The 56188-nt window shown below is 63.8% G+C and carries 52 protein-coding genes and 1 tRNA gene (2 of these 53 only partly in view); 17 read left to right on the top strand and 36 right to left on the bottom strand.

From position 1 onward, the window contains the following. Positions 1-17, top strand: a tRNA-Ala gene (locus tag ACWTU9_RS02820) (it extends 59 nt beyond the left edge of the window). Between the two features lie 105 nt (positions 18-122). Continuing rightward, the gene (locus tag ACWTU9_RS02825) at positions 123-500 is read left to right on the top strand and encodes a hypothetical protein (RefSeq protein WP_454576015.1); all 378 of its coding nucleotides are present in this window, start codon (positions 123-125) and stop codon (positions 498-500) included. Positions 501-540: 40 nt separating this feature from the next. Here ACWTU9_RS02825 and ACWTU9_RS02830 read toward each other — a convergent pair whose 3' ends face one another. From ACWTU9_RS02830 to msuE, 5 genes are read right to left on the bottom strand one after another with little or no spacing between them, the layout of a single operon-like run. Beyond that, a complete protein-coding gene (locus ACWTU9_RS02830) occupies positions 541-1305 on the bottom strand; it encodes an ABC transporter ATP-binding protein (RefSeq protein ID WP_455856987.1) in 765 nt (254 codons plus the stop codon). Positions 1306-1330: 25 nt separating this feature from the next. Further along, on the bottom strand, positions 1331-2329 hold the full coding sequence (locus tag ACWTU9_RS02835) for an ABC transporter substrate-binding protein (protein WP_454587456.1): 999 nt from the start codon (positions 2327-2329) through the stop codon (positions 1331-1333). A 52-nt stretch (positions 2330-2381) separates the two neighbouring features. Beyond that, positions 2382-3230, bottom strand: coding sequence for an ABC transporter permease (locus ACWTU9_RS02840; protein WP_455856988.1), 849 nt, complete (start codon positions 3228-3230; stop codon positions 2382-2384). Between the two features lie 23 nt (positions 3231-3253). Beyond that, a complete protein-coding gene (locus ACWTU9_RS02845; protein ID WP_455856989.1) occupies positions 3254-4630 on the bottom strand; it encodes an LLM class flavin-dependent oxidoreductase in 1377 nt (458 codons plus the stop codon). Positions 4631-4681: 51 nt separating this feature from the next. Then, positions 4682-5239: an FMN reductase gene (msuE, locus tag ACWTU9_RS02850; protein ID WP_455856990.1), complete on the bottom strand. Its 558-nt coding sequence runs from the start codon at positions 5237-5239 to the stop codon at positions 4682-4684. A gap of 330 nt (positions 5240-5569) precedes the next feature. Between msuE and ACWTU9_RS02855 the strand changes: the two genes are divergently transcribed. After that, positions 5570-6589 (top strand): LLM class flavin-dependent oxidoreductase, encoded by a 1020-nt coding sequence (locus tag ACWTU9_RS02855; protein WP_455856991.1) that lies wholly within the window; start codon positions 5570-5572, stop codon positions 6587-6589. Positions 6590-6685: 96 nt separating this feature from the next. Here the strand turns inward: ACWTU9_RS02855 and ACWTU9_RS02860 are convergent, their stop codons facing one another. From ACWTU9_RS02860 to ACWTU9_RS02880, 5 genes are all read right to left on the bottom strand, one after another. Beyond that, positions 6686-7531 carry a fumarylacetoacetate hydrolase family protein gene (locus ACWTU9_RS02860; protein WP_455856992.1) on the bottom strand — a complete coding sequence of 282 codons (846 nt, stop codon included), beginning with the start codon at positions 7529-7531 and terminating at the stop codon, positions 6686-6688. A gap of 139 nt (positions 7532-7670) precedes the next feature. Then, complete coding sequence (locus ACWTU9_RS02865; RefSeq protein ID WP_455856993.1) at positions 7671-8402, bottom strand: SDR family oxidoreductase; 732 nt, start codon at positions 8400-8402, stop codon at positions 7671-7673. A 277-nt stretch (positions 8403-8679) separates the two neighbouring features. Continuing rightward, positions 8680-11052, bottom strand: a complete 2373-nt coding sequence (locus ACWTU9_RS02870; RefSeq protein WP_455856994.1) for an aldehyde dehydrogenase family protein — start codon at positions 11050-11052, stop codon at positions 8680-8682. 68 nt (positions 11053-11120) lie between these two features. After that, positions 11121-12170: a deoxyribose-phosphate aldolase gene (deoC, locus tag ACWTU9_RS02875; protein ID WP_454587448.1), complete on the bottom strand. Its 1050-nt coding sequence runs from the start codon at positions 12168-12170 to the stop codon at positions 11121-11123. A gap of 213 nt (positions 12171-12383) precedes the next feature. Beyond that, positions 12384-13211, bottom strand: coding sequence for a ferredoxin--NADP reductase (locus ACWTU9_RS02880; protein WP_455856995.1), 828 nt, complete (start codon positions 13209-13211; stop codon positions 12384-12386). A gap of 221 nt (positions 13212-13432) precedes the next feature. On the opposite strand from ACWTU9_RS02880, the gene ACWTU9_RS02885 reads away from it, so the two are divergent. Both ACWTU9_RS02885 and ACWTU9_RS02890 read left to right on the top strand, forming a co-directional pair. Then, a complete protein-coding gene (locus ACWTU9_RS02885) occupies positions 13433-15517 on the top strand; it encodes a hydantoinase/oxoprolinase family protein (RefSeq protein ID WP_455856996.1) in 2085 nt (694 codons plus the stop codon). A 1-nt stretch (position 15518) separates the two neighbouring features. Further along, positions 15519-17201, top strand: a complete 1683-nt coding sequence (locus ACWTU9_RS02890) for a hydantoinase B/oxoprolinase family protein (protein ID WP_455856997.1) — start codon at positions 15519-15521, stop codon at positions 17199-17201. A 31-nt stretch (positions 17202-17232) separates the two neighbouring features. On the opposite strand, the gene ACWTU9_RS02895 is transcribed toward ACWTU9_RS02890, so the two are convergent. Then, positions 17233-18123: an SGNH/GDSL hydrolase family protein gene (locus ACWTU9_RS02895; RefSeq protein WP_455856998.1), complete on the bottom strand. Its 891-nt coding sequence runs from the start codon at positions 18121-18123 to the stop codon at positions 17233-17235. Positions 18124-18321: 198 nt separating this feature from the next. On the opposite strand from ACWTU9_RS02895, the gene ACWTU9_RS02900 reads away from it, so the two are divergent. Both ACWTU9_RS02900 and ACWTU9_RS02905 read left to right on the top strand, forming a co-directional pair. Continuing rightward, a complete protein-coding gene (locus tag ACWTU9_RS02900) occupies positions 18322-19092 on the top strand; it encodes an ABC transporter substrate-binding protein (protein ID WP_455856999.1) in 771 nt (256 codons plus the stop codon). Positions 19093-19163: 71 nt separating this feature from the next. Further along, complete coding sequence (locus ACWTU9_RS02905; RefSeq protein WP_455857000.1) at positions 19164-20279, top strand: aminomethyltransferase family protein; 1116 nt, start codon at positions 19164-19166, stop codon at positions 20277-20279. Between the two features lie 3 nt (positions 20280-20282). Here the strand turns inward: ACWTU9_RS02905 and ACWTU9_RS02910 are convergent, their stop codons facing one another. Genes ACWTU9_RS02910 through ACWTU9_RS02935 form a run of 6 tightly spaced genes read right to left on the bottom strand, consistent with a single transcriptional unit; the run spans position 20283 to position 27419 of the window. Next, on the bottom strand, positions 20283-20744 hold the full coding sequence (locus tag ACWTU9_RS02910; protein ID WP_454587441.1) for a MarR family winged helix-turn-helix transcriptional regulator: 462 nt from the start codon (positions 20742-20744) through the stop codon (positions 20283-20285). Then, positions 20741-21325, bottom strand: a complete 585-nt coding sequence (locus tag ACWTU9_RS02915; protein WP_455857001.1) for an amino acid synthesis family protein — start codon at positions 21323-21325, stop codon at positions 20741-20743. The genes ACWTU9_RS02910 and ACWTU9_RS02915 overlap by 4 nt, the downstream gene beginning before the upstream one ends. Further along, on the bottom strand, positions 21318-22202 hold the full coding sequence (locus ACWTU9_RS02920) for a UPF0280 family protein (protein WP_455857002.1): 885 nt from the start codon (positions 22200-22202) through the stop codon (positions 21318-21320). The genes ACWTU9_RS02915 and ACWTU9_RS02920 overlap by 8 nt, the downstream gene beginning before the upstream one ends. Beyond that, entirely contained in the window at positions 22202-23743 is a 1542-nt protein-coding gene (locus tag ACWTU9_RS02925; RefSeq protein ID WP_455857003.1) for a 6-hydroxynicotinate reductase, read from the bottom strand. The genes ACWTU9_RS02920 and ACWTU9_RS02925 overlap by 1 nt, the downstream gene beginning before the upstream one ends. Next, positions 23740-26559 carry a molybdopterin-dependent oxidoreductase gene (locus ACWTU9_RS02930; RefSeq protein WP_455857004.1) on the bottom strand — a complete coding sequence of 940 codons (2820 nt, stop codon included), beginning with the start codon at positions 26557-26559 and terminating at the stop codon, positions 23740-23742. The genes ACWTU9_RS02925 and ACWTU9_RS02930 overlap by 4 nt, the downstream gene beginning before the upstream one ends. Further along, on the bottom strand, positions 26556-27419 hold the full coding sequence (locus tag ACWTU9_RS02935) for an FAD binding domain-containing protein (protein WP_455857005.1): 864 nt from the start codon (positions 27417-27419) through the stop codon (positions 26556-26558). The genes ACWTU9_RS02930 and ACWTU9_RS02935 overlap by 4 nt, the downstream gene beginning before the upstream one ends. 288 nt (positions 27420-27707) lie before the next feature. Between ACWTU9_RS02935 and pncA the strand changes: the two genes are divergently transcribed. Beyond that, positions 27708-28322, top strand: a complete 615-nt coding sequence (pncA, locus tag ACWTU9_RS02940) for a bifunctional nicotinamidase/pyrazinamidase (RefSeq protein ID WP_455857006.1) — start codon at positions 27708-27710, stop codon at positions 28320-28322. Positions 28323-28445: 123 nt separating this feature from the next. Next, positions 28446-29771 (top strand): sodium:proton antiporter, encoded by a 1326-nt coding sequence (locus ACWTU9_RS02945; protein ID WP_455857126.1) that lies wholly within the window; start codon positions 28446-28448, stop codon positions 29769-29771. A gap of 94 nt (positions 29772-29865) precedes the next feature. Here ACWTU9_RS02945 and ACWTU9_RS02950 read toward each other — a convergent pair whose 3' ends face one another. The 8 genes from ACWTU9_RS02950 to gcvA all read right to left on the bottom strand — a co-directional run bounded on the left by ACWTU9_RS02950 (position 29866) and on the right by gcvA (position 39112). Beyond that, positions 29866-30591: an ABC transporter ATP-binding protein gene (locus ACWTU9_RS02950; RefSeq protein ID WP_455857007.1), complete on the bottom strand. Its 726-nt coding sequence runs from the start codon at positions 30589-30591 to the stop codon at positions 29866-29868. Beyond that, the gene (locus ACWTU9_RS02955; protein WP_455857008.1) at positions 30588-31313 is read right to left on the bottom strand and encodes an ABC transporter ATP-binding protein; all 726 of its coding nucleotides are present in this window, start codon (positions 31311-31313) and stop codon (positions 30588-30590) included. Before ACWTU9_RS02955 ends, ACWTU9_RS02950 begins: the two co-directional genes overlap by 4 nt. Then, entirely contained in the window at positions 31310-32272 is a 963-nt protein-coding gene (locus ACWTU9_RS02960) for a branched-chain amino acid ABC transporter permease (protein ID WP_455857009.1), read from the bottom strand. The genes ACWTU9_RS02955 and ACWTU9_RS02960 overlap by 4 nt, the downstream gene beginning before the upstream one ends. Next, positions 32269-33150: a branched-chain amino acid ABC transporter permease gene (locus tag ACWTU9_RS02965; RefSeq protein WP_455857010.1), complete on the bottom strand. Its 882-nt coding sequence runs from the start codon at positions 33148-33150 to the stop codon at positions 32269-32271. The genes ACWTU9_RS02960 and ACWTU9_RS02965 overlap by 4 nt, the downstream gene beginning before the upstream one ends. A 291-nt stretch (positions 33151-33441) precedes the next feature. Beyond that, the gene (locus ACWTU9_RS02970) at positions 33442-34746 is read right to left on the bottom strand and encodes an ABC transporter substrate-binding protein (RefSeq protein WP_454587431.1); all 1305 of its coding nucleotides are present in this window, start codon (positions 34744-34746) and stop codon (positions 33442-33444) included. A gap of 255 nt (positions 34747-35001) precedes the next feature. Then, complete coding sequence (locus tag ACWTU9_RS02975; RefSeq protein WP_455857011.1) at positions 35002-36447, bottom strand: hypothetical protein; 1446 nt, start codon at positions 36445-36447, stop codon at positions 35002-35004. Between the two features lie 189 nt (positions 36448-36636). After that, a complete protein-coding gene (gene pncB / locus ACWTU9_RS02980) occupies positions 36637-37941 on the bottom strand; it encodes a nicotinate phosphoribosyltransferase (protein ID WP_455857012.1) in 1305 nt (434 codons plus the stop codon). 196 nt (positions 37942-38137) lie between these two features. Then, complete coding sequence (gene gcvA / locus ACWTU9_RS02985) at positions 38138-39112, bottom strand: transcriptional regulator GcvA (protein ID WP_455857013.1); 975 nt, start codon at positions 39110-39112, stop codon at positions 38138-38140. Positions 39113-39318: 206 nt separating this feature from the next. Here gcvA and speB point away from each other — a divergent pair, with 206 nt between their 5' ends. From speB to ACWTU9_RS03025, 8 genes are all read left to right on the top strand, one after another. Next, a complete protein-coding gene (gene speB / locus ACWTU9_RS02990; RefSeq protein WP_455857014.1) occupies positions 39319-40380 on the top strand; it encodes an agmatinase in 1062 nt (353 codons plus the stop codon). 76 nt (positions 40381-40456) lie between these two features. Continuing rightward, on the top strand, positions 40457-41257 hold the full coding sequence (locus ACWTU9_RS02995) for a transporter substrate-binding domain-containing protein (RefSeq protein WP_454587427.1): 801 nt from the start codon (positions 40457-40459) through the stop codon (positions 41255-41257). 6 nt (positions 41258-41263) lie between these two features. Beyond that, positions 41264-41920, top strand: coding sequence for an amino acid ABC transporter permease (locus tag ACWTU9_RS03000; RefSeq protein ID WP_454587426.1), 657 nt, complete (start codon positions 41264-41266; stop codon positions 41918-41920). Beyond that, positions 41917-42564 carry an amino acid ABC transporter permease gene (locus tag ACWTU9_RS03005; protein ID WP_454575258.1) on the top strand — a complete coding sequence of 216 codons (648 nt, stop codon included), beginning with the start codon at positions 41917-41919 and terminating at the stop codon, positions 42562-42564. The genes ACWTU9_RS03000 and ACWTU9_RS03005 overlap by 4 nt, the downstream gene beginning before the upstream one ends. Positions 42565-42632: 68 nt before the next feature. Then, positions 42633-43721, top strand: a complete 1089-nt coding sequence (locus ACWTU9_RS03010; protein WP_455857015.1) for an ABC transporter substrate-binding protein — start codon at positions 42633-42635, stop codon at positions 43719-43721. A gap of 178 nt (positions 43722-43899) precedes the next feature. Next, a complete protein-coding gene (locus tag ACWTU9_RS03015; protein WP_455857016.1) occupies positions 43900-44937 on the top strand; it encodes an ABC transporter ATP-binding protein in 1038 nt (345 codons plus the stop codon). Next, the gene (locus tag ACWTU9_RS03020) at positions 44934-45788 is read left to right on the top strand and encodes an ABC transporter permease (protein WP_455857017.1); all 855 of its coding nucleotides are present in this window, start codon (positions 44934-44936) and stop codon (positions 45786-45788) included. The genes ACWTU9_RS03015 and ACWTU9_RS03020 overlap by 4 nt, the downstream gene beginning before the upstream one ends. After that, complete coding sequence (locus ACWTU9_RS03025; protein ID WP_455857018.1) at positions 45785-46588, top strand: ABC transporter permease; 804 nt, start codon at positions 45785-45787, stop codon at positions 46586-46588. Before ACWTU9_RS03020 ends, ACWTU9_RS03025 begins: the two co-directional genes overlap by 4 nt. Before the next feature lie 49 nt (positions 46589-46637). Here the strand turns inward: ACWTU9_RS03025 and ACWTU9_RS03030 are convergent, their stop codons facing one another. From ACWTU9_RS03030 to ACWTU9_RS03080, 11 genes are all read right to left on the bottom strand, one after another. Beyond that, complete coding sequence (locus tag ACWTU9_RS03030) at positions 46638-47555, bottom strand: NADP-dependent oxidoreductase (RefSeq protein ID WP_455857019.1); 918 nt, start codon at positions 47553-47555, stop codon at positions 46638-46640. Positions 47556-47766: 211 nt separating this feature from the next. Then, a complete protein-coding gene (locus ACWTU9_RS03035) occupies positions 47767-48006 on the bottom strand; it encodes a hypothetical protein (RefSeq protein ID WP_455857020.1) in 240 nt (79 codons plus the stop codon). A gap of 46 nt (positions 48007-48052) precedes the next feature. Continuing rightward, positions 48053-48211: a DUF1127 domain-containing protein gene (locus ACWTU9_RS03040; protein WP_454575265.1), complete on the bottom strand. Its 159-nt coding sequence runs from the start codon at positions 48209-48211 to the stop codon at positions 48053-48055. Between the two features lie 127 nt (positions 48212-48338). Further along, the gene (locus ACWTU9_RS03045) at positions 48339-48635 is read right to left on the bottom strand and encodes a nickel-binding protein (protein ID WP_352562000.1); all 297 of its coding nucleotides are present in this window, start codon (positions 48633-48635) and stop codon (positions 48339-48341) included. Positions 48636-48809: 174 nt separating this feature from the next. Next, positions 48810-50609, bottom strand: coding sequence for a winged helix-turn-helix domain-containing protein (locus ACWTU9_RS03050; protein ID WP_455857021.1), 1800 nt, complete (start codon positions 50607-50609; stop codon positions 48810-48812). Positions 50610-50762: 153 nt separating this feature from the next. Next, positions 50763-52166: an MATE family efflux transporter gene (locus ACWTU9_RS03055; RefSeq protein WP_455857022.1), complete on the bottom strand. Its 1404-nt coding sequence runs from the start codon at positions 52164-52166 to the stop codon at positions 50763-50765. A 189-nt stretch (positions 52167-52355) separates the two neighbouring features. Continuing rightward, positions 52356-53117, bottom strand: a complete 762-nt coding sequence (locus tag ACWTU9_RS03060; protein WP_455857127.1) for an SDR family NAD(P)-dependent oxidoreductase — start codon at positions 53115-53117, stop codon at positions 52356-52358. A gap of 11 nt (positions 53118-53128) precedes the next feature. Continuing rightward, the gene (locus ACWTU9_RS03065) at positions 53129-53941 is read right to left on the bottom strand and encodes an ABC transporter permease (RefSeq protein WP_455857023.1); all 813 of its coding nucleotides are present in this window, start codon (positions 53939-53941) and stop codon (positions 53129-53131) included. Next, entirely contained in the window at positions 53941-54804 is an 864-nt protein-coding gene (locus ACWTU9_RS03070; RefSeq protein ID WP_455857128.1) for an ABC transporter permease, read from the bottom strand. Before ACWTU9_RS03070 ends, ACWTU9_RS03065 begins: the two co-directional genes overlap by 1 nt. A gap of 62 nt (positions 54805-54866) precedes the next feature. After that, entirely contained in the window at positions 54867-56030 is a 1164-nt protein-coding gene (locus ACWTU9_RS03075) for an ABC transporter substrate-binding protein (RefSeq protein WP_455857024.1), read from the bottom strand. Then, positions 56011-56188, bottom strand: partial view of an ABC transporter ATP-binding protein gene (locus ACWTU9_RS03080; protein ID WP_455857025.1) — the 3' portion only. Its footprint extends 959 nt past the window's final position; 178 of the gene's 1137 nt are visible here — the last part of the coding sequence; the start codon falls outside the window, past its right edge — the gene reads right to left on this strand; the stop codon is at positions 56011-56013. The genes ACWTU9_RS03075 and ACWTU9_RS03080 overlap by 20 nt, the downstream gene beginning before the upstream one ends.

A 56188-nucleotide genomic window follows, 5' to 3' on the forward strand; every position in this document is an offset into this window, starting at 1 on the left:
TCCGATTGGCTCCACCAAACAGTCTCTTTCCGACGCTCGGTTTCGCGGCATTCATGCTGGTCGCCTGCCAGTCGGCTCCTGAACCAGCCCCCGCTCCTGAACCTCAGCCCGTTGCACCGGCCATGGTTTCTCCTCCGGATGGTGCAGCCGTCCTCGATCCGTCTGTCAGGGTCATGCCCCCCGGCGAGGGCATCCCGGCCAAATATGTCGCATTTTCCGGCATATGGGGCGGGCAATTGGACGGGATGTATGACGGCAAGCTCGCAGTGCTGACGATTTCGCGCGGTGGCAATGTCACCGCCACCTACGCCTGGGGCGATATCGCCGACAACAAACCGGGCGTGGCCGACGGCGAAGGCAAGATTTTCGGCAACACGTTGAAACTGCGACGCCTTCCCAATGGCGGGGATGTAAGCGCGGTCATGCAGGCGGACGGAACGCTGGCCGTTACCTATGGGCTTGCCGACCGCACCTATACGGGCATGTTCACCAAGCAATAGTCGCGAGAATGGCCATGGCCGGGCCGAGGTCCGGCCTCGATCAGTGCAGGCCGAATTCGCGCAGCAATTCCTCGCGATAGCGCACGAAGCGGGTTTCGCTGCGCTCGCGCGGGCGTGGCAGGTCGATGTCGATCAACCGCGCCGCGCCGCCTTTCTCCTTGGGCAGGATCAGTACCCGGTCGGCAAGATAGATTGCCTCTTCCAGATCGTGGGTGACCATCACCATGGTGACGTTCTCCTCACTCCAGATGCGCGCCAGTTCCTCCTGCACGCCGATCTTGGTCATGGCGTCCAGCGCCCCCAGCGGCTCGTCGAGCAGAAGGATCTCCGGCTGGACAGTAAGCGCCCGGGCGATGCCGACGCGCTGTGCCATGCCGCCTGAAAGCTGGCTCGGATAGGCTTGGGCGAATTCGGCAAGGCCGACCAGCGCGATGTAGAAGCGGGCGCGTTCCTCGGCTTCTTGCTTCGGAACGCCGCGCACTTCGAGGCCGAAGGCGACATTGCCGAGCACGCTCAGCCACGGCAGCAGCCGTGGCTCCTGGAAGATCACGGCGCGCTCGGCGCCGACGCCATGCACCGGCTGGCCGTCGATAGCAACGCCGCCGCTGTCGGCCGCCTCCAGCCCGGCAAGAATGCGCAGCAGCGTGGTCTTGCCGGAGCCGCTGGCGCCGACGATGACAAGGCATTCCCCCGAACGGATGTCGAGGTTGAGCGTCCGCAGTACGGCAAGCTGGCGCCCGCCGAGGCTGAAGGATTTGGAGAGGTCGCGGATCGAGACCTCTCCGCCGCGGTTGGTGCCGGTCATCTCATCTCTCTGCTATTTTCAGGGCTCAGTTAGTCTTGGTTTCGCCGGGCCGGTACAGAATGTCGGCGGCCTTCAGCTTGCCCTTGGCCAGGCGGCCGTCGCGCTCCAGAACGGCGACCCAGAAATCGATGTCGCGATCGGTCGCCTGCGCACCTTCACGCAAGCCGAAGCCGGTCCAATAGCGGGCGAGATCGCCGTTTTCGCCACGCTTGTTCAAGATGTTGGCCACCACCTTGCGGGCTTCGTCCGGATTCTGGCGCGACCAGTCTGAGGCGCGCGCCGACTGTTCGACGAAGTTGCGCGCCGCATCCGGATTTGCGGCAATGAAGTCGCGCCGGAGCACGACGAAGCCGCCGGCGAGTTCGCCGAGCACATCGGTGTCGTCGAACACACCGCGCACGCCGCCATTGGCGACCAGCGCGCCGGCGAACGTCGCCTGCCAGTAGCCGAGCCCGGCAATATCGACCTGACGCGAGCGCAAGGTCTGTTCCAGCTGCGGACCGGGCACAACGACGAGATTGGCGGCATCCGGCGGCAGGCCGACGCTGTGCAGGGCTTCGCGCACCGTATAGTCGAGATGGGCGCCAAGTGTGTTGACCGAGATGGTCTTGCCGGCGATGTCGGCGATCGATTTGATCGGGCTGTCTTCCAGCACGTAAAAGACGCTCTTTACATCCTTGTTGATGCCGTTGCTCGGATAGGCTGCGACGAAGTCGTTGCCGCCCGATATCGAGTTGATCACAGCTGCCGTCGCAGCCGAACCGAGGTCGACGCTACCGGAGGACAGCGCAAACAGCGATTCCGGCCCGCCAGAGGCATAGCCGACATTTTCCAGCTCGACGCCGAGCCCCTTGTAATAGCCGAGTTCGTCGGCCAGTTCATGCGGCGAGATGGAGCCGCGGCTGGCAAGATAGCGAAATTTTACCGGTGCGGTTTCGGCAAAAGCGAGGCGCGGCAGGCCGGTGGCGATGAGGCCAGCGGCAAGCGGTGCGCGGGCAAGCAGAGAACGGCGGGTGATTGTCATGGATCCGGTCTTTCCTGGGTTTGAGGGAGGCCTGGGTTGAGTTGTGGGCTGTTCAGTTGGCAGGACTGCTCCAGCGGCAGAGCCGCCGCTGCAGTGCGACCAGCGCCTGGTTGGCGATCAGGCCGAGGCCGGCGAGGATGACGATTGCCGCAAACATCAGCGGGATCTGGAAATTGTACTGCGCGTTCATCACCTGGAAGCCGATGCCCTTGTTGGCGCCGATCATCTCGGACGCGATCAGGAGCAGCAGCGCGGTGGTGGCGCTCAGCCTCAGGCCGACGAAGATCGACGGGACGGCGCCCGGCAGCGCGACGCGGCGAAACACGGTGAGCCGGCCCGCGCCGTAGACGCGGGCCATTTCGAGCAGTTTGGGATCGACTTCCTTGACGCCGCTGGTGGTGTTGAGCAGCAGCGGAAACAGGGTTGCCCAGAAGATGACGAAGATCTTCGAGGTTTCGCCGAGCCCCAGCAACAGGATGAACACTGGATAGAGCGCCAGCGCCGATGTCTGCCGGAACACCTGCAGGATCGGATCGAGCGCGGTTTCGACCGGGCGCACCTGGCCCATGAACAGGCCGAGCGGGATGGCGACGGCGACGGCTGCGGCAAAGGCAATGCCGGCGCGCTGCAGGCTGATGGCGATGTCGCCGAGCAAACTGCCGCCGGCAAGCCCTTTCCAGAGTGCCGCGACGATCATGTCCAGCGGCGGCAGCACCGCCGCGTTGACCCATCCGGCGCTGCTCGCCACCTGCCAGAGCAGCAGGAAACCGGCAAGCACGCCGTAGCGCGACAGGACGCGGGTAGCCGTCTGGCTGCCGAGGCGCAAGAAATCCGCGCCGAGACGGTTTTCGTCTCGGTTCGAGCGGAGCGTAATCGGTCGTTCGAGATGCTGCAGGGTCATCGCTTCATCTTTCCGTTACGAGATCATTCGGCGGCAAGGACGGTCGAGCGGGCGACGGTCCATGGGTTTTGCGGACGCCTGAGACCGAGATTCTCGCGCAGTGTCCGGCCTTCATAGGCCGTGCGGAACAGGCCGCGCCGTTGCAGTTCGGGAATGACCAGGTCGACGAAATCGTCGAGCGCGCCGGGCAGCCAGGGCGGCAGGATGTTGAAGCCGTCGGCCGCCTCGCTGGTGAACCATTCCTCCAGCTGGTCGGCGACCTGCGTGACGCTGCCGACGATGGTGTAGTGGCCGCGCGCCGTCGCCACCCATTGATAGAGCTGGCGGATGGTGAAGTTGTGCTCGTCGGCAATCTGCCGGATCAATGCCTGGCGGCTCTTCATGCCTTCAGTCTCCTTGCTCGGCGGCAGCGGGCCGTCGAGCGGATAACCCCTGATATCGAGCGTCTGGCCGGCGAGCCCGTTGAGCAGCGCGACACCGTCCTCGGGCAGGATCAGGTCGTTGAGCTGCTGGTATTTGGCGCGGGCTTCTTCCTCGGTGCGACCAACGAAGGGCGCAACGCCCGGCATGATCAGCACCTGGTCGGGGTCGCGGCCAGCTTCCGCCACGCGCGCCTTGATGTCGCGGTAGAATTCCTGCGCCGTCTCCAGCTTCTGATGGGCGGTGAAGATGACTTCGGCCGAGTGCGCGGCAAGCCCGCGTCCGTCTTCGGATTGGCCGGCTTGTACGACAACCGGATGACCCTGCACCGGGCGCGGCACGTTGAGCGGGCCCTTGATGCTGAAATGCTCGCCCTTATGGTCGATGTCGTGCAGTCTGTCCTTGTCGTAGAAGCGGCCCGACTGCTTGTCGCGGATGAAGGCGTCGTCCTCCCAGCTGTCCCACAGCGCCTTGACCGTCTCGACGTGCTCATGCGCCCGCGCATAGCGCTCGGCATGGTTGGGCTGGACGTCACGGTTGAAATTGCGCGCCGTCTCGTCGCCGGCCGAGGTCACCACGTTCCAGCCGGCGCGGCCGTTCGACAGAAGATCGAGCGACGCGAATTTGCGCGCCAGCGTATAGGGCTCCTCATAGGTGGTGGAGGCCGTGGCGATGAAGCCGAGATGCGTGGTCAGCGGCACCAGCGCCGCGAACAGCGTCACCGGCTCGAAGCCGGCGATCTTGGCATTGCCGCCTTCGCGGGCGCCGAGGCCGACGGTCAGGTTGTCAGCCAGGAAATAGGCGTCGAACAGGCCGCGCTCGGCGGTCAGCGCCAGCTGCTTGTGGAACTCGAAATTGGTGGCGCCGTCGGCCGGCGCATCGGGATGGCGCCATGCGGCAATGTGCTGTCCGCCGCCGGGCAGGAAGGCGCCGAGCTTGATCTGCCGCGGCTTGCTCTGGGATTTACTGGATCGGGTCATTGCAGGCGCGTCCTTCTGGTCGATGCGGGAAGGGAGGTTGCATGCTGATCTTCAGGCGGCGCGGACGACGCTGTAGGGCACGCCGGCCACGCGGCATGCCTCGGCCACTGCCTGCCGGGCTCGCGCCTGGACGGCTTCGGAGACCAGCACGCCATTGGCGAAATCCTTGTCCGAGGCGTAGATCGCGGTCGGCAAGGTCTGCGCTTCGAAGAAGCCGAACAGCGGCCGCAACTGGTGCTCGACGACAAGGGAATGGCGCTCGCCGCCACCGGTCGCCGCCAGGATGACCGGCTTGCCGCGCAGCGATGACGGGTCGAGCAGGTCGAAGAAGTGCTTGAACAGACCGGTATAGCTGCCTTTGAAGGTCGGCGAGCCGACCACCAGCACATCGGCAGCCAGCAGCTGGTCGACAATGGCGTGGGCCGCCGGATCGAGATCGTCAAGGTTCTTTGCGAGCGGAAAGGACGGGCCGAGATCCTCGATGTCGAAAACGCTCAAGGCAGCGCCGGCACGGCTCGCCACTTCGCCGGCAATGTGGCTGACGAAAGCCTTGGTCTTGGACGGACGGGTCAGGTTGCCAGACAACCCCACCACCAGCTTTCTCGACATTTTGCGGCTCCTTGCACGACGGTATGTGCATTAAGGCTACCGATTTTGTAGAATTAAATGAGCGAGAAGATTTCAAAACCAGCCCGTCAAGCGAATGGAGTTTGCGGCACATCGCCTTTCCTTGGTTCATTTGGCCCAAAAGCGGCGCGGCCGATGCCGGTCGATATCCGCTGGCTCCGACAAATGGACAATCCGGGTGCCTTGCACGCCAATGGGTATTGTGACGCAGCCGTCAAGGGTCGGCGCCATTGACACTGCGTTGCTTGAGAGTCGATTGAACCCAATCGCGGGGGCGACGAAGTAGGGACCTGCAAAGAACAGGATGCACGCATGAAAAAGATCGGCTTTCTTTCCTTCGGCCATTGGTCGCCCTCGTCGCAGTCGCAGACGCGCTCGGCAGCCGATGTGCTTTTGCAGTCGATCGACCTGGCCGTTGCCGCCGAGGAACTCGGCGCCGACGGCGCCTATTTCCGCGTCCATCATTTTGCCCGCCAGCTGTCGTCGCCGTTTCCGCTTCTGGCGGCGGTCGGCGCCCGCACCAGCCGCATCGAGATCGGCACCGCCGTCATCGACATGCGTTACGAGAATCCGCTCTATATGGTTGAGGATGCCAGCTCTGCAGACCTGATTGCCGGCGGCCGGCTGCAGCTCGGCATCAGCCGTGGCTCGCCGGAACAGGTGATCGACGGCTGGCGCTACTTCGGCTACGTGCCGCAGGAAGGCCAGAGCGATGCCGACATGGCGCGCAGGCACACCGAGGTTTTCCTGGATGTGATGCGCGGCGAAGGTTTTGCCCAGCCCAATCCGCGGCCGATGTTCCCCAATCCTCCTGGGCTGCTGCGGCTGGAGCCGCTTTCGGCCGGCCTGCGCGACAGGATCTGGTGGGGCGCCGCCACCAATGCCACAGCCGAATGGGCGGCAAAGCTCGGCATGAACCTGCAAAGCTCGACGCTGAAGTTCGACGAAAGTGGCCAGCCGCTCCACATCCAGCAGGCCGAACAGATCCTCGCCTATCGTGCGGCATGGAAAGCTGCCGGGCATAAGCGCGAGCCGCGCGTATCGGTCAGCCGCAGCATCTTCGCGCTGGTCGATGACCGCGACCGCGCTTATTTCGGCGGCAATGACAGCGAGGATCACTTTGGTTACATCGAGCCGGAGAAGCGCGCCGTGTTTGGCCGCACCTACGCGGCAGAGCCTGATGTGCTGGTCAAGCAGCTGAAAGAGGACGAAGCCATCGCCGAGGCCGACACGCTGCTTCTGACCGTCCCCAACCAGCTCGGCGTCGAATACAACGCCCATGTCATCGAGGCGATCCTGAAGCACGTCGCGCCGGCTCTCGGCTGGCGCTGACAACCAATAGCCGTTGTTCAAGCAAATACGGCCGGGCAGTCATTAGCGATGACGGCCCGGCCGATTGGTTAATGCATCTCCTGAGAGATCACGCTGTTACGCGTCTGCCTTGAATGTCTGCTTCTGCTGGCCGAGCCCCTCGATGCCGAGCTCAACCACGTCGCCGGCCTTTAGGAACACCGGCGGCTTCATGCCGAGGCCGACGCCGGGCGGCGTGCCGGTGGAGATGATGTCGCCGGGGTGCAGCGACATGAACTGGCTGAGATAGGAGACGAGATAGGCAACGCCGTAGACCATGGTCTTGGTCGAGCCGTTCTGCATGGTCTTGCCGTTGACGGTCAGCCACATTTTCAGGTTCTGCGGGTCGGCCACTTCATCCTTGGTGACCAGCCACGGGCCGGTCGGGCCGAATGTGTCGCAGGACTTGCCCTTGGTCCACTGGCCCTGGCGCTCGGCCTGGAAGGCGCGCTCGGACACGTCATGGGCGACGGCATAGCCGGCGACATAGTCGAGAGCATCGGCCTCGCTGACATATTTTGCCTTTCTACCGATGACCACGGCAAGCTCGACCTCCCAGTCGGTCTTTTCCGAGCCGCGCGGGATCAGCACGTCGTCATCCGGGCCGACGATGGCCGAGCTGGCCTTCATGAAAATGATCGGCTCCGGCGGCACGGTGGCGCCGGTTTCGGCGGCATGGTCGGAATAGTTCAGCCCGATGCAGATGAACTTGCCGGTGCCGGCAACGCAGGCGCCGAGCCGTGGGCTGCCAGACACCGCCGGCAGCGACTTCGGATCGAGCTTCGACAATGTCTCGAGCGATGCCGGATCGAGCGCCTTGCCGGCAATGTCGGAGACATGACCTGAAAGATCGCGGATCGTTCCATCCGCATCGAGCAGACCGGGGCGTTCATTCCCTATCTCGCCATAGCGCAGCAGTTTCATCTTGCTCTCCAAATTGCGGCCCAAGGCCGTTTTCAAACTCACTCCGCCAACGCGACGAGGGGCGGACTCTGGCTATCGGATCCGACCTTGGGCAAGCCGGACTTAAGGACTGCTCGATCCCGCGGATCGAGACTATTGCTCAGATCGACCAGCCGCCGTCGATATTGTAGGCCTGCCCCGACGTGTAGGTGGCACCGGCGAGATAGACGGCAAGGTCGGCGATTTCCTCGGGCGTGCCGAGACGGCCCATTGGCTGGCGGGCGATGAAGGCGGCCCGCGCCGCGTCATAGTCGCCCTGCGCATGCATACGGTCCTGCAGCGACGGGCTTTCGACAGTGCCGGGGCAGATGGCGTTGCAGCGAATCCCCTTGGCCACATAGTCGGCGGCGATTGCCTTGGTGAGACCGATCACGGCCGCCTTGGTGACGCCATAGGCGAAGCGGTTGGGCACGCCCTTGCCGGCGCCGGCAACCGAAGACATGTTGATGATCGAGCCGTCGCCGCGCTCCAGCATGCCGGGCAGCACGGCGCGAATGGTGCGGATCATGGCGCGGACATTGAGGTTGAAGGCGAAATCGAGATCGGCCTCCTTCATCTCCAGGATCGAGCCTGAATGAACGAAGCCGGCGCAGTTGAACAGCACGTCGACGCGGCCGATTTCGGCGAAGCCCGATGTCACGGCATCATCATTGAGAACGTCGAGCTTGCGTGTCTTGATCCCGGATGACCTGGCGAGTTCGGCCAGCAGCGCCTCGTTGATGTCGGTGGCATGGACGATGGCGCCTGCCTTGGCGAAGGCCAGCGCGCTCGCCTTGCCGATGCCTTGCGCCGCCGCCGTGACGACAACGACCTTGCCCGCCAGATCCGCCATGCTTTTCTCCTCGCCTCTTGGTCAACCGGATTTACGGAAGGCTGACCGGGGCGTCCTGTGCCAGACAGGCGCGACTATGCGGCCTGCGCTATCCATCGGTCCACGAATATAAATGTTTTTTCTGGTTAAAGAACACTTGCCCGGGCGTCAAGCCCCGAACGTGATCACCTTCGTGACCGCCCATGTAATGGATATGATTTGCTCTGGCGCAACAACATGTATGACAACAGGACAATGAGTCACGCTGCCTTGGTTTGTTGAGGGCACGAAGTGCCTATCAGTCGCCGTAAGGAACCCAGACGTTCTTGACCTCGACGGCGCGCCGCAGCAGGGCATCGCCGGCGGCTTCATCGGATGCCCAGTCGAGGCTGCGGCCATTGCCGGTCCAGACCCGCTTGAGATTGCCTATCGAGTCGGCCTCCGCCTTGGCGCAGGTGTCGGCGTCGGCGAACAGCCAGAGCCCGTCGACATCGTCGTGCTTGGCCAGCACGCCGGCAAGTTCCGCCGTGCGGCCGGTAACGATGTTGATGGCGCCGGCCGGAACGTCGGAATATTCGATCACCTGATAGAGATCGGTGGCGAGCAGAGGGTATTTTTCCGACGGCACCGCAACCACGGTGTTGCCCATGGCGAGTGCGGGTGCCACCAGCGAGATCAGGCCGAGCAGTGGCGCGCTGTCGGGTGCGACGATGCCGACGACACCGACCGGCTCGTGCAGAGCGAGCGTGACCGCGCGGGCGGGCGGCTGATGCACCCTGCCCTCGAACTTGTCGGCGAGGCCGGCATAGAGGAAGAGGCGCTCTATCGACTGCTCCACTTCTTCCCGCGCGGCCTTGGCGTTGGCGCCGGTGAGTTCGGCAAGCCGGGCGGCGAACTCATTGGCTCGGCCGGACAGATTTTCGGCGAGGTAATAGAGCACCTGGGAACGGTTGTAGGCGGTCGCCTCGGGCCAGGCCTTGCAGGCGCGCGCCGCCGCAACGGCATCACGGATATCCTTGCGGCTGCCGAGACCAACTTCACCGGCGAGCTTGCCCTTGGCGGTGGCGACGGCAAGCGAATAATTGCCATCGGGCCGCACCTGCTTGCCGCCGATGAACAGCTTTGCCGTGCGATCGATGGCGCCGCCATCCGATTGCTCGACAGGCTGTGCCGAAGACGCCGCCGGCTTGACCACCGGGCCAAGCGGCAGCTTTGCCGTAAGATATTCGAACATGCCCTCGCGCCCGCCTTCACGGCCAAAGCCGCTTTCGCGGTAGCCGCCGAAGCCGCAGGCGGCGTCGAACATGTTGGTGCCGTTGACCCAGACGACGCCGGCCTTCAGCTGCGGCGCGACATGCAGCGCAAGGTTGATGTTCTCGCTCCACACCGAGGCGGCGAGGCCATAGCGCGTGTTGTTGGCGAGCTCGATCGCTTCCTCGGTGTTGCGGAAAGTCATGGTTGCCAGAACCGGGCCGAACACTTCCTCCTGCGCCAATATGTTAGCCGGCGAAACGCCGGTGGCGAGCGTCGGCAGATGGAAATAGCCGGAGGAGGGCAGTGCGGCATCCGGCTGCCAGCAGACGGCGCCCTGTTTTGCGCCTTCGGCGACCAAGCCTTTGACCCGGTCGAGCTGGGTGGCGTCGACCAGCGGGCCGATATCGGTGTTCTTGTCCAGCGGGCTGCCGACGCGCAGCCGGCTCATCCTGACCTTGACCTTGGCGATCAAGGCTTCGGCGATGCCTTCCTGCACCAGAAGACGCGAGCCGGCGCAACAGACCTGGCCCTGGTTGAACCAGATGCCGTCGACGAGGCCTTCGACGGCGCTGTCGAGGTCGGCATCCTCGAAGACGATGAAGGCCGACTTGCCGCCGAGTTCCAACGACAGTTTCTTGCCGGACCCGGCAGTGGCCTTGCGGATGATCTTGCCGACTTCGGAGGAGCCGGTGAAGGCGATCTTCTGGATGCCGGGATGGTTGACGATGGCCACGCCCGCTTCCGGCCCGCCCTGGACAATGTTGACGACGCCCTTCGGCACGCCGGCGCGCTCGCAGATTTCGGCAAACAGGATAGCGGTGAGAGGCGTGAATTCGGCCGGCTTCAGCACCACAGAGCAGCCGGCGGCAAGGGCCGGCGCGATCTTCCAGGCCAGCATCAGGAGCGGGAAATTCCAAGGAATGATCTGACCGACGACACCGACACCCTTGTGGCCGGGGAAATCCTTGTCCAGCGCCTGCGCCCAGCCGGCATGATGGATGAAATGGCGGATGGCCAGCGGCACGTCGATGTCGCGGCTTTCGCGGATCGGCTTGCCGTTGTCGATTGTCTCAAGCACCGCGAACAGGCGCTGATGCCGCTGCATGGCGCGGCCGATGGCGTAGAGCACTTTGGCGCGCTGGTAGCCAGAGGACGCCGACCATTTCGGCAGCGCCTTGGTCGCTGCGGCAACGGCCGCGTCGATATCAGCAGCGCCGGCATCCGACACCTTGGCCAGCAGCTTGCCGGATGACGGCTCGCTGGTGTCAAAGGTCTTGCCGCCCGCAGCGGCCTTCCAGGCACCGTCGATGAACAGCGCCTTGCCGAAGTCGCGCGCGGCGAGCCAGGCATCGGCCTCGTTGCGGGCTTCCGGCGCCGGGCCGTATTCCATGGCGTGATAGCGTTCAAGGATGTTCATGTGGTGCCTCCTTCACCCTCCCCCTTGTGGGGAGGGTCGATCGGCAAAGCCGATCGGGGTGGGGGGTTTTACGCCATCGCGTGGCGATGATTGGCCGAATAGTGCCCCGTCAGATGGTGTTCGAGCTGGCGCTCTATGTCGGTCAGCAGGCTTGAGGCGCCGAAGCGGAACAGGTCGGGCTCCAGCCACGGCCGTCCGAGCTCTTCCTTCATCAGCACCAGCCAGTCGAGCGAAGCCTTGGCGGTGGAAATGCCGCCGGCCGGCTTGAAGCCGATGAGAAAGCCGGTCTCCTCGAAATAGGCCCTGATGGCGCGCACCATGGCCAGCCCAACGGGCAGCGTGGCGTTGACGCTCTCCTTGCCGGTCGAGGTCTTGATGAAGTCGGCGCCGGCCATCATCGCCACCATCGAGGCCAGCATGACATTGCGCAGCGTGGCGAGATCGCCGGTGCCCAGGATGACCTTCAAATGCGCATCGCCGCAGGCTTCGCGCATCGAGACGATCTCGTTGTAGAGCTCCTGCCATTTGGCGCCGAAGACCAGGCCGCGCGGGATCACGACGTCGATCTCGTCGGCGCCATCGCGGACCGATGCCTCGACCTCCTGAAGGCGCGTCGACAGCGGCGCGAGGCCATGCGGGAAGGCGGTGGAGACGGCAGCGACATGGATGCCGGTGCCGCGCACGGCGTCAACAGCCGTAGCGACGAACGGATGATAGACGCAGACCGCAGCCGGGCGGATTTTTTCGCCCTCTATGCCAAGTCCCTCGACGATGTCGCGGCGGAACGGGTTGATCGCCTTGGCGCAGAGCCGGCGCACGCGCTCTTCGGTGTCGTTGGAATTCAGCGTCGTCAAATCCATGCAGGAGACGGCGCGCAACAGCCAGGCAGCCTGGTTGTCGGCCTTGATCGAGCGGCGCTTGGTCAGGCTTGCGACGCGGCGCTCCAGCGCCGAGCGGTTGACTGAGCGCACCGATTCCATGAAGCCTAGATCGAGCCGCATGCCGGTGTTGCGGGCAATGCCGTGCGACTGTGGGACAGGCGTGTTGGCTGCCGCCCGCGCCGGCAACGGCGTGACCTTGGACGCGCCGAGATCGGCTTCGCGGATTGTGCTGCTCATCTCCTGCCCTTTCGCTCGACGATTTTACGCCGTGTCGTTCCTCCCGAACCGCAGGGCGGTTTGGGGCGACACACGCCGAAGATAGACCGTGAATCGATGCTTCACGAGTCCTTCAAGCGGTCATAGCGGAAAAAGGCGACGAAAGCAGCTGAATTTTGACCACATGGTCAAAACGCGAATCCGACAGCGGAGGCGCCGAAGCGCCGGCTGATGTCAGCCGACGAAGGCGCGCTCGACGACGAAGGTCGAGGGATGGCTGAGCGAACCTTCATGGAAGCCGAGGCTTTCGGCCAGTTCCTTGACGTCCTTCAGCATGTGCATCGAGCCGCAGATCATGATGCGGTCGGTTTCCGGATTGAGCTTCTCGATGCCGAGGTCGGCGTAGAACTTGCCGGAGCCGATCAACGCGGTAATGCGGCCCATGCGCGCCGACTCTTCGCGGGTCGTCGAATTGTACAGGGTGACGCGGCCGCCGGTCAGTTCGCCAATCAGCGGGTCGTTCTCAAGCGCGGCCACCAGTTCCTGGCCATAGATCAGTTCGGCATTGTCGCGGCAGGTGTGGGTGAGGATCAGCTGATCGAACTTTTCATAAGTGTCGGGGTCGCGCAGCAGGCTGGCGAAAGGCGCGATGCCGGTGCCGGTCGAGATCATGAACAGGCGCTTTGCCGGGGTCAGCGCGTCGACCACCAGCGTGCCGGTCGACTTCTGGCGCATGATGACGGTGTCGCCGACCTGGATTTTCTGCAAATGCGAGGTCAACGGACCGTCCGGCACCTTGATCGAGAAGAATTCCAGCTCTTCGTCCCAAGCCGGGCTTGCCACCGAGTAGGCGCGGTATACAGGCTTTTCGGCATTGGGCAGGCCGATCATGACGAACTCGCCGGAGCGGAAGCGCAGCGACTGCGGCCGGGTGATGCGGAACGAGAACAGGCGGTCGGTGTAGTGCCTCACCGAGACGACGGTTTCGGCATAGACATTGGCCGGAATCGGAAATTCCAGCGGACGGGCGCCGGCGGTGTTGAACGCGGTTGTTGTGTTCATCAAATCCAACCTTCTGGCCCTGCTCGGAAACGTGAGCGCCAAACTCTCTCCTGCGCGCCCGGACCATTCAGGTCCCTGCGTGCTGTTCACACACTCCAAAGCGGTAAGCTCTTGTGTCCGAAATTTATTAGTATACAAACGATATTTGTGTCAAGATACCACGCTAAAACAGCTTTCCAAACTGTGGCATATTCGTAGTCCTGCCATTTCGGGTTTCGACAATGAAAGAGAATTTTTCGGTGCAGCAGCCGGATTCCCTGGGTAACGTCGTTGCCGGCATCGATGTCGGCGGAACTTTTACCGACCTCATCTTGATCGACGGAAAAGACGGCGGAAAGGTGCATATCGCCAAGACGCCGACCACGGTCGACAACCAGGCTTTCGGCGTGGTTTCAGCGCTTGGCGCCACCGGCTTTGGCATAGACGGCATCGACCTCATCGTGCACGGCACGACCACCACAACAAATGCAGTGCTGGAGCGCCGACTGGCGAAAACCGGCATGATCACCACACGCGGATTTCGCGATGTGATTGAGCTTGGCCGCCGCACACGGCCACAGCCCTACGGCATGACCGGAAGCTTCGTGCCGATCATCCCGCGCGATCTCCGGCTCGAAGTGTCGGAGCGCGTCGAGGCCTCGGGCGCAGTGCGCACAGCGCTGGACGAGGAAGAGATGCGCGCGGCGGTGAAGGCGTTGGTCGACATCGGCTGCGAATCCCTCGTCATCCATTTCCTGCATTCCTATGCCAACCCCAGGCATGAGCGGCGCGCCGCCGAAATTGCCGCCGAACTCTGGCCGAATGGGTACATCACCACCGGCCATGCGCTGCTGTCGGAAGCACGCGAATTCGAACGCGGGGTGACCGCCGCGGTCAACGCCTCGGTGCAGCCGATCCTCGAGCGTTATGTCGAGCGGCTGCGCACGGAGTTGGCTGCCAAAGGCTATGCCCGCGACTTCCTGATCATGAACGGCAATGGCGGCATGATCTCGGCCCGCTTCGTTACCCGGGAGTCGGCCAAGACCGTGATGTCCGGCCCGGCCTCCGGGGTCATCGCCGCCGCCTATACGGGCAAGCGCGCCGGCTTCGAGAACCTCGTCACCTACGACATGGGCGGCACCTCTACAGACGTGGCGCTGATCCGCAATGCGGAGCCTGCGGTCTCCAACGAGATCGAGATCGAATATGCGATGCCGATCCATGTGCCGATGGTGGCGGTGCATACGGTCGGCGCCGGCGGCGGCTCGATCGCCCGCGTCGATGCGGCCGGCCTGATCCAGATCGGCCCGGAAAGTGCCGGCGCCAATCCCGGCCCGATCTGCTACGGCCGCGGCGGCCTGGAGCCGACCATCACGGACGCCAATCTGGTGCTCGGACGGCTGGCGCCGAAGAAGCTGCTGGCGGTCGAAAATCCGGTCACCGTCGAGCGCGTCACCGGCATCTTCGAAGACAAAATCGGCAAGGCCACCGGGCTCTCCGGCGTCGAGGCGGCGGGCGCAATCCTGCGGCTCGGCAACATGAAAATGGCCGGCGCCATCCGCATGGTCTCGGTGTCGCGTGGCCATGATCCGCGCGATTTCGCGCTGTTTGCCTTTGGCGGCGCCGGGCCGCTGCACGCCTCCGCGCTGGCGCGTGAACTCGGCCTGCCTCGCGTGCTGGTGCCGGCGCGCCCAGGCATCACCAACGCGCTCGGCTGCGTCGTCGCCGATCTGCGCCACGACTTCGTCAACACCATCAACCAGCCGGTCGCCGTGCTCGATGAAGCCAGGCTTCGCGAGGTGCTGGAACGCCACCGTAGCGAAGGCGAGGAGCTGATCGGCAAGGAAGCGGTGAAGCCGGAAACGATCCGCGTCACCCATTCCGCCGACATGCAGTTTGTCGGCCAGACCCATATCATCAACGTGGCGCTGCCGTCTTCGTCGGTGACCCGGAGCGAACTGCAAGCGCTGTTCGAAAGGGCCTATTTCGCTCGCTTCAAGGTCGAATTGCCGGAGATCCGCGCCAATCTGGTCAATCTCAACACCTCGGTGACCGGCGTCCGCCCGGCGATCGACCTGTCGCGGCTGATCGACCCGGCCGGGCGCGCCAAAACGCTGGACGAGGCGCGGCGCGAGATCAGGCCGGTCTGGTATGCCGGACGCTGGCACGAGACGCCGGTCTATGCGCGCGAAATGCTGCCGCTCGATGCCGTCATCGAGGGGCCGGCGATCCTCGAGCAGATGGACGCCACCACCGTGCTCGAACCCGGCGACCGCGCGCGCTCGGACGCCGACGGCAACATCATCATCGACATCGGCGAGGCCTGAGATGCAAAAGCTCGACGCCATCACGCTTTCGGTCCTCCAGGCAGCCCTCCAGCAGGTCTGCGACGAAATGGACCTGACCTTTTCGCGCGCCGCCTTCTCGCCTGTGATCGCCGAGGCCAATGACCGCTCCGACGGCATCTATTCCGCCGTCGATGGATCGCTGATCGCGCAAGGCAGCCAGGGCCTGCCGGTGTTCGTCGGCGTCATGCAGTATTCGACGAAAACGGTGATTGAGATGATCGCCGACGGCCGCTGCCTGGCGCCCGAGCCGGGCGACATCTACATTGTCAACGATCCCTATCTTGGCGGCACGCATCTGATGGATGTCCGCTTCGCCATGCCCGTCTATCGAAACGGCAAGATATTTTGCTGGCTATCGAATACCGGCCACTGGCCCGATATTGGCGGCTCCGTGCCGGGTGGCTTTTCAGCATCGGCCACTGCCGTCGAACAGGAAGGGCTGCGGCTGCCGCCGGTCAAGCTGTTCAAGAAGGGCGTGCTCGATCCCGAGATTTACGCCATCATCTGCTCCAACATCCGCGTTGCAGACCAGCGCATCGGCGATATCCGGGCGCAGGCCGCGGCGCTGCTGATCGGCCAGGATCGGCTCAATGGAATCCTGGATCGTTACGGCGACGAAACTGTCGTCGAGGCGATCGCCGAACTGCGCCGCCGCGCCGCCGAACAGATGCGCGCCAACATCGCGGCCATCCCCGACGGCACCTACCACTCCGAAGCCTTTGTCGACTCGGACGGCGTGGTCAACGAGCCGCTGACCATCGCGCTCGCCTTGGAGAAGAAGGGCGACACGCTGACCTTCGATTTCGCCGGCTCATCTAAGCCCTGCGCCGGGCCGATGAACAGCGTGCTGGCGACGACCCTTTCGTCGGTCTACCTCGCCATGCGCCATATTTTCCCGGACGTGCCGATCAGCGCCGGCGCCTTCGAGCCGCTGATCGTCAAGCGGCCGGAGGGCACCTTCCTCGACGCGAAATACCCACGCCCGGTTTCCGGCTGTGCGGCTGAAGTCTCGCAGCGCATCGCCGAAGCGGTGTTCGCGGCGATGGTGCAGGCGCTGCCGGAGAAGGTGACGGCGGCGCCCGCCGGTTCCAGCGGCAATTTCGCGCTTGGCGGCAACGACCCGGCACGCGGCCGCGACTATGTGATGTACCAGATTTCCGGCGGCGGCTATGGCGGCAATGCCGGCCATGACGGGCTGACCCATGGCTGCTCGACCATCGGCATTTCGAAATCGCCGCCGGTCGAGATCATGGAGCAGGCGTTTCCCGTGCTCTACCGCCATTACGCCTTGCGCGAAGGCTCGGGCGGCGCCGGCAAGCAGCGCGGCGGTTTCGGCCTGGCCTATGAGGTAGAGATCTTGCGCGGCGAGGCGCGTGCCTCCTTTGTCATGGACCATGGCCGCTTCGGCCCGCAAGGCGCGCTGGGCGGCAAGGATGGCGCACCGAATACAGTGACCGTGGTCCGGGGCGGCGAAGAACATGTGCCGCCGCATCTGTCCAAGGAGCAGGACATCGCGCTCAGGGCCGGCGACCGCGTGCGCGTCGGCACGCCAGGTGGCGGCGGCTATGGCGATCCGCATGAGCGCGATCCGAAACTGATCGCCGAGGATGTCCGGCTTGGCTATTATACCGAAGAGCAAGCCAGACACTTGTTCGGAGTCTGATACGCCAACGGTCCCGAGTTCGGCACCGTCGTCAAGCCTGCAACGTCGCCTTCAGCGCATCGGCGAATTTCTGCGCGATCTTCTTGAAGCCGGCGGGATCGGGGTGAAGCTCGTTGGCCCAGTCGGCCGGCTTAAGCGTTCCCTGCGTATCGACCAGATGGAAATTGTTGCGCGGCTCGCCGGCCAGGCGTTTGACGACATCGCGGAACGCCGCCAGCGTGTCGTGGACGATGACCGTGCCTTTGGCGACCGACCAGTTGCAGAAATCGAGCGACGGTTTCAGCCATGGACCGACACAGGACGGATGCGCGCCGTTCGGGATCGGAAAATCATAGCAATGGCCGAAGATCGGCACACCAGGCGCGACGCGATTACGCAACGCAAACAAATCGAGATAGCAGGCCTCGACCATGCCGAGCGCCTTGGTGAAACGGTCCTTGTTCAGTCCGGCGGCATGGCCGTCATTGAAGTCGAGGAAGATGCAGAACTGGTCGCCGGCAATGTCATTGCCGCCGGCCGAAAACAGGATCGCGTCGGGCTTGCCGTCCAGCCAGTTCGCCTTGTTGCGCAGCGCCGAGATCATCCGCTGCTGCTTGGGCAATGACATCTCGTCGGTCGCGGCATCGCCATGATGGGCAAGGTTGAGGATGGTCGGCGGCATCGGGCCAATCCGGCGCAGCTGCGCGATCACATCGGTGTCGACGAAGGGAAAGCCGTTGCCGGTCAGCGGATAGTCGAACCAGGAATCGCCCTGCGCCAGCATGACCAGCGGGCGGTTGGCGACGGCCGCCTCGAGATTGCCTGCACTTTCCCTTGCGGTTTCGAGCCGCTCGATATTGGCCTGGTGGGCCTTGATGCGCTTGGCGATGTCTTCATCGATGCGCCGCTGGGCGGCTTCCTGCACGAATTCCTGCTGGTCCATCCCCAGGTCCCTCCCCCGACCGTCTATGACTGGCTGAGCATACGCCTATGTCCATGATCGATCTGTAATTTGGATCACAGTAAGATTTCCTGGGGAAGGACGCCTTGCCGCGCCGTGATCGCCGCAGAGCGTGTCGTTTCCGTCTCCGTGAAGCCCGCAAAAGACCATAGACTTCCTTCATCAACGGGGAACCAGAACATGCGTCTTTTCGGTCGTTTCGTGCTTGCTGCTTCCGCCGCCCTGCTGCTTGCCACCGGTGCTGCCTCTGCCGAGAAACTCAGGATCGGCACCGAGGGCGCCTATCCGCCATTCAACTATGCCAATTCGGATGGCACGCTGGGTGGGTTCGACATCGACCTCGGCAAGGCGCTGTGCGCCGAGATGAAGGCCGAGTGCGAATTCTCCGTGCAGGATTTCGATGGTTCCATTCCGGCGCTGCAGGCCGGCAAGTTCGACGCCATCATCAACATCACCATCACGCCGGAACGGGCCGAGAAGGTCGAGTTCACGCACAAATACTACCAGACGCCACCGGCCATCGCCGTGCCGAAGGATTCGACCATTGCCGGGACCTCGCCGGCCGATCTGAAGGGCAAGGTGCTGGGCGTGCAGAACGCCACCATCCACCAGAATTTCGCCGGGCAGAAATATTCAGGCTCGACCGTGAAGGCCTATCCGACCGGCGACGACGCCCGCACCGACATGGCCAATGGCCGCCTCGATGCGATGATGGACGGCTCGATCATCCTGACCGAATGGCTGAAGAAGCCGGATGGCGCCTGCTGCAGATTGCTCGGCACGCTGACCGCCGATCCGGCCATTCACGGCCCCGGCGTCGGCATCGCGCTGCAGAAGGGCAACAAGGAGCTGGCCGACAAGTTCAATGCCGCCATCGACGCGCTGCGCGCCAACGGCAAGTACAAGGAAATCAACGATAAATATTTCTCATTCGACGTCTACGGCAGCTAATCCCCTCCCAAGCCTGACCCCCGGCAGCGCCATCAGGCGCTGCCGTTTTTCATTGATGATGGAGACTATTTGTGGTTGAGCGGCGTTCCCCCTTTTACGGCAGCATTGTCGGTCTCGGCGCGACGATGGGCCGAGTCGGCGGCGAGTTCGTCTCGGCCAAATATTATTCCGGCATTGCCGACGAGCACCTGAACACGCGCAAGAACGTCGGCGTGCAGGACCTCAGCACCATGGGCAAGATGGACATCAAGGGGCCGGAGGCGGAAGCGCTGGTCAACCATGTCATCGTCAACGATGCCGCCGCGATGAAGCCGGGGCAGGTGCGCTATACGACCGTGTGCCGCGAGGATGGCGGCATCATGGACGACCTCACCGTGTTCCGGCTGGGACCGGAGCATTTCATGCTGGTGACCGGTTCGGTCAATCGACTGAAGATACTGCCCTGGCTGCAGCACCATGTTGAAGCGCGAAAAGCCTATGTCACCGACATCACCGCGGCGGTCGCGTTCCCGACCATACAGGGGCCGCGCTCGCGCGACCTTCTGAAAGCGATGATTTCCGATGCCGATCTCGATGGGCTGAAACGCTGGGCGTTCACGTCGGGGCACATCGGCGAGACGAAAGTGCTGATCTCGCGCACCGGCGTCACGGGCGAACTCGGCTTCGCACTGTTCGTGCCGGCCGACGAGGCCGCTTCAGTCTGGAATACGCTGATGAAAACCGGCAGCGATTTCGGCCTGAAACCCTATGGCGTGCTGGCGATGTTCACGCTCGGGCTGGAAAAGGCCTATCCGGCGCATGGCATCGACATGGATGAAAGCCGCACGCCCTTCAATGTCGGGCTCGACCGCTTCATCAAATTCGACAAGGGCGATTTCATCGGCCGCGAAGAGCTGATGAAGGTGCGCGACAAGGGATTGGACGACCGCTGGACCGGACTGATCCTGGACGGCGACAAGCCTGCGGCGACGGACGCCCGGGTGACGGCCGATGGCGAGGATGCCGGAATCGTGACCTACAGCGATCACGGCTATTCGCTGGGCAAGGTGCTTGCCACCGCACATTTGCGGCTGCCGTTCACGGCGATTGGAACGGACCTTCGCATCGATGTCGACGGCAAGCCGACCCGTGCGGTGGTGGCGCCGATGCCGTTCTTCGATCCCGAAGGCGCTCGGCTGCGCGCCTGATATTTAGGCCAGTTTCGCCAGCAGCCGCATGAACGTCGCGGCTTCCTTGGCGGTCAGCGGCGCCAGCGTTTCCTGAGTGATGGCGCGTGCCAGCGGGATCAGCCGTTCGATCGCCTCGCGTCCTTCCGGCGTCAGATTGACCAGCAGCCGGCGCTTGTCGATCTCGTGCTTGGTGAGATCGACCAGACCGCGCGCCTTCAGCCGGTCGATGACACCCTTGACTGTCGCCGCATCCATGGCGATCAGCGTGCCCAATTGGTTCTGCGAGGTCTCGCCGACATCGTGCAGCTTGGCGAGCGCTGCAAATTGCGGCGGCGTCAGGTCGCCGATTTGCGATGCGAAGATCGAGACATGGCGCTGATGCGCCTTGCGCAGGATGAAGCCGACCTGCTCCTGCAGGCGGTAATCATGATCGTCTGGCTCGTCGGCCTCGACCAGCTTCAGAAGATTGTCGCCGCCGCTCATCGCAAGCCGTCCCAGGCCTTGATGTCGCCAACCGCAAGGCCGCCCATGCGGTCATGCACGCGCGGACCGCAGCTCATGGCGAGACAGAACAGGATTTCGTCGGCACGCGGCCCGTCGCTGAGGCCGACCTCCATGGCATCGAAATGGCTGCGCACATAGGCGGCGTTGGTGTGACCGAGCGGCACGTCCAGCCGTGAGCCGAAGGCGCCGACCTTGGTTGCCGACGGCACGATCGCCTTGGCGTCGCCGAGCCGCTCGCGCATGGCGTAGCCGCCAGGCACATGCCACAGCGCGCCATGCTCGAGCTCGCCCGCCGAACCGACGATGGTGCCCTTGCCGTAAGCGTCGATCTGCTTGATGTCGCCACCCAATGCGGCGATGAGCTTATCGGTGAGCAGCAGGCCAAGCGGCTTCAGATCGTCCATGGCGCTCTGCAGTTCTTCCACGTAGCGGCCGGCAAACGGGTTCTTGACCAGCGCCACGGCCGCAGCGCGACGCCGCGGCGCGGCAGCGACCGGCCCGCCATCGTGAAAGATCTCCTCAGTCAAAACCGCGATCTTGCGGATCGGAAACTCAGGCATGGGCGACTTCCTTCCCTGGACTTTTGTTGGGCGCGGCAAGCGCCATGGAACCGCTGATGCGGGTCTCACCGCCAAGAAACAGCGCCGATGCGGCAATCAGGCCGCGCCGGCGAAAATCTTCGGCGACAGCAAGGCCATTGTCCAGCGCCCGCTCCACGTCGCCAAGCGCAAGCGTGCCGACGGCTTGTGTTACCAGCCGCGCGCCGAGATCGCTGTCTGGCGCAAGGTCCTGTGCGGGAATACGCTTGATGGCGGGATTGCCGGGCAGGTCGACGGCGTTGGCGATGAGCGTCGCCGCCGCGTCGGCCTCGGCGCCGCTGCGCGCCAGTACGGTGACGGCATCGGCAATGCCCAGCGAAAACGAACGGCCGCGCCAGCCGCTGGTGGCGACGCCGCGCACACCGTCTGCTGAGCGAATGGTGATGCGGTCGGCCATACCGTTGCCGGTGCCGGCGATCGCCAGGCTCATCAACTGACCCTTGCCGATATGGAGAGCGCTGTCGCCGCCATTGTTGACATAGGCGCGGTCGAGCTTGCGATCCGCGAGTAGCGCAGCGAGCATTTCGTCGGCTACCGATCCTGCAACGGCGGCCATCGGCGTGATGAAGCATTCCGCGAGAGGCATGACGGCTGCTTCCATGCGCCGGCCCGTCGGCCCGGCGAAGCTGCGTGGCGCCAGGAAAAAGGCTGGCAGCCGCAATTCGGGAAGCTCCTCGACCAACTCGATCAGGATCGTCTGGAAGCGCGCGACGGCCTGGTCGTAGGCGGCACGGCACTCATCTTCCTCACCGAAGGCCTCGACGATCAGGTCGATCGGCCCGTGGTTGAGATGCAGCCGCTTGCCGTCCTGCAGCCACTGGACTTGCGGACCTTGCATCAGGCTGCCCCGTTCGAACCGGCGCGGCGCAACTGCGCCAGCGGTGGCCACGGGTTCCGGGCCTCTGCGCCTGTACCGCGGCGCGGATTGAGGTATTCGCCACCCTTGGCGACAATATCCTCGACGCTGCGTGTCTCGGCCTCGTAGCCGCCCAGCCTGACATAGTCGTCGCGGCGCAGCGTGAACTCGATCGGAGCCACCAAAGCGGGGGTCGGCACATAACCGAAGGCGCCTTCCGGCACCCGGGTGACGTCCACCATCAGCGTGATACCACCGCCCGGCCAGACATAGACCGGCGCGCCGCCGACCGTCACATAGGTCTTCAGGCCCTGCACCGAGCGGGTGAGATTGACCGGGTTTTCGGTGACGCCGGCGCGCAACGAACCGCCGGCGCCGCCGACGAACAGCACGGTGCACAAAGCCGGCTCGCAATTGTCCTCGATCAGCCCGACCGATTTCTGCAAGCGCTCGGGGAACGGCTTTTCGACCGGCTTCAATTCGTCGTCGAGTTCGTAATAGGCGAACTGTTCGCCGGTGGTCGACACCATCAGCAGCGACAGGCCGGGACGCGCGCCCTTCTTGGCGTTCCACTCGCCAAGGATCGACAGCGGGTCGGAAATCGAGGTGCCGCCCCAGCCGAGCCCGGGCTCGGAAACCTTGAAATAGCGGCCTGGCGTCGAGCGGCGGCCGATGATCTTGATGCCGGTATCCTGCCAGCCAAGCACCTTGCCGGCCTGATGCTCTGACACGACGCCTGTGATGTGATCGTCGACCACCACCACCTCGTCGACCAGCCCGCGCCATTGTGTGGCGAACATGCCGATGGTGGCCGAGCCGCAGCCGACGCGCATGCGGTGTTCCTGCTTGCCGTCGATGACAGGTGGTTTGCCGGCTTCAACGACAATGGTGGCGCCGCCGTCAATGGTCAGTTCGACCGGCTTGCGGTTGCACAGATTGAGCATCGCGTCGCAGGTCGCCCGGCCTTCGGCCTTGGAGCCGCCGGTCAGATGATGCACGCCGCCCAGCGACAGCATTTGCGAGCCATATTCGCCTGTGGTGACGTGGCCGATCGCCTCGCCTTGCGAGCGCACGATTGCCGTCTCCGGGCCGAGATGGCGGTCGGTGTCGATCTTCACCTTGACGCCGCAATAGGAGAAGATGCCCTCGGTGACCACCGTCACCAGATCGACGCCCTCGACCTCCTGGCTGACGATAAACGGCGCCGGCTTGTAGTCGGGATAGGTGGTGCCAGCGCCTATAGCCGTGACGAAGCGGCGGCCGGTGTTGACGAGCTCGCCATCCCATTGCTCGCCTTCGGCGGTGAACGGAACCATGGCGGCGCCAGTCTCGGCCGCGTGGTCGAGAATGGTCAGCGGGTCCATGCGCACGATGCGGCCGCCGACATTGCCGTAGCGGTCGCAGGCGCCGGTGCGGCCATCGGCGATATAGCACATGACCGGACAGGCATCGCAGCGGATCTTCTCGGCCACCTGCTTCTCGCCGGGATCGTGGGTTTCGAAGCGTTCGGCAAGCTCGCTCATCGGCGTGCCTCCTTGTCGCGGATTCCATTTTCTTGACGGATGCCAGCGCGGATGCGCGTCGGCGTCGCCGGAACCTTGGTGATGAGAACGCCGGTGGCATGGCGGATGGCATTGAGGATGGCAGGTGCGGTCGGGATCAGCACATGCTCACCCAGACCCTTGGCGCCGAACGGCCCTTCCGGATCGGGAACCTCGATCAATATGTGCTCGATCGGCGGCACGTCGCCGATGGTCGGGATGAGATAGTCGTGCAAATTCTCGGTGCGGCCGGGGATGTATTCCTCCATCAGCGCCATGCCGATGCCTTGCGCGATGCCGCCTTCGATCTGGCCTTCGACCAGCAGCGGGTTGATCGCCTTGCCGACATCGTGCGCGGCGGTGATTTTCAGCAGCTTGACGGTGCCGAGCTTGAGATCAACCTCGAGTTCGGCGATCTGCGCGCCATAGCCATAGACGGCGTAAGGCTTGCCCTGGCCCTTGGCGTCGAGCGGCAGCGTCGGTGGATCATAGGTCTCCTCGGCACGGAAGACGAAACCGTCGGCATCGACATCGAGAGCGGCGAGATCGATGCGGCGGGTGGCTTCGCCTTCGCGGATGACGATCGCCGGGCCATCCAGTTGCAGGGCCGCGTTCTCCGAGACATTGGCAAAGCGCAGGATTTTTTCGCGCAAGGCGCGGCCGGCCTTTTCGGCCGCCTTGCCGGTCACAAAAGTCTGGCGCGAAGCCGATGTTTTGCCGGCGTCGGGGCTGATCGCGGTGTCGGCGCTCTTCAGCCGGAATCTTTCCAGCGGCAGGCCGAGCGCGTCGGCGCAGATCTGGGTGATGACAGTGTTGGAACCCTGGCCGATATCGACGGCGCCCTGATGCAGGATGATGTCACCCGTTGGCGAGATACCGACCCTTATGGTCGACGGGTTGGGCAGCGATGTGTTGCCGCAGCCATACCAGCACGACGCGACGCCGACGCCGCGCTTTTTGCTCGTATTGGAGGAATTGAATGTATCTGCGTCGGCCGTCGCGCGAGCCCAATGCGGCCGCAGCGAGTCGAGGCACTCGAAAATACCGACGCCCGACTCCAGCCTCTGCCCGGTAACCGTTTCGGAGCCGTTCCGAAGGCAGTTTTTCAAGCGGAAATCGAGCCGGTCCACGCCGAGTTTGCCGGCGAGCTCGTCATAGAGCGTCTCCTGCATGATCGTCGCCTGCGGCACTCCGAAACCGCGGAAGGCGCCGGAGATCGGCCCATGAGTGTGGATGGCGCGGCCTTCGGCCCGGTAGTTCGGCGTGGCATAGGGGCCGGACGCATGCACCGGCACACGGTTGGCGACGGTCGGCCCCCAACTGGCATAGGCGCCGGTGTTGAAATCGCCGGAGAAGATCATGCCGGTGACGCGGCCGTCAGGATCGGCGCCGATCGTCGCCTTCATCTCGGCGGGATGGCGCTTTGTGGTCGACATCATGGATTCGTTGCGGGTGTAGGCAAGCGCCGCCGGCCGGCCCGTCTTCAGCGTCACAAGCCCGATCAGCGGCTGCAGCGAGACGTCGAGCTTGGAGCCGAAACCGCCGCCGGTGGCGGTTGGCACGATGCGCACTTTCTCGACCGGCAGGCCGAGCACCTTCGCCGTGTCGTCACGGTCCATATAGGGCGCCTGGGTGCAGGCGACGACGACCAGCGTGTCACCATCCATATAGGCATGGCCGGCTTCCGGCTCGATGTAGGCGTGCTCGACATAGGAGGTGTCGATGGCGCCGGACGCGGTGACGGCAGCGGCGGCAAGAGCCGCCTCAGGATCGCCGCGCTCGACAAAGCCCTTGGTCAAAAGATTGGCCGGGCGGTTGGCATGGATCAGCGCCGCACCCTCGCCCTGCGCTTCGCCGGGCTGCAAAAGATGCGGCAGTTCGGTCCAGTGGATCGGGAAATCCGACAAATCGAGATCGAGCATCGCCTCGCGCTCGCCGGCGACCAGCGCCACAGCCTCACCGCGCAGGCGCGCAAACCCTTCGGCCAGCGCTGGCTGATCGGCGAACGGGCCGATGACGCCAAAGCAGTTCTTGCCCGGAATATCGGCGGCGGTGAAGACGCCTTCAATGCCGGGATGTCTCTTTGCCCAACCTTCCAGATCACCGAAGGCGAAGCTGGCGTGATAATGCGGCGAACGAACCACCAGCACGGCCAGCGCATCGGCGGGGAAGGAATCGCCGCCGAATTTTTCAGCGCCGGTGACTTTCGGCACGCCGTCGAGCCTAACCGGCGACGAGCCGATCGCGTGACCGGACTGCGGCATGCGGAAATCCAGGCTGGCTGCCTGCAATGAGGCATCCATCACCGCCGCGATGATCTTTCTGTAGCCGGTGCAGCGGCAGAGGATGCCGCCAAGCGCATCCTCCACCTCGACCTCTGTCGGGTTCGGCTTTGTCTCCAGCAGCGCCGTTCCCGCGACCAGCAGCGCCGGCGTGCAGATGCCGCATTGCGCCGCCCCATGCGCCAGGAAAGACGCCTGCAGCGCCGACAACCGGCCATTGGCAAGGCCCTCGACGGTCGTCACCGATGTTCCGGCGGCGGAGGCCGCCGGCACCAGGCAGGCGCAGACGGCGTCGCCGTCGACCAGCACCGTGCAGGCGCCGCAGTCACCGGCGTCGCAGCCGACCTTGGTGCCGGTCAGCTGCAATTCGTCGCGCAAAACCTGCGACAGCCGGCGCAGCGGCGGCACATTGACCGAAACGGCGGCGCCATTGACCGCGAAATTGATCTCCGCGCGCTCGAGGCCGAAACCCGGCACGAGGTCGGGCAGAACTTCCTCAGACCGAGCCTGGCTCATGCCGCCACCATGCTGTTGTCGTCCGTGAGGCCACAGGCCTGCAGCACGGCGCGGGCGACGATTTCGCGCGCCGCATCGAGCCGGTATTCGGCGCTGCCGCGCACATCGGCGATCGGCGACAGCTCGGCCATCGGCGCGGACAGGACCGCGTCGGCGAGTGTCTGGAGGGCAGGCCTGCCGCGCAGCGCAGCTTCGACATCGGAGAGCCGCTTGGCGACTGCGGAACAGGAGCCGACAGCGACGGCTGCTTCCGCGATAATGCCGTTGTCGATCACGAGGCGCGCCGCCACCATGGCGATGGAGATGACGAGGTAGCGCCGCGCGCCGAGCTTGACGAAAGCGGAGGTACCGGCGGCCGCATGCTTGGGGATGCGGATGGCGGTGACCATTTCGCCGGGCAGCAAGGCCGTGCGTCGGTTGCCGAGAATGAAATCTGGCAAGGGCAGATAACGTGTTGCGGCCGCCGAGCACAGTTCGACCTCAGCGTCCAGCACCAGCAGACCCGGCACGCCGTCGGCGGCCGGCGAGGCGTTGCAGAGGTTGCCGGCGACAGAGGCGACATTCTGGATCTGCACGGAGCCGACTTCGCGCGCGGCCTGCTTCAGCGCATCGAACGCCGCCGGCAAGGGATGGCGGACCAGATCGGTCCAGGTGGTGCGGGCGCCGATCTCCCAATGGGTTTCGGTCTCGGCGATGCCACGCAGCGAGGCCAGTCCGTTGATGTCGAGAACATCATCGCGGAACGGTTTGGCGCCTTGCGCCGGATAGAAATCGGTACCGCCGGCAAGAATGCGCCACGCGCCCTCGCCAAGCAGAGCGAGCGCCTCGTCAAGCGTGGTGGGTTTCGCGTAACGGATCACGCCTTACCTTCCTAAGAGACGGGCCTTCCCAAGAGATGGGCCTCCCAAAAGTGGGGTCTTCCCTAGACACCGCCAGTATTCGATCTGGCCAAATTCATTCGTATGCAAATGATATCAAGCTGGCGGGAATTGTCAAAGCCGGAGTTTGAGGGAAGCTGGCCACCACGCATTTGTTATGCGGCCGGAGGTTGACGCAGGCCGCCATCTGGTCAAGTTTCTGCATCCGGTCGCATCCGCGGCGTTTTTCACTCGAATCCCCGCTCGAGACGAAGAAAGAGGAGAGGCGCCATGGCCGACGAAGCGCTTGTTGTCATCGACCTGCAGAACGACTTCTGCCCCGGCGGCGCGCTGGCGGTTGCCGGCGGCGACGAAATCGTGCCGCTGGTCAACGATCTGATCCGGCACGCCGAGCATGTCGTGCTGACGCAGGACTGGCACCCGGCCGGACATTCAAGCTTTGCCTCCAGCCATCCGGGAGCGCAGCCTTTCAGCGCGATCGAGATGCCTTATGGGCCGCAGACGCTGTGGCCCGACCATTGCATTCAGGGCAGCCTTGGTTCCGACTTCCATTCGGGACTCGCCTGGACCAAGACCGAACTGGTGATCCGCAAGGGATTTCGCCCTGACATCGACAGCTACTCCGCCTTCTTCGAGAACGACCACAAGACATCGACCGGACTCGCCGGCTACCTCAAGGAGCGCGGCATCGATACTGTGACCCTGGTCGGCCTGGCGACCGACTTCTGCGTCGCCTTTTCGGCGCTCGACGCGGTCAAGCAGGGTTTCAAGACGACGGTGCGCCTCGATGCCTGCCGCGGCATCGATCTTAACGGCTCGGGCGAGGCGATGCTGAAGCGCATGCGAGACGCGGGTGTGAGGCTCGAAGACAAGACCTCGGCCTAGATCGTGAGGGATCGGGAGAGCTCCATACAATCGCCGGTAGTTTTGGCGGCCTTGACGGTCGCCATTTTGGTTTTTCCCGGACTGGCGCTTGCGGCTGAGAGCCACGAACTGCCTGGCGCTTCTATGTCGCTGTGGTGGGGGCTGCCGTTTGCCGGCCTGCTATTGTCGATCGCCACGGGACCGCTGCTGTTCCACCACGTCTGGGAACATCATTACGGCAAGATCGCCGCAGGCTGGGCGGTGTTGGTGGTGGTGCCGCTGGCGGTCGCTTTCGGCATGTCTTTGGCGAGCGAAGCGGTGCTGCACACGCTGCTCACCGAATATATGTCGTTCATCATCCTTTTGTTTGCGCTCTACACCATTTCGGGCGGCATCCTTGTGGCCGGCAACATCCACGGCACGCCACTGGTCAATGCCGGCTTGCTGCTTGTCGGGGCGATGCTAGCCTCGGTGATCGGCACGACCGGTGCCTCGATGATCCTGATCCGGCCGATGCTGCGAGCCAATGACAACCGGCCGTTCAACGCCCATGTCGTCATCTTCTTCATTTTTCTCGTCTCCAACATTGGCGGCTCGCTGACACCCTTGGGCGACCCGCCATTGTTCGTCGGCTTCCTGCGCGGCGTCGACTTCTTCTGGACGACGACGAACCTCTGGCGCGAGACGCTGTTTACCGGCGGCCTTGTGCTGCTTGTCTTCCTGGCCATCGATATCATTCTGCATCGCCGCGAAGAGGGTGCGCCAAAGATCAAGGATCCGACGCCGGATACGAAGGTGCGGATTCGCGGCCTGGCCAACCTGCCGCTGCTGGCCGGCGTCATCGGCGCGATCCTGTTGTCGGCGGCCTGGAAGCCGGGCATCAGCTTTTCCCTGGTGGGGGTGACCCTTGAGCTGCAGAACCTGGTGCGCGACGCAATCATTCTGGCGCTGGCTTTCCTGTCTCTGGCTGTCTCGCGCAAGGAGAACCGTCATGCCAATGGCTTCATCTGGGGGCCGATCGCCGAAGTGGCGAAACTGTTTGCCGGCATCTTCATCTGCATCGTGCCGGTCATCGCCATCCTTCGGGCCGGCCATGACGGGGCGCTGGCGCCGCTGGTCGCACTGGTCACCTCGCCGTCGGGTCAGCCCAATGATCTCGCTTATTTCTGGCTGACCGGCGGGCTGTCGTCCTTCCTCGACAACGCGCCGACCTATCTGGTGTTCTTCGAACTTGCCGGCGGCGATCCCAGCCATCTGATGACGGAGTTCGCCTCGACGCTGGCGGCGATTTCCGCCGGCGCCGTGTTCATGGGCGCCAACACCTATATCGGCAATGCGCCCAACTTCATGGTCTACGCCATCGCTAGGCATCGCGGCGTGAAGATGCCAGGCTTCTTCGGCTATATGGCGTGGTCAGGCGCGGTGCTGATACCGACGTTTTTGATTGCCGGTTTTTTGTTCTTTGGCTGAGAGACTTTACCTCCCGCTTGTGGGGAGTCGGCGCAGTACACCCACCCCGATCCGCTTAGCGGATCGACCCTCCCCACAAGGGGGAGGTAGGCACTCATCCAACCCCAACATACCGCCTGACCGCCGAAGGGTCGGCCCGCAACTGCTCTACATCGACCGTCTCGCGGTTGCGGCCGTTTTCGATGAAGCAGACGCGGTCGGCGACCGACAGCACGGCATCGACGCGCTGCTCGACCAGGATGGTGGAGACACCCAGCTCCCGCAGCTGCACCACCGTCTCGCGGATTTTGGCGATCATCGACGGCATCAGCCCTTCGGTCGGCTCGTCGAGCAGCAGCACCTGCGGCTCGATGCACAGCGCCCGCGCCATGGCCAGCATCTGCTGCTCGCCGCCGGACAAAGTGCCGGAGCGCTGCCGCAGCCGCTGGCGCAGGAGCGGGAACAGGTCGAGGACGTTTTCCCGCACGACCTTGCCCTTGCCACGCGTCATCAGGCCGATCTCGATGTTTTCCGCCACCGTCATCTCAGCAAACAGACGCCTACCCTGCGGCACATAGGCGACGCCGGCTTTCGGCACGTCATGCGCCGGCAGGCCCGTCAATTCCTTGCCGGCGAGCTGGATCGAGCCGGCTACCGCCGGCACCAGTCCCATGATCGCCTTCAGCGTCGTCGTCTTGCCGGCGCCGTTGCGACCGAACAGGCACAGCACCTCGCCCTTGTTGAGCACAAGGTCGAGGCCGTAGAGCACTTGCACCTCGCCGTAGAAGCAGTCGAGCCCGGAGATGGTCAACGCGCTTGTCCCTGTGACTGCTCCGGTCATGGCGCCGTCCCCAGATAGGCTTCCTGCACCTGTGTGTTGGCGCGGACCTGCTCAGGCGTGCCTTCGGCCAGGATCCTGCCGGCGTTGAAGACGGTGATGCGGTCGGCCAGTTGCATGACGACCGGCATGTTGTGCTCGATCAAAAGCACGGTGGCGCTTTTGGCGATCTCGCACACCAGCTCGATGAAATTGTCGATCTCGCTGTCGGCCAGGCCTTGCGTCGGCTCGTCGAGGATCAGGAGCCGCGGCTTCAGCGCCAGGCCCATCGCCACTTCGAGCAGGCGCTGATGGCCGTAAGAGAGCTGACCGGCCGGCGTATGGGCGCGGTCGACAAGGCCGGTGCGTTCGAGAGCGGCCATGACGCCGGTGCGCACGGCGCCCTTCGAGCGGCCGTCGGTCAGCGTGCGCTGCACCGGCAGCGCGACATTGTCGTAGGCGGAGAGGTTGGCAAAGACGCTGGTGATCTGGAATGTGTAGGCGATGCCCTGGCGCACCCGGAGATAGGCCGGCTGGCTGGTGATGTCGGCGCCGTCGAAGAGGATCATGCCGGCGGATGGCTGGATGCGGCCGCTGATCAGGCTGACGAAGGTGGTTTTCCCGGCTCCGTTGGGGCCAATGACGGCGCGGATCTCGCCCGGCATCAGCTGGAAGTCGACACCGTCGACGGCGCGCAGGCCGCCGAAATTGCGCGCCAGGTTCTTTGTCGTCAGCAGCGGCATCATGGCAGCCACCCGAGCCAGCGCTGGCGGATGGTGCCGAGGATGCCTTTGGGGAAAAACAGCACCAGAAGGATGAGCGCGATGCCGACGATCAACAGATAGGCGGAGGTGTAGCCGCTGGCGATGTCGATGACATAGTACATGAAGACCGTGCCGATCAGGCCCCCGAGCGTCGTGGCGGCGCCGCCGAGCAGCACCCAAAGCAGCGGCAGGATGGAATACTGAACCGAGGCAAAGCTCGAACCGACATAGCCGAACAGCAGCGCGTAGGCGGCACCCGACGCTGCGCAGATGGCGCCGGAAACGACGACGGCGATGAGCTTGTTCGAAAAGGTGTCGTAGCCGAGCATTTTCGTGCGCTCCTCGTTTTCGCGCACGGCCACCAGGACGCGGCCATAACGGGAGCGGACGATGGCGAGCGTGATGAGCAGCACGACCGAGAACAGCGCCAGCGCGCTCATGTAGCGCACGGTCGGGTTGGTGAGGTCGAGCGATGTCGCGCCGAGGTTCAGAACCCGCGTCGGCTGCGGCACCACCAGGCCCTGGTCACCGCCGGTCCATGCGGCGAAATAGAGGATGGTAAGGTAGAAGACCTGCGCGAACATCATGGTGACGATCATGAAGGCGACGCCCGTGGTGCGCAGCGCCAGCAGGCCGATCACCAGCGCAAGCAACGCGCCACAGGCGATGCCGGCGAGGAAGGCCAAAGGCGCGCTCCAGCCGAGATGGATGACGGACAGGCCGGCGCCATAGAGCCCGGCGGCAAAGAACATGGCGTGGCCGAGGCTGAGCAGGCCGACATAGCCGAACAGCATGTTGTAACCCATGGCAAAAGCCGCCAGCACCATGATGCGGGCGACGAGGCCGTGATGATAGTCGGGCAGGACGAAGCTCAGCGCAAAGAGCAGCGCGATGGCACCGAGATGGAGTGCATAGGCTTTTGCCGGCGAAGCTTCGCTCATCGCGGCGCCTGCCCGAACAGGCCTTGCGGCCGGAACACCAGCACCATGGCGACCAGCAGCGTGGCGATGATCTTAGCCAAGGTCGGCGAGAAGAACACCGAGATGATGCCGTCGGAGAGGCCGATCAACACGGCGGCGACGACGGTGCCGCGCAGCGAACCCAGGCCGCCGATGATGACGACGATGAAGGAGAGCAGCAGCGGGTCCTGCCCCATCAGATAGTGCGCCTGGCTGATCGGCACGATCAGCACGGCGGCGATCGCCGCCAGCATGGCGCCGAGGGCAAAGACGCCGGCATAGACGCGGTCGACCGGAATGCCGAACGCCTGCGCCGTCTCGCTGTCATACTGGGTGGCGCGCATGATGAGGCCGATTTTCGTGCGCGTCAGCACCAGCCATGTGGCGACCAGCAGGAGCGCCGAGGCAGCGATGATCGACAGCTTGTAGCCGGAATAGCCGAACCAGGGCAAAAGGATGCGGTAGCTGAAGGGGGGCTCCACCGGCCGCGCCTCCGGGCCGTAGAAGCTCAGCGCCAGCTGCTGAATGATGTAGAGCATGCCGATCGTGGCGACGATGGTGGCTTCCGGATTGTAATTGAGCCGGCGCAGCACCAGCCTTTCTGCAACCAGAGCAATGGCGCCGACAATCAGCGGCGCGATCACCAATGCCGCGAGGAAGCCGACCGTGGGATGGCCGGGGATGGCCGTCGAGATTGCCCAGGCGAGCACCGCGCCCAGCATGAAGAACTCGCCATGGGCGACATTGACGACGCGCATGACGCCGAACACCAGCGACAGGCCCAGCGCCGTCAGCGCCAGTACGGCTGAGGTGACGAGGCCTTCGAGGGCGGCGAGGAGGAGATGGGGTCCAAAATGCATGGGCTACACGCTGGTCGGTGCCAAGTGCACCCCTGCCGGGCTCGGCCCTTCGCTATCGCTCCGGGCGTTCGTCGCTCGGAAAGCCAAGCAATTGGCTTTCCGTCCGCTTCGCGGACCGCTCCTCACCCCCCGCATGGGGGGAGATTGGCAGTACGTGTGGCAGCGCCTTTTTGACGACGACTTTGGCGATTGGCGAAACCCTGGGCGACCTCCAATCTCCCCCCTTGCGGGGGAGATGTCCGGCAGGACAGAGGGGGGTGGCTGGGCTCCCACGTTACAGGCGAGCAAAACCTACAGCGCCTGCGTCGTGTAATCCCCTTCGGCCTCGTAAAGCCCATCCTCGATCTTGGTCTTGTGGACGACCGTCAGCTTGCCGCCTTCGACCTTGGAGATGTTCTGGATGCCGAAGCACTGGTGGATCTTGCCGTTGAACGTCTTCGGTCCCTGCGGATGCTCCGGCCCTTCGGCGAATTCGGTCAGCGCCTCGGTCGCCTCGACCAGCTTGGCGCGGTCTTCCGGACCCTTGTAGCCGGCGTCTTCCATCGCCTTCTTGACGACGTAGAGCGTTTCCCAGCAGCCGAACATGTGCGAGGCGGTGGAGACGTCCTTGGGGTCGCCGACGGCCGCACCATTGTCGTCGATGCCGACGGCGGCGCGATAGGCCTTCTGCGCGGCGCTGTCGTCCGCCTGCGCGTAGCGCGGCGAGCCTTCCCAGAAATGGCTGCCGTCGAGGAATTCCAGCCCGGGGCTGTTGATGTCGGTGGCTTCGAGCGAATCCATGAAGCCGAAGAGTTGCGGCCGGTTGGAACCGTAGAACTCGCCGAGTTCCTTGACGAAGGTCAGCACGGCCGGACCGACCATGACGTGGTAGATCACCTCGGTCTCGGCCGGGATCTGCGGAAAATATTTGGTGAAGGAAGATTCCGTCGGCGGGATGGCGATCTGGGCGATGACCTCGGCGCCTTGCGCCTTCAACGCCGGCGGCAGGTAGTCGCGGTGGTCGTAGCCGAAGGCGAAGTCGGGGAAGATCTGCGTCACCTTCTTGCCGGCATTGGCCGCGATCCACGGCGCCATAGACTGGATCTGGCTCTTCACGTCGGTGATGCCGGGCTGGAAGACGTAGCGGTTCAACTTGGTCGAGGCGACATGGTGGCCTTCACTGACGACGAAATAGGGAATCTTGTTTTCACCTGCGGCCGGCGCGGAGCCGATCACGACATGCGAGAACAGCGTGCCGAAGACGATGTCGGTCTTGTGCTGGGTGGCGAACTTGCCGACCACTTCGGCTCCGCGGCCGGGATCGGTGCCGTCATCCTCGATCACCAGTTCGACCGGGCGGCCGTTGATGCCGCCGGCATCGTTGATCGCCTTGACCGCGGCCGCACTGGTCTTTTCGTACCAGCGGCCATAGGCGGCACCGATGCCGGTGCGGTGCGACTGGAACCCGATCTTGATCGGCGCCGAGCTCTGCGCCTGCGAGTAACGAACGAAGCCCGGCGCGAGCGTCAGGCCGGCCCCGGCAGCGAGACCTTTTAGCGCCGTACGGCGGCTAAGCGTGCTTTTGGAGAGATCGAAAAACCCATTCTTGTCAGTCACGGCAGTTCCCCTGTTTTCGAGTTTTGACTGTCTGTAACGAGGCAAGGCCACTCCCTTGTGGGAGGGGCAGAAATCGCATGTATACAAACTAAATCATCAAAGCCTCGACGTGGCAAGCGGGCTTTCCGCATCCAGCGCCGCGCGTCCATCAGGACGCGCAAAGGACGCTGGAGCATTTTTTGCTTTGCGCATGATCCTTTCCGAAAATCGAACCCGATTTTCGGGGTCATGCGCTGGCACGCCGGTCACCTTTTGTCATCCGGCAGTCGGCGTGGCAAGCAACCAGAGACCGAAGATGGTGTAAGCGACCATCAGCACGGTGAGCGGCAATTGACTGAGTGCGGCGCGCGATGGAACCGGGTGCAGCCGCCAGGACAGACCATGGGCGACGAGCACCGCCAACATATGGCCGGCGATGATGATGCCGGCCTGCACATTCCACAGCCACCAGGCGGAGCCGGCGCCGGCGACGATGCCGGCTTCGATCCGCATGTCGGCGGTGCCGAACAGGTTCCAGCCCAGTCCTAACGGGTCGGATAAAGCAGCCACCGCATACTGGCCGTCGACCAGCAGCGCCGTCAGATAATGCGCGACATGATAGGCGAGCGCGATCGGCACGATCGACCAGACCAGCAGGCCTGCCGTCTCGCCAAGCACATGCCCGCTGCCGGCAAGGCGCTGGCCGAGGATGACGGCCAGCATGAATGCAGCCGCCAGCAGCACGAAAGTGAGCACGAGGCCGAAGCTGCCGATACCGATCAGAGCGGTGCGGCCGGGATACTCCAGCGGATTGATGCCGAACAGACCGAGCCAGAAGAAGGTTTTCGACAGGCCATCGAAGGAGACAGACGAAAGGCTGAGCAGCAGGAAAGCGATGCCGCTGGCCGGCAGAGGCACGGCGGCGAGCAGTTTCGCGCCCGGCCAGCAAAGGTTGAGGCGGCCTTCTTCACCTCGCTCGACAGGCGCAAAGCGCGCCACCATGCTGAAGAACACCGTCAGGAACTCGCCGCGTTGGCTCCAGCCGGGATAGCCGAAGGCGAGCATGGCGATGAAGGTGAAAAGCCAATAGAGGCCAGCGGCATAGGCCAGCCGTGCCGGGTCGTCGGGCGCCGGATCGATCAGTTCGAACCAGGCAAAGGCGAAGAACAGGATGACGGCCGGCCAGCTACCGAGCCATGCAGGCAAACGCGATTTCGGCACCTCGGCATCGCGCTGACCAAGCAGGCGGGTCACGATCCGCCATGGGCCGTACCAGGGGTTCAGCCAGGACCAGAGACCGCCAAGCAGACCTTGCAAGAGGACGAGACCGACCCAGAGCAGTGTCCATACGACAAGAGGGAGCGGGTTGGAGAGCGGGTCGCGGCTGCCGAACAGGCCGGCGGCGATCAGGATTACAAAGCCGGCAAAGGAGAGCAGGCTGACGAGTGTGCGGGGGGCTCCGCTGCATGTGAAAAGTTGTAAGCGACGACGCCAGAAACGGTCGAGGGCGTCGGGTGGTAACAGGGCCAGAACGAGGAAGCTGACGGCGACGGCGAGTGCGCCACCGGCGATGTAGTAGCCGGTGGGGAGGAGGAGGACGTGGCCGCGATCGGAGGCATGGGCGAAGGCGGAGGTGGGGAGGAGGGTGAGGACGAAGAGGGCGAGAAGGGCTAGGTTCCAACGAAGGCACCCTACGGCGCCCCCCTCTGTCCTGCCGGACATCTCCCCCGCAAGGGGGGAGATTGGATTTCGCTCAGGCTTTCGCCGATTTTCAACGGCGAAGAAAGACGCGCGGCGCCCGACGCTGCCAATCTCCCCCCTTGCGGGGGAGATGTCCGGCAGGACAGAGGGGGGTGGGCGGGAACTCAACTTATCCGGATTTCCATTTGCCTGGCGAAATGATCCGCCATCTCAAACCTTGACCAATTGCCTCACCCGATCTTTCGCCCCGAAAATCCGCAAATACCGTTCGATCTCCTTGGGGTCGCCCGTCGCCTTGGCCGGATTGTCCGACAGCTTCACCGCCGGCCTCCCGTTGGCCTCGGTGACCTTGCAGACCAGCGATATGGCATCGAGGCTGTTGGTTTCGGTCGGCGCGCAGCCTTCGAAGTCGTTGGTGAGGTTGGTGCCCCAGCCGAAGGACATTCGCACCTTGCCCTGGAAGTGCTTGTAGGTCTCCTCGATGGTCTCGACCTCGAGCCCGTCGGAGAAGATCAGCAGCTTCTGCCTGGGATCCTTTCCCTTCTCGCGCCACCAGTCGATGATTTTTTCACCGCCTTCGATCGGCGGCGCGCTGTCGGGGCGGAAGCCGGTCCAGTCGGCAACCCAGTCCGGCGCATCGCGCAGGAAGGATGCGGTGCCGAAGGCGTCGGGCAGCACGATCAACAGGTTGCCGCCATAATAACGCTGCCAGTCCTGCAGCACCTTGTAGGGCGACTGCTTCAGCTCTTTTTCCGATTTTGCGAGTGCGGCAAACACCATCGGCAGTTCATGCGCGTTGGTGCCGAGCGCTTCGAGGTCGTTGTCCATGGCCAGCAGCACGTTGGAGGTGCCGGTGAAGGCCTCGCCGATGCCTTCCTTGAGCGCCTCGACGCACCAGCGCTGCCACAGGAAGGAGTGCCGACGGCGGGTGCCGAAATCAGAGATGCGGATGCCGGGCAGCGCCTTCAGCCGCTCCGTCTTGGCCCACATCTTGGCCTTGGCGCGGGCATAGAGCACGTCGAGCGCAAACGGGCCGAAGGCGCGCATCGCCGCGCGGGAACGAAGCTCATTGATGATGGCCAGCGCCGGGATTTCCCACAGGGTAGTGTACATCCAGGGGCCGCTGAAGGAGAGCTCGTACTGGCCGTCGCGCTTGGACAGCTCGTATTCGGGCAGCCGAAAACCTTCCAACCAGGCGAGGAATTCCGGCTCGAAGATCTGCTTGCGGCCATAGAAATTATTACCGCCGAGCCAGATCATCTCCTTCTTGGAGAAACGCAGCGTGCGGGCATGGTCGAGCTGGTCGCGCAGTTCGCCTTCGTCGATCTCATCGGCAAGGCGCACCGAGGTGGTGCGGTTGATCAGCGAGAAGGTGGTGTCGACCTTGGGATACATCCCCCAGATCATCTGCAGCATCAGCAGCTTGTAGAAATCCGTGTCGAGCAGGCTGCGGACGATCGGATCCAGCTTCCAGGTGTGGTTGTAGACGCGCCGCGCTATATCGGTCTTTGCCATGTCTGTCGCCGCCTTCGCTGCTGGCTCTAGCTTTTGTCTTACGCAATTCCGGACGGAAAACCGCTAGGAACTTTTCCTGGAATTGCTCTTGGCCAAATGCCTCTTAGCATTGAATTTTTGAACGCGCTTCCCGCTTTGCGGGCTGGTCCGACAAAAAGAGGACGCTGCGGCAGTATTGTTGTGGTGCTTACGGCTCTTAGGATGCGGCCTTGGCGCCAATCACTTTCAGCGCCGGGCGCTTCCTGCGGGTGCCTATGCGGCCGGCCACCGGCGCGTCGGCACGGCTGTCGGCCTGTTCCTTCTCGACGAACAGCCAGTCGATGAACAGCTGCACGATCGGCGCCGAGCGCATCTCGTTGCGGCAAACGACATAGAAATCGTCGACCGCCGGCACCGACAGGCTGAACGGCGCCACCAGCAGGCCCCTGGCAAGCAGCATGCTGGCGGTGACGGAATCGCCAAGCGCCACGCCATGGCCATGCACCGCGGCCTCGATGGCCGTGCGCGCATCGCCGAGATGGTGCCGGCGGCCACGCTCGAGATCCAGCCCGTCGGCCGCGGCCAGCCAGGTGTGCCACTCGCGGCCGTCATCGCCATGCAGGATGACATGGTCGGCAAGATCCCTGCAGATGCGGATCGGCCGGTTGTTGATCAGCGTCGGGCTGACCACCGGGAACAGTTCGAGGCCCGACCATTTGCGCATCCAACAGTCGGTCCAGCTGCCGTCGCCATAGAGCACGCAGACATCGACCTGTGGCGCACGAATGTCCTTGGGGTCGTTGGAGGGGATCAGCGTCAGCCTGATATCGGGATATTGCGCCATGAAGCTGCCGAGCCGCGGCGTCATCCACAGAAGCAGCAGCGCCGGCACGCAGGAGACCGACAGCGTGCCGGCGCTGGCCGGCCTGGTCATGCGCTGCGTGGCGGCGGCGATGCCGTCGAAGGCGGTCGATACCGCCGGCAGCAGTTCGGCGCCGTGCGGTGTCAGCTTTACCCGCTGTCCGGTGCGCTCGAACAGCTTGACGCCGAGCGATTGCTCGAGCGCCTTGATCTGGTGGCTTATGGCGCCATGGGTGACATTGAGCTCGGCCGCCGCCTTGGTCAGCGAGGCGTGCCGCGCCGTCGCCTCGAAGGCGCGCAAGGGATTTAAGGGGGGCAGACGCTTGGCCATGAGCACCGGATACTCTGTGAGATTTTCTCACAAACAGCACCGTAACAATATCAATTGATTTTTCAATGCGGCTGCCGGACACTTTGGCAGGTCAACAGCATCAATGACGTGAAATCTGCAGGCAGCCAGCGGGACAGCGACCCGGCCGGATGACGGTCAGTTCGCAAACGCTGCGGCATGCACAAGCCCGGCAGGAGGAGACCGACATGGGTTACGATCGTGGCAAGCTCGACGCGCTGCGCCGCAAATACGGCGAGAGCCATGGCGGCGAGATGTTCGACCCTAAATTCCGCAAGGTTGCCGACAAGATCTTCTCCAAGAGCGGCACCAGGCTGGCGCCCTATTCCGGCATCCCCACCTTCCTCGCTGCACCCTACCGCGAAGTCGCTGCCGACAATCCGGATTTCGGCGATTTGCAGGTGGCGATCATCGGCGTGCCGATGGATCTCGGCGTCACCAACCGTCCCGGTTCACGCTTTGGACCGAGGGCGTTGCGCGCCATCGAGCGCATCGGCCCCTACAATCATGTGCTGGAATGCGCGCCGACGCATGAGCTGCGAGTCGCCGACATCGGCGATACGCCGTTCCGCAGCCGCTACCGGCTGGAGATCAGCCACGAAGACATTGAGAAGCGCACCAACCAGATCGTCGATGCCGGCGTGCTGCCGCTCTCGGTCGGCGGCGACCACTCGATCAGCCACCCGATCCTGAAGGCGGTCGGCAAGAAGGCGCCGGTCGGCATGATCCATATCGACGCCCATTGCGACACCAGCGGGCTGTTCGACATGACCAAGTTCCACCATGGCGGCCCGTTCCGCAACGCGGTGCTGGACGGCGTGCTCGACCCGACCCGCACCATCCAGATCGGCATCAGAGGCTCGGCCGAATATCTGTGGGAGTTCACCTACGAATCCGGCATGACGGTCGTGCATGCCGAAGAGGTGACCGGGCTCGGCATCCCCGCGATCATCGAGAAGGCGCGCAAGATTGTCGGCGACGGCCCGACCTACATCTCGTTCGATGTCGACAGCGTCGATCCGGCCTTTGCGCCGGGCACCGGCACGCCGGAAGTCGGCGGCCTGACGACGCGTGAGGTGCTTGAACTGCTGCGCGGCCTGAAGGGCCTCAACATTGTCGGCGGCGACGTCGTCGAGGTGGCGCCGCAATATGACGCCACCACCAACACCGCCCATGTAGGCGCGCAGGTCCTGTTCGAGATCCTGAGCCTGATGGTGTTCAGCCCCGCCATTACGAGCAAGGGAGCCTGAATTCAATCGCAAGGCGGCCGCCGCGCTGGAGCCGGCGGCCGTTTCAAACAAACAAGCATCCAGAAGGGGAATACCAATGACACTCCACATGAAACTCAAATCTTCCGTAGCCGCCGCGCTGATGCTCGCCGGCCTCGGCCTCGCCTCCCAGGCTCATGCCGACGCCGTCGACGACATCACCAAGGCCGGCGCTATCAATGTCGGCATCTTCTCCGACTTCCCGCCCTTCTCCTCGGCCAGCGCCGATATGAGCATCAAGGGCTATGACGTGGACGTGGCGCAGGCAATCGCCGATGCCTTGAAAGTGAAGCTCAACCTGGTCAGCGTCACCGGCCAGAACCGCATCCCCTATCTCACCGACAAGCGCGTCGATATCCTGATGAGCGTCGGCTATTCCAAGGAGCGTGAGGAGGTGATCGATTTCGCCGCCGCCTATGCGCCCTATTACATCGCCGTCATCGGTCCGGCAGCGCTCTCGGTCAAAGGCAAGGAAGACCTTGCCGACAAGTCGATCGCCGTCAACCGCGGCACGCTGGAGGATACGTCGCTGACCGAAGCTGCGCCGGCATCGGCCGACATCAAGCGCTTCGACAACTACAACTCCGTCATCCAGGCCTTCATCTCCGGCCAGACCCAGCTGATGGTGGTGGGCAACGACGTGGGCGCCCAGGTGTTGGCCAAGCAGGATGCGCTGAAGCCGGAGCAGAAGTTCCAGCTTTTAACCTCGCCCTCGCATATCGGCCTCAACAAAAAAGAGGACCGGCTGAAGACGGCGGTCAATGATGCGGTCGCCAAGATGCTTGCCGACGGCAAGCTCGACGAGAGCTCGAAGGCCTGGCTGAAGACGCCGCTCAATCCCGACAACCTCAAGGATTGAGTTTCCGTGGCCTTTGCCTGGCTTCCAGCTGCTCTGGGCGACATCACGCGCGGCGCGCTCACGACGATCCTATTGATCGTCGTGACCACGCTCGTGGGTACGCTGCTGAGCATCCTGGGCGCTGCCGGTCGGCGCAACGGCCCGGTATTCGTGAAGCGCGCCATCGCGGTCTATGTCGAGGTGATGCGCAACACGCCTTTCCTGGTGCAGCTGTTCTTCATCTTCTTCGGTCTGCCCAGCCTCGGCATAAGGCTCGATCCGATCCTGGCCGCCATGCTGGCAATGACGCTCAACATGGCGGCCTACACGATTGAAATTGTCGGCGCCGGCCTCGATGCCGTGCCCGGCGGACAGACGGAAGCCGCTCTTTCACTGGGGCTTCGGCCACGACAGGTGTTCATCAAGATCGTGCTGCCGCAGGCGCTGAAGGTGATCTATCCGGCGCTCACCAGCCAGATCGTCATCATGATGCTGGAATCAGCCGTGGTTTCGCAGATCGCCGTGCGCGAACTGACCTATGAGGCCGACATGCTGCAGGCACGCACCTTCCGTTCCTTCGAGACCTATTTCATCGTGACGCTGGTCTATCTCTTGATGTCGATGGCCTTGCGCCGGCTGCTGGTCACAGGCGGGCGCCGCGTCTTGGGGGCCGGCGTGTCATGATCGAATTCACCTTCTGGGATATCGTGCGCAACCTTGTGCTCGCCGCGCGCTGGACGGTGCTGTTGTCGCTCGCCGCCTTCGTCGGCGGGGCGCTGGTCGGGCTGATCGTGCTGTTCTTCCGCATCGCTCAGAATAAATGGAGCCGGCGCATCGCTTCCGGCTACATCGCGCTGTTCCAGGGCACGCCGCTGTTGATGCAGCTGTTCCTGATGTTCTTCGGCCTGCCGATGCTGGGCCTGCGCATCGAGCCGTGGACGGCAGCCGTGCTCGGCCTCACCTTCTTCGCCAGCGCCTATCTGGCCGAGATCTGGCGCAGCGGCGTCGATGCGCTGCCGCGCGGGCAGTGGGATGCCGGCGCCAGCCTCGGCCTGCACCGCCTGCAGGAGCTCAGGCTGATCATCCTGCCGCAGGCGTTCTCGATCACGAGGGCGCCCATCGTCGGCTTCCTGGTGCAATTGATCAAATCGACGGCGCTGACCTCGATCATCGGCTTCGAGGAGCTCGTCAGGACCTCCAACGCCATCAACAACGCCACCTTCGAACCGTTCAAGGTCTACGGGCTGGTGGCGCTGATCTTCTTCGTCATGTGCTTTCCACTGACGCAATACGCCCGTACGCTCGAACAACGAGCGGCGGCCCACTGACGCCAGACGGCGACAGTCGTGTGAAGGGAACCTGCCGGAAAGACCGGCATCAACTGAGGAGAAATCGGATGAACAGACTGATCGGAAAATCCATGACACGGCGCGGCGTGCTTGGCGCGGGCCTCGCAACAGCCGGCATGCTTGCCATGCCGTCCATCCTGCGGGCGCAGGACAAGTCGCTGAAGGTCGGCGTGTATGGCGGCTATTTCAAGAAATCCTTCGACGAGAACGTCTTCCCCGACTTCACCAAGGCAACCGGCATTGCCGTGGAATCGGTCGCTGAGCCGACCGGCGAAGCCTGGCTGGTGCAGCTGGAACAGGCGGCCAAGGCCGGTCAGGCGCCGGCCGACCTTTCGATGATGTCGCAGACCTCGACGCTGAAGGGCCAGTCGACGGAATTGTGGACGCCGCTCGATACGTCGAAGTTCAAGCATTATGGCGACCTGTTGCCGCGCTTCATCAACAAATATCCGGATGGCCGTGTTGCCGGCATCGGCGCCGTCGCCTGGTGGATCACGCTGGTCTCCAACACGGACGTCTACAAGGACGCGCCGACGTCGTGGGACGCGCTGTGGGACAAGGCCAATGAGGACAAGCTCGGCCTGCTGGCGCTTGCCTCCAACTCGTTCCTGCTTGAAGTGACGGCCAAGACGTTCATGGGCGGCACCAACGCCCTCGACACCGAGGACGGGCTGAACAAGGCGTTCGAGAAGCTCGCCGAGCTCAAGCCGAACGTGCGCCTGTGGTATCGCGACGAGGCGCAGTTCGAGCAGGCGCTGAAGTCGGGCGAAATCCCGATGGGCCAGTATTATCACGACGTCACCGGGCTCGCGATCGCCGACGGCTTCCATGTCCGCTCGACCTTTCCGAAGGAAGGCGGCATCCAGGATTCCGGCAATTGGGTGCTGTCGCGCGCCTCGACCAAGGTCGACGAGGCGCATGCCTTCATCGACTATATGAGCCAGCCGTCCATGCAGGGCGTGATGTCGCGCAAGGTCGGCACCACGCCGACGCTGAAGAAGGAGGTGCTCGACCTCAAGCCGGAAGAGTTCGCCGCGGTGTCGTCGGATATCGATCCGATCATCCCGCGCTACGATCTCTATACGTCGAAGGCCGACTGGATCAACCAGAAGTGGACCGAGCTGATCGTCGGCTGATCAGCCCGATCCGCTTGAAACTGACTGGCCGCCGGATTTCTTCCGGCGGCCCCGTTAGAAGCAGTTCACCGTTTCATCGAGACGGCGGCCTACTTCCCGCTTTTAAGCAATTCCGGGCGGAAAACCGTTACACACTTTTCCTGGAATTGCTCCAGCGCACAGCCTGAGAGGGATGAGCATGCCCGGACTAGACATCAACGCCATCACCAAGACATTCGGCAATTTCGCCGCCGTCGACAATGTCCAGCTCAACGTGCCGCACGGCACGTTCGTCTGCCTGCTCGGCCCGTCGGGCTGCGGCAAGACCACGCTGCTGCGCATGATTGCCGGGCTGGAGGAGCCGAGCAGCGGCGCCATCGTGCTTGACGGCGAGGACATCACGCCGCTGCCGACGCACAAGCGCAATCTCGGCATGGTTTTCCAGTCGCTGGCGCTGTTTCCGCATCTCTCCGTCGGCGACAACATCGCCTATGCGCTGCGCATTCGCGGCGCCTCGAAGGAGGAGCAGAAGAAACGCGTCGACGAGCTGCTGAGCCTGATCCATCTGCCCGGCTTTGCCGACCGTCCGGTGGCAAAGCTGTCGGGCGGCCAGCGCCAGCGCGTGGCGATTGCGCGGGCACTCGCCCTGTCGCCGAAACTGTTCCTGCTCGACGAGCCGCTGTCGGCGCTTGACGCCAAACTGCGCGAGGCCATGCAGGTGGAACTGCGCCAGTTGCAGCAGCGGCTCGGCATCACCACCATCGTCGTCACCCACGACCAGCGCGAGGCCATGACCATGGCCGACCTCGTCGTCGTCATGGGCCATGGCAGGATCCTGCAGGCGGCGCCGCCGATCGAGATCTACCGCAAGCCGGCCGACGCCTTCGTCGCAGACTTCATCGGCATCACCAATTTGCTGCCGGCCGAAGTCGACAGCACCGGGCGCACCACCATTTTGGGCACCGCCATTCCGGGCCTTGCCATGCCGGCGGGTCAGACCAAAGCCTCGGTCTCGGTCCGTCCCGAGGATGTGCATCTGGGCAGCCCCGGCGGCTCGGCGATTACCGGCGAGGTGAGTTTCGTGCGCGATCTCGGCGGCACCATCGAGACCTTCGTCGATGTCGGCGGCACCAGCATCATTGCGGTGACGACGCCGCGCGAGCGGCATGACGTGCCGGTCGGTGCCAAGGTCGGCGTCACGCTGCCGCCGGCCAGTTGCGTGGTGCTTGGCGCATGAGACGCGAAGCTCCGAAGTCGGTAGCCGACTACACGCCGCTGTTCTTTCCGGCGCTGATGCTGATCGTCTTCTTCGTCGTGCCGTTCTCGACGATGATCGCGGTGAGCTTTTTCAAGCGCAACCCTTCCGGCTTCTACACGCCGGATTTCGTGTTCGACAATTACGCCCGGTTCCTGTCGGTGTTCTTCGGCGGCGTGCTTAGCTTTTCGCTGATGCTGGCGGTGCTAGTCGCCATCTGCTGTGTCACTATTGCCTTCCCGTTCACCTACCTTTTGACCCGCCGCCCGCGCCGCGTGCAGACGCTGTGGCTGGTCGGCCTGTTGTCGGTGCTGTCGCTGTCGGAAGTCATCATCGGCTTTGCCTGGTCGACGCTGTTTTCGCGCACCGCCGGGATCACAAACCTGTTCGTGGCGATCGGGCTGATGGACAAGCCGGTGGCGTTGCTGCCGACCTTCGGCGCGGTGCTGACCGGCATGGTCTACCAGGCGCTGCCCTACACCATCCTGGTGCTCTACCCCGCTCTCGTGCGCCTCGACCCGACTTTGCTAGAAGCCGCGCGCACGCTCGGCGCGTCGCCGGTGCGGGCCTTCTTCAACGTCGTCGCGCCGGCGCTGCGCAATACCATCGTGGCGACGCTGATCATGGTTTTCGTCTTTGCGCTCGGCTCCTACCTGCTGCCGCAGATCCTTGGGCGGCCGCAGCACTGGACGCTTTCCGTGCTGATCACCGACCAGGCGATCTACCAGTCCAACATGCCGTTCGCCGCGGCAATGGGCGTGTTCCTGGTGCTGATCTCGCTGGCGCTGGTTGGACTGACGCTGCTCGTCGGACGCCGGGAGAATGCGCTATGACCGCGACCTTGATGCGCCGTGTCTATTTCACCGTCATTGCGCTGTTTCTAGCGGCGCCGCTGATCGTCGTCGCCGGCGTGTCGGTCAACTCGCGGCAGGAGCTTACCTTCCCGCCAGTCGGCTTCTCGCTCGGCTGGTATGCCCAGATCTTCACGGATCCGGAATGGCGGCTGGCGCTGATCCATTCGGTGACGCTGGCCGTCTGTTCGGCGGCGATTGCCGTCGCGGTGGCGCTGCCGCTGGCCTGGTTCCTGTGGCGGCGCATCGCGCCATGGGCAAACATCTTTCAGGTGCTGGGGCTGGCGCCCTTCATCCTGCCGCCGGTCATCACCGCGCTCGGCTTCCTCTCCTTCTGGGCGACGGTCGGGCTGTTCGGCCAGTTCTTCACCGCCATCATCAGCCACGCCATCTTCTTCGTAACGCTGCCGCTGGTGACGTTGTCGCTGGGCTTTGCCTCGATCGACCGCTCGCTCGTCGAGGCCGCGGCCACCATGGGCGCCGACGACCGCACGGTGCTGAAGACCGTGGTACTGCCGCTGATCCTGCCCTATCTCGTCTCGGGCTATGCCTTCGCCTTCGTACTGTCGCTCAACGAATACATCGTTGCCTATATGACGATCGGCTTCACCACCGAGACGCTGCCGATCAAGATCTTCAACGCGCTGCGCTATGGCTATACCCCGACCATGGCCGCGGTGTCGGTGTTCTTCGTTGCGGTTGCGGCATTGGTGTTCGGCTCGATCGCCAGGTTCGGCGATATACGCAGGCTGCTCGGCGCGATGTCGTCGGACGGCAACTGAGCGCATCTGTGCAATAGCAACGGGCCGCGTGCATCGACAGACATGTCGTTCACGAACGAATGCGGATGATTGTCTTCCCCGAGCGTCGCTCGGTCGGGTTGAACGCGGAAACTGCATCGTCCAGGGTCGAGATGTGGCCGATGTTTGTCCGCAGTCGTCCGTCCTGCACCCGCTGGACAATTTCACTTAGTTGAGCGCGATCGGACTCGACAACAAAGTCGATCGCCAGGCCATTGGCGGGCCGCGCTTCGGGCGGCCCGACCACGGTCACCAGTGTTCCTCCGGCTCGAATCAGAGCCGCGGATCGCTTCTGGATGTCGCCGCCGATGACATCGAACACCAGATCGACGCCGCCGACGTCTTCCAGGACGTCGTTCTCGAGGTCGACGAACTCGTTCGCGCCGAAGTCGAGCGCCTTCTGCCGGTCGGCAGAGCGTCCGGTGCCGATGACGTAGGCGCCGGCCTCTCGTGCGAGTTGCGTCACCATCGATCCGACCGCGCCGGCCGCACCATGTGCAAGGACGCTCTGCCCCGCCTTAAGGCGGCCATGGTCAAACAGACCCTGCCATGCGGTCAGGCCGGAGATCGGCAAACTAGCGCCCACCGTGAAGTCCACGTCGCCTGGCAATGGCGCAAGGTTTCGTGCTTCCATGGCCACATACTCCGCGAGTGTGCCGTTGCGATACCAGTCCGCAAGGCCGAAGACCCGCTGTCCCACCGACAGCCCCGTGGTGCCATAGCCAAGGGCGGTGACCACTCCGGCCAGCTCGTGCCCCGGGATCGATGGCGTCCGGTCGCGGTCGACGCGGTCAGTCCAGGTCGAGGGCCACGCCAGCTCAGTCGGGACGAATCCCGACGCATGAACCTGGACGACGACGTCGTTAATCGCTGCCTGGGGGTCGGGTCGCTCCGCAAGCTTCATCCCTGCCGTTCCCGCGGCCTGGTCAGTTACTACGATTGCCTTCATCGGAATTGCCTCCTCAGTCGTTTGTCACCTAACGATGGCTGGTAGATATGTCCGGTTCTGATCATGAACAGGACCAAGATTGGACAGTGCCGGCGCGATGCGGTCGCGGCGCAGCCAGCGCGCGAGCAGCAGCGCCGCCACCACCGCCAGACGTGACGCCAGGCCGATCCCAGATGCCGACGCCGTGCAGGCCGAAGCGGCCACAGCACCATCACCAGACCCATCGGCGCCACGAAGGTTGCCCGGCCGGCGCATAGCGCGCCTTCAAAATGCGGCCGATCTGGACCAGATTCAGAAGCACAAAGAAAACGTTCCAGCCGACGACGTTCATGAGTGGCGCCGGCTGGCTATAGAAATACACGGCAAGGCAGATTGCGGCCGCTGTGGTGAGAATCCTCAGCCGCAAAATGTCCAGCGTGAAGTAGGCGATCACATACATGATGTTGGCCATGTTTATCAGAAGTTCCATGTTCCTGGTTTCCAATTGGGCTGGGCACTCAGATGAGACGGTCCTTGAAGTGTTCCCGAACGGCATAGGAGATCGCACCGCGGCGAATGCCTATGTCCTTCAGGATGTGGTCAGGCAGTTCCTGCAAGGCCCTCTCGGCCCTGCGTGCTCTCAGCCCGATCGAAACGCGTTTTAGGTAGTGAAACATTGGTTTCTCCATTCGTGGGAATCGCAGCGCATGGAACGGGGCATCCCGCTCCAAACGCAGTGTTGTTCATGCTTGCTGGTTGGATGACGCTGCCCCGCCGGTTACGCGAGGCAGCGACTGGAGGTCGTCAGGCCGCCGCCGTCATCGGATCATTGCGAATGATGACCGTGTCAGCGACCGGGTAGAATTCCTCACCGGGCATGCCGACGCGCTTCGCGTGGTCCCGGATGGCCTCGCCGTCCTTGGCCTCGTAGATGCAGAAGGTGCCGATGCGCCCATCGGGTTCGTGCACGACATAGCTGCGGATCCAGCTGACCGTGCCCGCCATCTGTTCCTTGGCGACCTTTGCCGATTTGGCGCCGGCGGCTTCGAGTTCCTGCAAAGATGCCCAGGCGCTGGGGCGGCGGATAACAAACAGGTTCATGATCTTTCCCTTTCGATTTCGCGCAAGCTTTTCACCGGCGCTGCTGGTCGCCAGGCGTGTCTGCCTGGCTGGGGAAAAATTACCGTCGAGGGGACTGATCGTCCTTATCGGCACCTGATCTCTGGCTGATCTTTCGTTATCACCGCCGGCAAGCGGATCAGTACGCGGACGGGATCAGATGGTGAGTTCTTGGACAGAGCTATCGCCAGGCCCCTGGCTTTCAGGTGAAAAGCTATGGCGAAGCGTTGCGGCTTCCTCTTCCAGGCGTAACGATCCCAGATGGCGGGCCGCTCTCTCTGCCGCGGTTATCTCCACTTTCGCCCCACTGACGTCGCCCAAACGCAACAAGGCACTGGCGAGCCGCAGCCGAACCCTTGCCGCGTGATATTCGACCCCTGCACTGGTCCAGAGCTGCCGGGCCAACAGCAGAAGCCGATTTCCGTTTGGGTCGCCTGGTTCGCAAAGTGCTGCCTTGGTTTCGGCTATCAATGCCTGCGTTGCCGGTTGCCGCCAGCGTTCTGGCTGTGCATCGATTTCGTTGAGATAGATTGCCGCCTGGGCAGAGCGCCCGCCACGCGCTGCAATGCAGGCTGCGTTCACCAGCAGGTTTCCGCGCCGCTGCAGATGGAACCACGACATCCCTTGCAGAGCCCGATCGAGCGCGGCAAGCGCCCCGTCCAGATCGCCTGTTTCGAACAACAGCACAGCGTTGCCCGGCTCCGCGTCCCAGCCCATCGCATAAGCCTGGTCGTAGTCGGCGCGCGCCGATGCAAGGTCGCCGATCATGGCAAAGATATCGCCGCGGACGCGGAAGCCTTCGCCGAGCGACCAGGATTCCTCCGCGGAGAGTTTGGGAAGCGCTTCGTTTATGCAGCTCAGGGCTTCAGGCAATATCTGCTGCGCCGCGACCACTTCGGCACGATGAAGGTCACACGCGCCCGAGGTCTGCGCAAAACTTGCGGTGCACCAGCTTTCGAAGCCTTCGCTCCACTGGCGAGCACGGGGCCAATCGGCGTATGTCCTGCAGCTCCACAGGATATTGCAGTAAACCAGACTACCGGTGATCGGGTCGACCTGGCTCGACAGAGCGATAGCCGCCGCATGGTTTTGCTGCTCGCTGCCCTCCTCGATCTTGCCCAGGGCGAGATTGAAAAATCCCTTGTATGTCAAAGTCAGAGCCCGAAGGCCGGGGTCGTCGCAACTTTCCGCAACTGCGTAGGCGGCTGACGCCAGTTGCAGCGCTTCCTCGGGCCGCCCGCCAGAGGATGCCAGGCGCGACCTCATCCACAGCAGATATGCTTGCGTAGTATCGTCTGGCGACTGAGACAGGAGCGACGCAGCACGTTCCAGCCATCCCTCTGCGACGGCCCCCGATCCCCGCTCCGCCTGGATCTTTGCGAGTGTGACAGCGGATCTGGCGGCGCGGGCCAGGTCACCGGCCTCGACATGAGCCGCAACAGCGCGCGCCAGCATGGGGATCGCCTCGGTCGGCCGCCCGCCACATTCGACGACCAGAGCCCAGAGATCGACGTCCGCAGGAGAGAGATCTTCATTGTCCGCCAATCGCGCGAACAATTTTGCGGCCGCGCTCCAGTCGCGCGAGGCTGCAAGCCTGCGAGCCTCAGCAATATCGTCGGCCCCTTTTAACGAGACAGGCTGCACATATCCCAGTCCCGGCTCATCGATGGCGAAGCGATAGCCATGGCGAACGTAGCTGTGTATCGCGTCCTGCAGGCCGCCTGCCGCCAGCGCCTTTCGAGTGAGGCTGACCACGCGCTGAAGCGATGCTTCGGTCACGATGACGTCCGGCCAAAGAGCGTCCATCAATTCGTCTTTGGGGACGACCCTGCCAGCGTTGCGCACCAGGTACACCAGCAGGTCGAAGACAAGCGGCTGGATCTTCTGCGCAGCGCCGCCCAGCGACAGTTTGCGCGCCGCTTCATCAAGTTCGAATTGTCCAAACGCGTGTTGCATCGCTTCTTTCCGATGCAACAATCTACCTTATCAGTTTCGACTATGGGAGAGGGCCGGCCCGAAAGCCGGCAAGGCGTAGGTTGGGGTCAGTAGCCAACGGCGGCTCCCGCGACAGCTCAGAAAGCCAAAGCTGGACGGTCCGCCTTTTTGTTTTCAGTGGCTGAAGACGAGCGGCGGCGCGATGCGGTCGCGCCTGAGCCAGCGCGCGAGCAGCAGGACCGCCACCACCGCCAGACCCGACGCCAGGCCGATCCAGATGCCGACGCCGTTGAAGCCGAAATGGAAGGCAAGCAGCACGCCGAGCGGCAGGCCGATGCCCCAATAGCCGATCGCGGCATAGATCATCGGCACCTTGGTGTCGTGCAGGCCGCGCAGCATGCCGGCGGCAACGGCCTGGGCGCCGTCAAATATCTGGAACAGCGCGGCAAAGGCCAGGAACGACACGGCAAGCGCGATCACCCGGGCATTGACCGGGTCGGTCATGTCGATGAAGGCGCTGATCAGCAGATGCGGCCACAGGACCATCACCAGACCCATCAGCGCCATGAACGAGACGCCGATGACGAAGGCGGTCCAGCCGGCGCGCGAAACACCTGCCTGATTGCCGGCGCCATGGGCCAGGCCAACGCGCACGGTGACCGCCTGGTTGAGGCCGAGCGGCACCATGAAGGAGATCGAGGCGATCTGGATGGCGATGGCGTGCGCGGCAAGCGAATCCGCATCGATCAGGCCCATCAACAGAGCTGCCGCGTTGAAGATCGTCACCTCGAAGGCGAGGATGCCGGCGATCGGCAGGCCGAGCCGCAGCAGGCCCTTGAAGCGCGGCCAGTCGGACCGCCAGAAGCGGCCGAACAGGCGGTAGCGGCGGAACTTCTTCTCCAGCATCACCACAGCGGCCAGGCCGCAGAACATCAGCGTGCTGGACAGGGTGGTGGCAAGCCCCGAGCCGGCAATGCCCATCGAGGTGACGCCGAGATTGCCGAACATGAACACCCAGTTGAAGAAGGCGTTGAAGGCAACGGCGACGAAGACGATGACCAGCGCCCAGCCCGGCCGTTCCAGGGCCGAGATGAAGGAGCGCAGCACGATATAGCCGTAGAATGGCAGCACCGCCCATTCGAGCCAACGCAGATAGATACCGGCTTGATGGGCCAGAGCGGGTTCCTGACCCATGGCCAGTAGAATGGCTTCGCCATGCCACAGGAAGATCCAGATCGGGATCGCGATCAGGATCGCCAGCCACAGACCCTGTCGCACAGTGCGGCGCAGGTCGCGCACGGAATGGCGGCGGCGGCCGAGTTCGGTGGCGATCATCGGCGAGGTCGCCAGCATCAGGCCGAGGCCGAAGATCAGCGGCATGAAGTAGAGGTTGGCGCCGAGCGCGCCGCTGGCCAGCGTGTCCGCGCCCAGGCGCCCCATCATCATGACGTCCGTGGCTGTCATCGCCGTCTGGCCAAGATTGGTCAGCACCATCGGCCAGGCGAGCGCCAGCGTCGCCCTGATTTCCTGACGCCAAAGATTTTCCGGCGCATGAGCGCCGGCTTCGATCGCAGACATTGTCCTGCTCTTTCCGATTGCGGCGCGTCGGCAATTGGCCGGAAGCCGCACTTCCAAACGGCAAAACCTTCGGTTTCGCGGCGTTTGCGTCGTCTAATTGGACGAAATGCGACAGTATGGCAAGGGAGGACGGACGGGCAGCGATTGAGCCAGGGAGGTGAGGCTCTCCCATGCGGCCGGCATTTTCGCTCAGCCGATGCTCTCACCGCCGTCGATGACCAGCGCCTGGCCGGTCATGAAGGATGAGCGGTCGGAGACGAGGAACAGGATCGATTCGGCGATCTCTTCGGCGCTGGCCCAGCGCCCCATCGGGATCTTGGTGCGGACGTAGGTCTCGATCGCCTCACGGCCGCCCATCTGGGCGATGAACGGCTCGTTGAAGGGCGTGTCGACCCAGCCGGGGCAGAGCGCGTTGACGCGCACATTGTGGCGGGCATAGTCGAGCGACATCTGCCTGGTCATCGCCACCACCGCATGTTTGGAGGTGGCATAGGCGATCATCTCGCGATCATAGAACACGCCGGAATTCGAGGCCGTGTTGAGGATGACGCCGCCGCCTTGCGCGACCATCGCCGGCATGACCAGCCGCGCGGCCAGAAACTGCGCCCGTACATTTATGCGCCAGGACGCATCCATGCCATCGACTTCGACTTCGGTCAGCGCTCCGCCGACCTGGATGCCAGCGTGATTGTGCAGGATGTCGATGCGGCCATGTTTGCCTAGCGTGCCCGTGATGAGCTGTCCTACCGCCGCGTCGTCAGAGACGTCGGTGACAATCGCCTCGGCCTGCCCGCCTGCCGCGAGGATATCGGCCGCCGTCGTCTCGCCACTTGCCAGATCCCGGTCGGCGATGACCACCAGCGCGCCCTCCCTGGCCATGATCATGGCGCCGGCACGGCCGATGCCGGAGCCGGCGCCCGTCACCACGGCGATGCGGTCTTTGAGGATCATGAATGCGTCTTTCAGCTGGATGGCTTGCGCTGGCGCAGCTGCCATTGGGCAAGCACCACGAGCAGGACCGAGGCGACGAGCACGATGGTGGCGATGGCATTGATTTCCGGCGTGACGCCGCGCCGGATCGAGGCAAATACATAGATCGGCAGCGTCGTCTGCGCGCCGGCGACGAAGAAGGCGACGATGAAATCGTCGAAGGAGAAGGTGAAGGCGAGCAGGAAGCCGGCGACCACCGCAGGCATGATCTGCGGCAGGACAATCGAGCGGAACGTCGTCAGCGGCGTGGCGTAGAGATCGCTCGAGGCCTCGACCAGATTGCGGTCGAGGCTGGCAAGCCGCGTGCCGACAATCATCGTTACCAGCGCCATCGAGAACAGGCCGTGCGCGGCAATGATTGATCCATAGCCGAGAGACAGGCGCGGCGGCTGGTCGTCGGGCCAGATCGAGGCCAGGAACGGGTTGAGCACGCCAAACAGCTGGACCAGCGCCACCAGCGTCGAGATGCCGATGACGACGCCGGGAACGACGATTGCGGCACCCATCAGCGCGTCAAAGACGGCACGGGTTCTGAGCCCGACCCGTGCCAGGCCGAGCGCTGCTGCCGTGCCGCACACTGCCGCCAGAAGCGCGCTGGTGGTGGCGATGAACAGGCTGTTTTTCAGCGCCTCGACCAGGAACGGGTTCGACAGCGCCGTGCCGTACCACTGCACTGAAAAGCCGGTGAACTCGCTGGCGTGACGGCCGGCGTTGAAGGAGAACAGCACGACCAGCGCGATCGGCAGATAAAGGAAGGCGAAGACGGCGGTGACGAAGGCGCGCATCAGATCAGATCCACCTGACGGGCGCCCGACACCCGTGTCGAAATGCGGTTGGCGGCAATCAGCACCACCACCGAAACCGCCACCAGCGTGATGGCGATGGCCGATCCGAACGGCCAGTTGCGCGACTGCAGGAAGAGGTCGACCAGCGCGTTGCCGATGAAGAACACCTTGCCACCGCCAAGCAGCGTCGGGATGAGGTATTCGCCGAGCAGAAGGATCATGACCAGCGAGAAGCCGGTCATCACGCCGGGCAACGAAAGCTTCAGCGTCACGCCCAGGAATGTCGAGAGCGGCGTCGCGCCGAGATCGGCGGAGGCTTCCAGCAGCCGTCGGTCGAGCCGCTCGAGACTGACATAGATCGGCAGGATCATCAGCGGCAGGTAGCCGTAGACGATGCCGAGCAGGACGGCGCCCGGCGTGTTGATCAGCCTGACATCCTCCATGCCGGCAAACGCCAGCAGCGCCGGGATGCCGCGCCCGCCCAGAATGTACATCCAGGCATAGGTGCGCATCAGAAGGCTGGTCCAGAACGGAATGACGACGAGCGCAAGCAGGATCAGCCGCCAGCGCTGCGGTGCCTTCAAGGCAAGGTAGTAGGCGACCGGGTAGGCAACGAGCAGACAGGCGAGCGCGCCCACCGGTGCCAGCATCATCGTGTTCCAGAAGGCGGTCGCCCGCGCCGGAAGGTTGGCGTATTGCGCCAGCGTGAAGGCAGCCTGGTAGCCACCCTCTGGCGCCCGCTCGCCGAGGCTGAATACCGCAATGGCGATGAACGGCAGCACCAGAAACACCACCAGCCACGCCGTTGCCGGTGCGAGCAGCAGCGCTGTCAGGACATTATGCCGAAATCTGTTGCCGTGCATGGAAACCGCCCCGATGCCGGCGGACATATGCCCGCCGGTTGCTTGTCTCATTCAGGCCGGCTTCAAGCCGACTTGAAGCGCGCCATCAGTTCGGCGCGACCGGGATCGGTCAGCGTTGCCGCCGCGCCGAATTCCAAGGGGGTTAAAAGGTCGGCCGCCGGATAGAGGATCGGATTGTCGAGCACTTCCTTGGGCAGCAGCTTGTTGACCCGCGCATCGGTCGAGGGCGCGCCGTTGGCCAGATGCTCCTTCACCGCGACCTCGGGGGTCATCAGATAATTGAGCAAGGCATAGCCGGCCGGCTTGTTCGGCGCGTCCTTCGGGATGGCGTAGAAGTCGGTCCAGATCTCACCGCCCTCCTTGCCCAGCACATAGGCGATCTCCGGGATATCGCGATGCAGCTGCGCGCCGTCATTGGTCCAGCACATGGTCATCCAGGCGTCGCCCGCCCGCATTCCCGGCTGGTAGTCGGACGAGACGGCAAACAGATGCGGCTTGACCTTGAGCAGCAGTTCTTCCGCCTTGGCGAGCTCGTCCGGCTTCAACGAGTTGAAGGAATAGCCGTAATATTTCAGCGCGCTGCCGATGGTGGTCAGCTGGTAGTCGTGGACCATGGTGCGGCCATCGCCCTCGGCCATGGCGACATCCCAGAACTCCTTCCAGCTGGTCATCGGTTTCGTCAGCTTCTTGGTGTTGACGGCAAAGCCCGTCGTGCCCCAGTTCTTCGGCACCGCGTAGGTCGTGCCGTCGATCGTGCCTTCCGAGGTGAAGCGTGGGTCTTCCTGGGAGCCGTCGAAATTCGGCAGCTTCGCCATATCGAGCGGATCGATGATGCCGAGCTTCTTGTAGGTCGAGATCGTGTAATTGGTCGGCACGAAGAGGCTCCAGCCCGAGGCGCCGGCCTGCAGCTTGGCCAGCATTTCCTCATTGGAGCCGAACACGTTGACCTCGACGGCGACGCCGGTGTCCTTCTTGAAATTCTCGAAGGTCTGCGGGTCGTGATAGTTCGGCCAGGTGGCGATCGACATGCGGTCGCCGAGGTTTTCGGCGGCGAAGGCCGACGTCGGCATGATGCCGATTTCGCGCGCCATGACCGCGGTTGCGATGCCCAGGCCGGTGAGGCCGAGGAAGTCGCGGCGGCCGATCGAGCCGCGCTTCAAACGCATCAGCTGGTCGACGAAGTTCTCAGGGCTTATCGGCAGTCCGTCACGATATGATTTCGACATTTTTTGCTACCCTCTGGTTGGTCCCGTTGTTCTTGTTCTCCGGAAACGCCAGCGGCGTCCCGGAGGCAAAGCCGATGGCGACGGGTTCACCCGGCTTGAAGAGATTGCCATGGCCGATCACATGGTCGGCCTTGGCCAGCAGCGTTCCGATGCCCTGC

It is taken from the genome of Mesorhizobium sp. 128a, from assembly GCF_053848025.1.

What these genes read in the sequence shown, in the direction of transcription:
- ACWTU9_RS02825 (WP_454576015.1), top strand. Translation starts at nt 123, where the DNA reads ATGGTTTCTCCTCCGGATGGTGCAGCCGTCCTCGATCCGTCTGTCAGG.
- ACWTU9_RS02830 (WP_455856987.1), bottom strand. Translation starts at nt 1,305, where the DNA reads ATGACCGGCACCAACCGCGGCGGAGAGGTCTCGATCCGCGACCTCTCC.
- ACWTU9_RS02835 (WP_454587456.1), bottom strand. Translation starts at nt 2,329, where the DNA reads ATGACAATCACCCGCCGTTCTCTGCTTGCCCGCGCACCGCTTGCCGCT.
- ACWTU9_RS02840 (WP_455856988.1), bottom strand. Translation starts at nt 3,230, where the DNA reads ATGACCCTGCAGCATCTCGAACGACCGATTACGCTCCGCTCGAACCGA.
- ACWTU9_RS02845 (WP_455856989.1), bottom strand. Translation starts at nt 4,630, where the DNA reads ATGACCCGATCCAGTAAATCCCAGAGCAAGCCGCGGCAGATCAAGCTC.
- msuE (WP_455856990.1), bottom strand. Translation starts at nt 5,239, where the DNA reads ATGTCGAGAAAGCTGGTGGTGGGGTTGTCTGGCAACCTGACCCGTCCG.
- ACWTU9_RS02855 (WP_455856991.1), top strand. Translation starts at nt 5,570, where the DNA reads ATGAAAAAGATCGGCTTTCTTTCCTTCGGCCATTGGTCGCCCTCGTCG.
- ACWTU9_RS02860 (WP_455856992.1), bottom strand. Translation starts at nt 7,531, where the DNA reads ATGAAACTGCTGCGCTATGGCGAGATAGGGAATGAACGCCCCGGTCTG.
- ACWTU9_RS02865 (WP_455856993.1), bottom strand. Translation starts at nt 8,402, where the DNA reads ATGGCGGATCTGGCGGGCAAGGTCGTTGTCGTCACGGCGGCGGCGCAA.
- ACWTU9_RS02870 (WP_455856994.1), bottom strand. Translation starts at nt 11,052, where the DNA reads ATGAACATCCTTGAACGCTATCACGCCATGGAATACGGCCCGGCGCCG.
- deoC (WP_454587448.1), bottom strand. Translation starts at nt 12,170, where the DNA reads ATGAGCAGCACAATCCGCGAAGCCGATCTCGGCGCGTCCAAGGTCACG.
- ACWTU9_RS02880 (WP_455856995.1), bottom strand. Translation starts at nt 13,211, where the DNA reads ATGAACACAACAACCGCGTTCAACACCGCCGGCGCCCGTCCGCTGGAA.
- ACWTU9_RS02885 (WP_455856996.1), top strand. Translation starts at nt 13,433, where the DNA reads ATGAAAGAGAATTTTTCGGTGCAGCAGCCGGATTCCCTGGGTAACGTC.
- ACWTU9_RS02890 (WP_455856997.1), top strand. Translation starts at nt 15,519, where the DNA reads ATGCAAAAGCTCGACGCCATCACGCTTTCGGTCCTCCAGGCAGCCCTC.
- ACWTU9_RS02895 (WP_455856998.1), bottom strand. Translation starts at nt 18,123, where the DNA reads ATGGACCAGCAGGAATTCGTGCAGGAAGCCGCCCAGCGGCGCATCGAT.
- ACWTU9_RS02900 (WP_455856999.1), top strand. Translation starts at nt 18,322, where the DNA reads ATGCGTCTTTTCGGTCGTTTCGTGCTTGCTGCTTCCGCCGCCCTGCTG.
- ACWTU9_RS02910 (WP_454587441.1), bottom strand. Translation starts at nt 20,744, where the DNA reads ATGAGCGGCGGCGACAATCTTCTGAAGCTGGTCGAGGCCGACGAGCCA.
- ACWTU9_RS02915 (WP_455857001.1), bottom strand. Translation starts at nt 21,325, where the DNA reads ATGCCTGAGTTTCCGATCCGCAAGATCGCGGTTTTGACTGAGGAGATC.
- ACWTU9_RS02920 (WP_455857002.1), bottom strand. Translation starts at nt 22,202, where the DNA reads ATGCAAGGTCCGCAAGTCCAGTGGCTGCAGGACGGCAAGCGGCTGCAT.
- ACWTU9_RS02925 (WP_455857003.1), bottom strand. Translation starts at nt 23,743, where the DNA reads ATGAGCGAGCTTGCCGAACGCTTCGAAACCCACGATCCCGGCGAGAAG.
- ACWTU9_RS02930 (WP_455857004.1), bottom strand. Translation starts at nt 26,559, where the DNA reads ATGAGCCAGGCTCGGTCTGAGGAAGTTCTGCCCGACCTCGTGCCGGGT.
- pncA (WP_455857006.1), top strand. Translation starts at nt 27,708, where the DNA reads ATGGCCGACGAAGCGCTTGTTGTCATCGACCTGCAGAACGACTTCTGC.
- ACWTU9_RS02945 (WP_455857126.1), top strand. Translation starts at nt 28,446, where the DNA reads ATGTCGCTGTGGTGGGGGCTGCCGTTTGCCGGCCTGCTATTGTCGATC.
- ACWTU9_RS02950 (WP_455857007.1), bottom strand. Translation starts at nt 30,591, where the DNA reads ATGACCGGAGCAGTCACAGGGACAAGCGCGTTGACCATCTCCGGGCTC.
- ACWTU9_RS02955 (WP_455857008.1), bottom strand. Translation starts at nt 31,313, where the DNA reads ATGATGCCGCTGCTGACGACAAAGAACCTGGCGCGCAATTTCGGCGGC.
- ACWTU9_RS02960 (WP_455857009.1), bottom strand. Translation starts at nt 32,272, where the DNA reads ATGAGCGAAGCTTCGCCGGCAAAAGCCTATGCACTCCATCTCGGTGCC.
- ACWTU9_RS02965 (WP_455857010.1), bottom strand. Translation starts at nt 33,150, where the DNA reads ATGCATTTTGGACCCCATCTCCTCCTCGCCGCCCTCGAAGGCCTCGTC.
- ACWTU9_RS02975 (WP_455857011.1), bottom strand. Translation starts at nt 36,447, where the DNA reads ATGTCCGGCAGGACAGAGGGGGGCGCCGTAGGGTGCCTTCGTTGGAAC.
- pncB (WP_455857012.1), bottom strand. Translation starts at nt 37,941, where the DNA reads ATGGCAAAGACCGATATAGCGCGGCGCGTCTACAACCACACCTGGAAG.
- gcvA (WP_455857013.1), bottom strand. Translation starts at nt 39,112, where the DNA reads ATGGCCAAGCGTCTGCCCCCCTTAAATCCCTTGCGCGCCTTCGAGGCG.
- speB (WP_455857014.1), top strand. Translation starts at nt 39,319, where the DNA reads ATGGGTTACGATCGTGGCAAGCTCGACGCGCTGCGCCGCAAATACGGC.
- ACWTU9_RS02995 (WP_454587427.1), top strand. Translation starts at nt 40,457, where the DNA reads ATGACACTCCACATGAAACTCAAATCTTCCGTAGCCGCCGCGCTGATG.
- ACWTU9_RS03005 (WP_454575258.1), top strand. Translation starts at nt 41,917, where the DNA reads ATGATCGAATTCACCTTCTGGGATATCGTGCGCAACCTTGTGCTCGCC.
- ACWTU9_RS03010 (WP_455857015.1), top strand. Translation starts at nt 42,633, where the DNA reads ATGAACAGACTGATCGGAAAATCCATGACACGGCGCGGCGTGCTTGGC.
- ACWTU9_RS03015 (WP_455857016.1), top strand. Translation starts at nt 43,900, where the DNA reads ATGCCCGGACTAGACATCAACGCCATCACCAAGACATTCGGCAATTTC.
- ACWTU9_RS03020 (WP_455857017.1), top strand. Translation starts at nt 44,934, where the DNA reads ATGAGACGCGAAGCTCCGAAGTCGGTAGCCGACTACACGCCGCTGTTC.
- ACWTU9_RS03025 (WP_455857018.1), top strand. Translation starts at nt 45,785, where the DNA reads ATGACCGCGACCTTGATGCGCCGTGTCTATTTCACCGTCATTGCGCTG.
- ACWTU9_RS03030 (WP_455857019.1), bottom strand. Translation starts at nt 47,555, where the DNA reads ATGAAGGCAATCGTAGTAACTGACCAGGCCGCGGGAACGGCAGGGATG.
- ACWTU9_RS03035 (WP_455857020.1), bottom strand. Translation starts at nt 48,006, where the DNA reads ATGGCCAACATCATGTATGTGATCGCCTACTTCACGCTGGACATTTTG.
- ACWTU9_RS03040 (WP_454575265.1), bottom strand. Translation starts at nt 48,211, where the DNA reads ATGTTTCACTACCTAAAACGCGTTTCGATCGGGCTGAGAGCACGCAGG.
- ACWTU9_RS03045 (WP_352562000.1), bottom strand. Translation starts at nt 48,635, where the DNA reads ATGAACCTGTTTGTTATCCGCCGCCCCAGCGCCTGGGCATCTTTGCAG.
- ACWTU9_RS03050 (WP_455857021.1), bottom strand. Translation starts at nt 50,609, where the DNA reads ATGCAACACGCGTTTGGACAATTCGAACTTGATGAAGCGGCGCGCAAA.
- ACWTU9_RS03055 (WP_455857022.1), bottom strand. Translation starts at nt 52,166, where the DNA reads ATGTCTGCGATCGAAGCCGGCGCTCATGCGCCGGAAAATCTTTGGCGT.
- ACWTU9_RS03060 (WP_455857127.1), bottom strand. Translation starts at nt 53,117, where the DNA reads ATGATCCTCAAAGACCGCATCGCCGTGGTGACGGGCGCCGGCTCCGGC.
- ACWTU9_RS03065 (WP_455857023.1), bottom strand. Translation starts at nt 53,941, where the DNA reads ATGCGCGCCTTCGTCACCGCCGTCTTCGCCTTCCTTTATCTGCCGATC.
- ACWTU9_RS03070 (WP_455857128.1), bottom strand. Translation starts at nt 54,804, where the DNA reads ATGCACGGCAACAGATTTCGGCATAATGTCCTGACAGCGCTGCTGCTC.
- ACWTU9_RS03075 (WP_455857024.1), bottom strand. Translation starts at nt 56,030, where the DNA reads ATGTCGAAATCATATCGTGACGGACTGCCGATAAGCCCTGAGAACTTC.